Raw genomic sequence first — 49,393 nt, 5'->3', positions numbered from 1 at the left:
CACCGCCTCGCCGCAGGACTGTGACACCTCACCCGCCACCGCGGGTCGTCCGCCGGACGGACCTTCCCACGAGGTCCCGTCCGGCGGAGGTGTGTGCACGGCCCGCGCCCACCCACCCGGATGGAGCCTCATGCCCACCGTCACACGCTCGACCGCAGGAAGGCTTCCCGACGGCCGCGAGGTCGAGCACTGGCAGCTCGCCGCGGGACCCGTCACCGTCGGGCTCCTCGACCTCGGCGCGAGCCTGCACTCGGCCCGCTGCCCCGACCGTTCGGGGCGCGTCGCCGAGACAGTGGTCAGCCCGCTGGACATCGGGGACCGGTTCGGCGCGGCGCGCTACTTCGGCGCCACGGTCGGACGCTACGCCAACCGCATCGGCGGCGCCCTGCTGCCGCTGGACGGGGACCTGCTGCCGCTGAGCGCCAACGAGAGCGGGAACACGCTGCACGGCGGCGTCGACGGCTTCGACCTGCGGTCGTGGTCGGCCCGCCCGGCAGCCGACGGGACCCGGGCCGGCGTCGAGTTCAGCCTGGTCAGCCCGGCAGGGGACCAGGGCTTCCCCGGCCGTCTCGAAGCCAGGGTCACCTACAGCCTCGGCGACGAGGGCGACCTCGTCATCGACTACACCGCCACCAGCGACGCCCCCACCGTCGTCAACCTCACCAACCACGCGTACTGGAACCTCGCGGGCGGTGCCGACGAGACGGTGTCCGACCACGAACTCCAGGTGCTGGCCGACCACTACACGCGCGTCGACCCGGGCCTGCTGCCGCTGCCAGGACCCCACGAGAGCGTGGCGGGAACCCCCTTCGACCTCAGGGAGCCCCGGGCGCTGGGCAAGGCGCTGACGGCAGGGGACGAGCAGATCCGCATGGCCGGCGGGGGTTACGACCACAACTGGGTGCTACGGGCACACACTCCCGGCATGGTGGCGCCCGCGGCCGTACTCAGCCACCCCGGTTCCGGGCGCCGGCTGGAGTGCCTGACGACGGAGCCCGGGATCCAGGTGTACACCGGGAACCACTTCGACGGCTCCTTCCCCGGCTCTGACGGCCGTCCCGTCCCGCGCTTCGCCGGCGTGGCCCTGGAGACCCAGCACTTCCCCGACGGCCCGAACCGCCCCGACTTCCCCTCCGTCCGGCTCGCCCCCGGCGACGTCTACCGCTCGACGACCGTCTACCGCTTCGGCCTCATGCCGTGACCCCGGGGAACTGACCCCGGGCAGCCGGCCCCGGGTCAGACCACGGCGAGGCGGCCCACCAGCAGTTGCACCCTCGACTCGGTCTCGGCCGGCGGCAGCCGGCCCGCCCGGGTCAGCGTCGCAAGACCGTGCAGGGACGCCCAGAACACCTCGGTGAAAAGGCCCGGGTGGACGCCGTCGCCCGCGACCTCGGCCAGGTTCTCCAGCAGCGCGGCGAAGGCGTCCTTGAGGGGCTCCGGGGTGTCCTCGCGCGCGAAGGCCAGGCCACCGTCGAGCTGGAAGATCGCGTCGTAGACCGCCGGGTTGCGTTCCGCGAAGGCGAGGTAGGCGCGGGCGAGGGCGGCGACCCGCTCGCGCGGTCCCTCGGCGCCGGCGGCGGCGATCCGCACCGCCGCCGCCAGTTCGGCGGCGCCTTCGAGGGCGACGGCGCCGATGATCTCCCGTTTGCCGCGGAAGTGGCTGTAGAGGACCGGCTGGCTGTACTCGATGCGCTCGGCGAGCCGGCGGGTGGTGACGGCGTCCCAGCCCTGCTGCTCGGCGAGTTCGCGGGCCGTCGCCAGGATGAGGCGCTCGCGGGCCGCCCGGTCGCGCTCCTTGCGTTCCTTAACTGACATGCCACGATTCTAGCAGCGCTAGACAAGGGAGCGGCAGTAGTACTAGCGTTGCATCATCAGCTAGCAACACTAGATTTTCTGGGGGTCGTCATGCTCAGCGCACTTGAGGTGTTCACCACGGTGGTCGTCGGCGTCATGGTGGGGGTGGAGTTCTGCGTCGCCTTCGTCGTCAACCGGATCTTCGACGCGCTCCCCGAGGACAGCGGCCAGCTCGGCCGCGCCCACGGGGGCCGGATGCTGGGCGCCGTCATGCCGTTCTGGTACATCGGCTCGGTCGTGCTCACCGCGGTCTGGGCCGTCGCGGGACGGCATCACGGCGGCACCGGTCTCGTCGTCGGCGGCGGGGCGCTGCTGATCGTCAGCGTGATCATGTCGATCCTGCTGCTCGTCCCGATCAACAACCGGAGCAAGACGTGGACCCCGGAGAACCGGCCCGCGGACTGGAAGGAGCAGAGCAGGCGCTGGGACCGCTACCACTACGCCCGCGTCGCGGTCATCGTCGCCGGCTTCACCCTGCTGGTCGCGGCCCTGGTCTGAGCCGGGCGGCGGGCCGCACCCGGCGGGCGGGTCAGTCGGCGAGGTCCCGCTGGGCGGTGACCTTCTCGATGCGGACGCGGACGAGGATCTCGCCGGGGACCCCGTTGCGGGCGGCGTACTCCTCGGCCCGGTCCTCGCCCATGTAGCGGGCGGCGATCCGGCCCGCCCAGTTGTGGAGTTCCGCCAGGTCCTCGGAGAAGGTGGCGCTGCCCTGGACCAGGGCGAAGGAGAAGGGCGGCCGGTCGTCGTCGACGCAGGCCATGACCCGCGGGTCGCGGGCCAGCGTCCGGCCCTTCACCGTGTCGCGGCCGGTGGTGAAGACCAGGTCGTTCCCCTCCAGCAGGAACCAGACGGGTGCCACGTGCGGCCGGCCGTCGGCGCGGGTGGTGGCGAGCTTGGCGGTGCGCGTCCCGTGGGCGAGGAAGGCCCGCCACTCGGGTTCGGTCATCTCGGACATGACCTCATCATGGCGGTGGCGGGGGCGGACACCGCGGCACGCCGCGCCGCGGACGAGCGCCCCTCGTCGCCGGGGGCGCCGCGCCGGGCTGCCACGCCGGGTGCCGGATCGTCAGAAGCCGCCGCGGTGCAGCCGCCCCGCGTACCGCTCCTCCAGCACGATGTTGCGCTCGTGCCCGCCGGGCAGGTTCGCCGACACGTAGACCGGCGCCTCCTTGCCCTCGGACAGGAGGATGCCGACCGCCTCCGCCAGCACCATCTGGACGAGCGTCGCGGAGGTGATCGTGGAGACCCCGCACAGGGCGCCGCCGCCGGGCAGCGGCAGCAGGGCGTCGCCGGCCGGGGCGCAGTTGTCCAGTACGGCGTCGGCGAGGTCGGCCAGCCGCTTGCCGCTGGGGTGCTGCGGCGGCACCGCGCGGGTGTGGGTCAGCGAGGTCAGGGCGACCAGCTGGTGGCCGGCCTCCTTGACGTGCAGGGCCATGTCGACGATCGAGTTGTTGACGCCGGAGTTGGACACGATGACGAACAGGTCCTGCGGCTGCGGCCCGGCCAGGTCGTACAGTCGGCGGGCGAGCCCGGGGGAGCGCTCCAGGAGCGGGTCGTCAAGGACGGACCTGTCCTCGTCGCCGCGCAGCACCAGGTCGGCGAGGCCGATGCGGTTGGTGGGGATCAGGCCCCCGGCGCGTCCGACGATCTCCAGCACGGTGGCCTGCGAGTGGCCGGTGCCGAAGCCGTGGACCACGCCGTCGGCCGCGACGCAGTCCGCGAACAGGCGCCCCGCGGCGGCCACCGAGTCCTTGTTCGCGGCGACGGCCCGCTCTGTTGCCGCCCGGCCTTCCGCGGCGAACGCGGCGGCGCTGATCTGTCCTTCGGCCATGGCCGGACTCCTTCGGGGATGTCACTGCTGGGCTGGTTGACTGAATCGCTTACGTGGCAACTCGATGAAACATTGCACCCGACATCGCGTCAAGGCCGCGGTCACTCGTCCGGCGCGTGACCGCCCCGGTCGTGCGAGGGGGCGTCCGGTCATGCGGGGGTGCGGAGCAGCGCACGGGCCAGGGCCGCCGCACCTGCCGTGCCGTCGGCCACCGGGAAGATGTGCAGGTCCAGGCCGTCGAGGCGTGCGGTCACCCGGGACAGCAGCGGCCCGTCGGGCGCGAGGAGGCCGCCGGTGGCGGCGAGCGGCTCCCCCGGCCGCGGCCACAGTGCCCGTACGGTGTCCGCCAGCAGGTCCGCCGCCCGGTCCAGCAGCCGCAGGGCCACCGCGTCACCGGCCGCTGCGGCGCCGACCGCGGCGGGGCTGAGCAGCGCGAGCTGCGCAGGGGCCTGGGCGTAGGCGCGGGCGACGATCGTCTCCGCCAGGTCGTGGCGGGCGTCGAGGGGGTCGCCGGGTCCGGGGGCGCGGCCGCCGGCTTCCGGCAGGTAGTGGGCGGTGACCTCGGCGACCAGCGCGGTCCAGGCGCCGCTGCCGTCGAGTGCGGCAAGGGCGGCCCTGACCGCGTGGGCGCCCAGCCAGTAGCCGCTGCCCGCGTCGCCGAGCAGCCAGCCGTACCCGTCGACGACGTGGGCGAGGCGCCCGCCGGCGAGCCGTGCGGCGATCGCGCCCGTGCCCGCGATCAGCACCAGGCCGTCGCGCGGGGCGCCGGGCGCGGCGGCGAGCGCCACCTCGGTGTCGACGCCGACCGCCACCGCCGCCTCCGTGATGCCGTTGGCCGCGAGTGCCCCGCGCAGGCAGGACAGGGCGAGGCCGTGCCCGCGCTCCGGCCCGAGGCCCTGCGCGGCGCCCGCGAAGCCGCCGAAGACCGCCGCGACCCGGTTCGCGGCGCCCGGGGTCTGCCGCAGCGCCCCCGCGACCGCCTCGGTCAGGTGCCGGGTGAGGTCGGCGCGGCCGACGCTGAGCGCGTTGCCGGGTCCGCCGGTGCCGCGGCCGAGCACCGTGCCGTCCGCGCCGGCCAGGCACGCCCGGCTGCGGGTGCCGCCGGCGTCGACGCCGATCACCAGGCTCCTGGCGGGGATCCGGTCGTGGGTTTCGCTCATCGGCACGCATCATGGTTGATAGATTCACCGGTGCACAAGCCCCGTCGTGCCCGCACCGCCCGTACCGCCGCCCGGAAGAAGTCCCCATGATCACCGCCCTGATCCGTTCAGAACTCCCCCGGATGTCCGGTTCCCTGCGCAAGGTGGGCGAAGTGGTGCTCGCCGACCCGGCGGCGGTCACCCGTGGTTCTGCGGCCGAGCTGGGCCGCCGTACGGGCACCTCCCAGGCCACCGTCACCCGCTTCTGCCACGGCCTCGGCCTGGAGTCGTACCAGCAGCTGCTGATCGAACTGGCCCAGGAGCAGGGCAGGGCCGCGGCCGGCGCGGCGGAGGCGGCCGGTGCGCTGGGTCCGCGGATCGGGCCGGGGGACGACCTGGAGCGGGTCATCGCGGTGATCGCCGAGGCGGACCTGCGGGCGCTGCGGCAGACCGCCGACCTGCTGGACCGCCAGGCACTCGAACGGGCCGCCCAGGCGCTCGCGGGCGCCCGCAGGATCGACGTGTACGGCGTCGGCGGCTCCGGCGTCATCGCGCAGGAGACCCAGGCCCGGCTGTTCGGTATCGGATGCGCGGTGCACGCCTGGACGGAGGTGCACGCGGCGGAGACCTCGGCTGCCCTGCTGACACCCTCCGACGCCGTGGTGGCCGTGTCCCGCTCGGGGGCCACCCGCGAGGTGCTGGCCCCGCTGCGGCTGGCGGCCGAGCGCGGCGCCTCGACGGTCGCGGTCACCGGCGACCCCCGCTCCCCGGTCGCCCAGGCCGCCGACGTGGCCCTGACGTCCTACTCCGGCGAGACCAGCTTCCGCCACGGCGACTTCGGCACCCGCCACTCCGTCCTGCTGCTGGTGGACTGCCTCTACGCCCGCGTGGCGCAGCTCACCTACGAACGGGCCACCGCCTCCATCGCCCTGACCTCGCATATCGCCGGCACCCACGCGGTACGCCCGCGCCGCAGGTGACCCACCGCGGAACCCGTCGGCCCGTCAGTCCTCCAGCTCGCCGGCCGGCGGCAGCGCGGACCGGTGCACCCACAGGTCGAAGACCGCGTCCAGTGGGTGCGCGGTGTAGCGGGCCGCGTGCGCCGCGAGCGCGGACGTGGTCACCACGCCGTGCCGGTGCACCGCCGTCCAGCCCTTGAGCATGCGGAAGAAGGCGCCCTCGCCCAGGGCGCGGCGCAGGGCGTGCACCGCGAGGCCGCCGCGCTGGTAGAGCCGGTCGTCGAACATCAGCCGGCGGCCGGGGTCGCCGGGCGTCAGGTCCTGCGGCAGCCGGGCCAGCCGGGCGTGCGCCGTGGCGGCGTGCGAGGCGGCGGTGGGGCCGCCGGTGTGCTCCGACCACAGCCACTCGGCGTACTTGGCGAAGCCCTCGTTGAGCCAGATGTGCCGCCAGTCGCCGATCGAGAGGCTGTTGCCGAACCACTGGTGGGCCAGCTCGTGCGCGACCAGCCGCTCAGAGCGGCGCTGCCCGCCCAGGTGGTTGGTGCCGAAGGTGGCCACGCCCTGCGCCTCGACGGGCACGTCGAGTTCCTCGTCGGCCACGACCACCGCGTACCCGTCGAAGGGGTACGCCCCGAAGACGTCCTCGAAGAAGTCCATCATGCGGGTCTGCCGCCCGAAGTCGACGGCGAACTGGCCGCGCAGCCGGGCCGGTACGTATCCGGTCTGCGGCACCGGGCGGCGCGGGGCGAGCACCGAGCCGCCGCCGCTCAGCTGCACGGCCTCGTAGCGGCCGATCGAGACGGTCACCAGGTAGCTGGAGGTGGGCGCCGCCTGCTCGTACACCCAGGTGGTGCTGCTGGCCCTGGTGGTCCTGGACAGCAGCCGGCCGCCGACGACCACCGTGTACACCGAAGGGGCGGTGACCGAGATCTGGTACGTCGCCTTGTCCGCGGGCCGGTCGTTGCACGGATACCACGAGGGCGCCCCGACGGGCTGGCTGGCCACCAGCGCGCCGTCGGTCAGCTCCTCCCAGCCCAGACCGCCCCACTGGCTGGTGACGGGCTGTGGGTTGCCGGTGTAGTGCACCTCGACGGTGAAGGCCGCACCCGCCTCCACCGCCTTCGCGGGACGGATCCGCAGCCGCCCGGCCCGGTGGACGTAGTGCGCGGGCCGGCCGTCCACGACGACCCGCTGGAGCCGGAAGTCGGCCAGGTCGAGGGCGAACTCGCGCAGTGCCGCGCCGCCGGCCACCGCACCGATCCGCGCGGTGCCGCGCAGCCGGTTGGACGCGGGGCGGTAGTCCACGGCCAGTTCGTAGCGGTGGACGCGGTAGCGGGTGTCGCCGTGGGCGGGGAAGTACGGATCCGCCTCCGGCGCCGCTGCTCGCTTGTGGGCCAACGGTCCTTCGCTCCCTTGCGTTCGCAGGACGGACCCCGCCGCGGACAGCCGCGTCTCGTCCCTCGTCAAGCTCTGCCTCTGCCCGGGCGTCCTGCCGCTCCCTGTTCCGGCCGCCGGCCGTCCGTCGGATCCTCGTCCGCCCGCGCGTCGTCCGCCCGCCCGTCGTGCCACGCCTCGGCCGGATTGCCCAGCCAGCGGCTGTCCGCCGGGATGGACTCCGACCGCATCACCAGCGACGCGGGACCCAGCGTGCTGCGGGCTCCGACCTCGCTGCCGGGCAGCACGATGCCGCCGGGACCGAGCGTGGCGCCCGCGCGGAGCACCACCGTATCCATCCGCATGATCCGGTCGTGGAAGAGGTGGGTCTGCAGCACGCAGCCGCGGTTCACGCTCACCCCGTCCTCCAGGGTGACCAGGTCCGCCTCGGGCAGCCAGTAGCTCTCGCACCACACGCCCCGGCCGATCCGCGCGCCCAGTCCCCGCAGCCACAGGTTCATCAGCGCGGTGCCGGGCACCGCCCCGACCAGCCACGGCACCGCGAGCACCTCCACGAAGGTGTCGGCCAGCTCGTTGCGCCACACGAAGCCGCTCCACAGCGGCCGCTCCACCGCCCGGAAGCGGCCGACCAGCAGCCACTTCGCGGCGATCGACAGCGCCGCCGCGGCGCCGCCCGCGGCCAGCAGCACCGGTCCCGCCAGCAGTGCCACCGCGGGCGTCCCGTGTCCGGCCAGCCGCACCAGCGCCGCCAGGACCAGGACCGCCAGTGCGGCGGAAGCCAGCACCGGCACCAGCCGGCAGACCTCGACCAGCCCGCGCGCCCACACCAGGCGGGCCGGCGGCTGGTAGGTCAGGCTCTGGTCGCCGTCCTCCGCGGTCCTCGGCAGCCGCACCGGCGGCAGGCCGAGGTAGGAGCGGCCCTCCTTGGCCTTCTTCGGCGTGGCCGACAGCACCCCCACAAGGCCCCGGTCGGGAATGGCGCGGCCCGGCGCGGTCATGCCGGAATTGCCGAGGAAGGCGCGCTCGCCGATCTCGGCCGCGCCGATCCGCAGCCAGCCGCCGCCGAGCTGGTAGGGCGCCACGAGCACGTCGTCGGCGAGGAAGGCGCCGTCGCCGACGGTGGTCAGGCTGGGGATCGCCAGCACCGTGGAGACCTCGGCGCCGCTGCCGACCTTCATGCCCAGCGCCCGCAGCCACACCGGGGTGATCAGGCCCGCGTACAGCGGGAAGAGCTTGTCGCGTGCGGCGTCCATGAGCTGGACCACCGTCCAGGACTGCCAGCCCACCCGGCTGTGCAGCGGGTGCCAGCCCGGGCGCAGGCCCACGCTCAGCAGCCGCACCGCGGCCAGCAGCAGCACCGCATAGGCCAGGCCGAAGGCCAGCGTGGCGGGCACCAGGGCGACCAGCGCGCCCCGCACCGCCGCACCGAGGCCGGCGTCGCTGGGCACCAGGGCGCCCGCGACGGCCAGGGCGGCGCAGGCCGCGGCCGGCGCGAGCAGCGCCACGCCCGCGCCGCCGGCACCGTAGGCCGCCGCCCAGCGCGCCCTGCGGGCCGGGCGCTGCTTGGGCCAGCGCCGCTCGGCCCGCCCCGCCTTGGCCGCGGGCGCCCCCGCCCAGCGCTGGCCGGTGGGGACCTGGCCGGTCACGGTGGACCCGGCGGCGATCTGCGCCCGCTTGCCGATGCGCACCCCCGGCAGCAGGGTGCTGCGGGTGCCGACCACGGCGCCCGAGCCGACCCGCACCTGCCCGACCTCCAGGCGGTCGCCGTCGAGCCAGTAGCCGCGCAGGTCCACCTCGGCCTCGATGGCGCAGCCGCGGCCGAGCCTGAGCATGCCGGTGACGGGCGGCAGCGAGTGCAGGTCCACGTCGGGTGCGATACGGGCGCCCAGCGCGCGGCTGTAGCGGATCAGCCAGGCGCCGGACAGCGCGGTCGCACCGGTGGCCTCGGCCAGCCGCTCCGCCGCCCACAGCCGCAGGTGGACGCTGCCGCCGCGCGGGTAGCTGCCCGGCTCCAGGCCGAGCAGCAGCAGCCGGGCACCGGCCGCGGCCAGCGCGAGGCGCCCGGGCGGGCTGAAGAGCAGGACGGCGGCGGAGCCGACCAGCCACCAGGAGGCGGTCGGCGCCCACGGGTAGTGGCCGGTGCGGGCCAGCACATTGCCCAGCGCCAGCAGCCCGGTCGTCCAGCGCAGGCCGACCAGTGCGTACAGCGGCAGGAGCGCGAGCAGCTGAACGGCCTTGGCCCTGGCCGGGACCGGTGCGATCCGCCGGGCCGGACGGTCCTCGCGGACCGAGCGGTCCAGCATCCGGGCGAGCTTGCGCACCGTGGGCGCCTGGTAGATGTCGACGACGGCCACCGAGGGGAAGCGCGTCCTGAGCAGCGTGGCGAGCTGGGCCGCGGCCAGGCTGCTGCCGCCGATCGCGAAGAAGTCGTCGCGGGCGCCGGTCACCGGCACCCCGAGGACCTCGGTCCACTGCTCGGCCACCCATGCCTCGGTGCCGTGCATGGGGTATCCCCCGCTCGACGAGCGGGGGGAGTGCTCCGCGGTCTCCCCGCCGGGCGCCGGCCCCGCGGACTCCGGCAGCGGCCAGGGCAGCGCGGCCCGGTCGACCTTGCCCGAGGTCCTGGTGGGCAGCGCCTCCACGGTCGCCAGCAGCGGCACCAGGGCGGCGGGCAGCCGGGCGGACAGCTCGGCGACGGCCGCTGCCCGGTCCCAGCCGTCACCGGCGACCACGTAGCCGACCAGCAGCTGGTTGCCGTGCCGTGAGGTGCGTACGGCCGCGGCGGCGCCCGCGACACCGGGCAGCGCCTGGAGTGCGGCGTCCACCTCGCCCAGCTCGATGCGCCGGCCGCCGAGCTTGACCTGCTCGTCGGCCCGGCCGAGGAAGAGCAGCCCTTCCGGCTCGGCCTTGACGAGGTCGCCGCTGCGGTAGGCGCGCTGCCAGCCGAGCGAGGGCAGGGGCGCGTACTTCTCGGCGTCCTTGGCGGCGTCCAGATACCGGGCCAGGCCCACACCGCCGATGATCAGCTGGCCGCTGCCGCCCATGGGCACCGGCTCGCCGGCCTCGTCCACCACGGCCAGCTCCCAGCCGTCCAGCGGCAGGCCGATGCGCACCGGGCCTTGGCCGGTCAGCAGCGACGCGCACGCCACGACGGTGGCCTCGGTCGGGCCGTAGGTGTTCCAGACCTCGCGGCCCTCGGTGACCAGGCGGTCGACCAGTTCCGGCGGGCACGCCTCGCCGCCGAAGATCAGCAGCCGCACCTCGTTGAGCGCCTCGGCGGGCCACAGCGCGGCCAGCGTGGGCACCGTGGAGACCACGGTGATCTCCTGCTCGGTCAGCCAGGGGCCGAGGTCGCCGCCGCCGCGGACCTGCGAGCGCGGCACCGGGACCAGGCAGGCGCCGCCCCGCCAGGCCAGCCACATCTCCTCGCAGGACGCGTCGAAGGCGACCGACAGCGACGCCATCACCCGGTCGCCCGGGCCGATCGGCTCCTCCTGGAGGAAGAGCGCGGCCTCGGCGTCCACGAAGGCCGCCGCACTGCGGTGGCTGACCGCCACGCCCTTGGGGCGGCCGGTGGACCCCGAGGTGAAGATGATCCAGGCGTCGTCGCCGGGGGAGGGGCGGCGGGTGCTGCCGCTGCCCGTACCGGTCACCGTCAGGGTGCGGCCGGCGCCCAGCACGGCGGCGACGGCCGCCTCACCGAACACCAGGTCCGCCCGCTCGTCGGGGTCCTCCGCGTCGACCGGCACATAGGCGGCGCCCGCCGCGAGCACACCCAGGATGCACACGTACAGGTCGTTGCTGCCCGAGGGCACCCGCACGCCCACCCGGTCGCCCGCGCCGATCCCGGCCGCCGCCAGCCTGCGCCGCATCCCCTCGACCTCCGCGGCCAGCGCGCGGTACGTCAGCGCGGTGCGGCCGTCATCCAGGGCCGGCTCCTGCGGGTGGGCGCGGACGGTCGCGTCGAGCACGTCGAGCAGCGTCCGCGGCGCGGCGGCCGTACGCCCGGCGAAACGCGCGTACGGCGGCTCTTCCGCGGCGCCGATGTCGCCCACCAGGAGGTCCACGTCCAGCAGCGGTTCGCTCTGCAGCCTCAGATCCATGCGCTCCTCGTCCCTCGTCGCCCATCCGGGGGCCTCCCGCAGCCCGTTCCCCGGGTGCGGCCAAACGCCCCTCCGTGGCACCGCACTCGGTACCAAAGCAAGACAAGCCGGCCAATACTAAGTGCCCTGTGTCCGGCGCGCCTCCTGGCAGCGCGGGGACCGCCCCCGCCCCGCGCCCGCCCCGGGACTTCGGCGCAGCCCCGCTGACCTGTGCGGGGAGCGGGCCGGCCGCCCCTGCCGCTGACGCGCCGCCAGGTCCGTGAACGTGCCGCAACACACACCGCCGGCGGCGCCGGGAGCGCCCGCGGCGCCCGCGGCGGCTGCGTGTCCGCCCGCCGTCTGTCGCCGCGGAGCCCGCTGCGGCACACTCGGGGCGGAACCGGAGCACCCAACTTCCCGCACGATTCGCCACGGACGAGCACGGGACGGGACCATGAAGCTGCTGCGAAGTGTCCACGGAGCCATCGCCGCCACCCTGTGCGGCGCCCTCGCCGCCGTACTGGCGCTGCTGTGCCCGGGCCCCGCCCAGGCGTCGCAGACGACCGTCCACAATGCCGACCCGAGCGTGATCCGGGTCGGCGGCACCTACATCTCCGCGGAGTCGGCCGGCGGCGGCATCGCGGTGCGCGAGGCGTCCTCACCCGGTGCGCTGGGCGCGGCGGCCTCCCGCAAGGTCTGGTCGGACACCAGGGGCCGCGGCGAGGTGTGGGCGCCGGAGATGGTGGTGGACGGCGGCCGCTACTACATCTACTTCACCGCCGGCACCGGATCGGCCCACCGGATGTACGTGATCAGCTCCGCCACCGCCAACAGCGGTTACGGGGCCGAGCAGCAACTGGCGCTGCCCGACGGCAAATGGGCGATCGACGGCACCATGTTCACCTTCAACGGGCAGCGCTGGTTCGTGTGGTCGGGCTGGGCCGGCGACACCAACGTCGAACAGAACCTCTACATCGCCAGGATGAGCAGCCCGACCGCCCCGACCGGCGCGCGGTACATCATCTCGCAGCCGCGCGAGAGCTGGGAGCGCGTCGTCGGCAACCCGTACATCAACGAGGCGCCCGCGGCCATCAAGGACCCCAGCGGGCAGCTGCACATCGTCTACTCGGCCAACGGCAGCTGGAGCGACCAGTACTGCATGGCCGACCTGCGGCTGCGCTCCGGCGGCGACCCGACGTACGTGTGGGACTGGTACAAGTCCAACGGCTGCCTGTTCGGCTCGCACGCGGCCACGATGATGTCCGGCTGGGACCCCACCCTCCACGTCGACGGTCCCGGCAGCCACAGCTTCGTCCTGCTCGACGGGGACATCGCCACCAGCCCGCCGGCCGGGCCGACCTTCCCGCTGATGTTCACCGCGGTCCCCAAGGGCACCCCCTACTCGTGGTCGGCGCGCTACTGGTTCACCGGCAGCTTCTGCTGGTGGGGCCACACCACCTACACCCGCGCCAACGTCCCCGGCGCCACGAGCAACACCGGGTGGGGCCTGAAGTTCTTCGAGTAGGCCCGGCCGGCGGTGGCGGCCCGTAGCCCGCGGTCAGCGGTCGGCGGTCAGAATGGACACCCCTGCCGCACCGCGCGTCCTCGTCATCGGCCTCGACCCCTACCGGGTGCCCGGGCCGTGGGACCCCGGGCCGGCGGCTGCGGCGATCACGGCGGGGCTGGCCGCGTTCGCGGAACACGGGGTGAGCGTCGAGACCTGTACGAGGCCGCGGCCCGCTGGATCCGGTGACCGCGGCGGTATCCCGCTCGTCGGCGGAGCCGGTCGGCGGAGGCGGCCCGGGGAGGCGGCCCGGGGAGGCGGCCCGGGGAGGCGGCCCGCGGTGCCCGGCTCCGGCGGCCTGCGAAGGCCCAGGGGCCTCGCGCGCCGCCCAGGCGTCGGCATTAGGCTGGCGGGGGGCTTTCCCCGCTGCTGCCCGCCTGTTGCTCGCCGACCTCACACCCCCGGGAGACCGCGTGGCCGTTCACCGGCAGAGAGCCGAGGCGCAGGACCTGGAGCAGCTGGCGCGGCGGGCCGCCGCGGCCGCCGTGCCGCGGCGCGAGGAGGGCCTTGTCGTCTGCGAGAACCTGGTGCGGATCTTCCAGACCGAGGGCGTCGAGGTCCAGGCCCTGCAAGGCCTCGACCTCGCCGTGGCCCAGGGCGAGATGATCGCGGTGATCGGCGCGTCCGGGTCCGGCAAGTCCACGCTGCTGGGCATACTCTCCGGCCAGGACGTCCCCACCGCGGGGTCCGCCGAGGTTGCGGGACACGACCTGCTGACGATGAAGCGCCGCGACCGGCTCGGCTACCGGCGCACCACCGTCGGCTTCATCTGGCAGCAGACCGCCCGCAATCTGCTGCCCTACCTGACGGCGGCCGAGAACGTGATGCTGCCGATGACGTACACCGGGGTCAAGCGATCGCAGCGGCGGGCGCGCGCCGAGGAGCTGCTCGACCTGTTCGGCGTCGCCCACTGCCGGGACCGGGACCCCGACGAGCTGTCGGGCGGCGAGCAGCAGCGGGTGGCCGTCGCCGTCGCCAACGCCAACGAGCCGCGGGTGCTGCTGGCCGACGAACCCACCGGCGAACTCGACACCGCCACCAGCGACGAGATCTTCGCCGCGCTGCGCCGGGCCAACGAGGACCTGGGTGTCACCGTGGTCGTGGTCACCCATGACGCGCTGGTGTCCGAGCAGGTCCAGCGCACCGTGCGGATCCGCAACGGCCGCACGTCGACCGAGGTGCTGCGCCGGGTCGAGACCGGCGAGGACGGCGTCGAGGCCCTCACCGCCGAGGAGTACGCGGTCCTGGACCGCAACGGCCGGCTCCAGCTGCCCGCCGAGTACACCGAGCACCTGCACATGCGCAAGCGGGTGCGGCTGGCCCTGGAGAACGACCACATCGGTGTGTGGCCGGACGCGGCGGCGCGGCAGGCGAAGTCCGAGGCGGAGAGCGCCGGTTCGGGCGACGTGGACTCCGGGCCGATCTCCGGGCCGACCCCCGAGGCGCAGCCCGACGCGAACTCCTCGGCCGCGGACGGCGTTTCAGGCCAGGCGTAGGACCGAAGCCAACCGGCGCCTGCGCGCCAGTGCGGTCTCCGCGGCCGCCGCGGCGAGGATCAGCACGACGACACCGGCGACGAGCGCGAGGGTGAGCGAGTAGTCGGCCCGCAGGGCGGGCTGCGCCGGGCCGCCGGTGAACTGGCGCAGGTCCATCGCCTTCGCCATCAGCCGCGGCTCGACAAGGCCCAGCAGCGTGCCGCCCACCGCCGAGGCGACGGCGAGCGGCAGCAGTTGCAGGACGTGCATGGCGCGGGCCTGCCTGCCGTCCAGCCCGAGGGTCCGCAGGAAGGACGTGGTGCGGCTGCGCTCGTGCGAGGTGAGGACCAGCTCCAGGGCGACCGCGAGCAGGCCCGCCAGCGCGGCCAGGGCCGACGCGGTGGCGTAGACGGTCCCGAGACCGCTGGTCAGCCCGTCCGCGCGCAGCGCGCTGAGCGTCTGGGAGCGGGTGCCGACCCTGGACAGCGGACCGAGCGCCCTGGTCGCCGCCGACCGCAGGACCGCGGCATCGGGGGCGGCGGGACCCGCGCCCTGGAGCAGCAGGACGGTGCTCCCCGAGGCGCGCTGCGACATCAGGTACTCCGCGGAGGCGGTGGTGATCACCATCGGGGTCCCGGCCGGGATCTGGGCCGTGACGGGGCCGAGCAGCGGGTCGTGCAACTGAGCTGTGGTGAGGGTGCCGACAGGGTTCCAGGCGATGTGCGCCGGGGGCCTGCCGTCGGCCTGGACGGTGGAGGTGAAGCCCCCGCGGCCGCTCGGCAGATCGGGCGACACGAAGGCCGGGAGGGTGACCGTGGCACCGGCCCCCGGCGGCGCGGCGGCCAGCGCGGGCACCAGGGCGCGGGCCAGCGGCGACCGCGGGGCGACGGCGGCCAGTTGGCGGGGGTCCACGGTGACCACGGCGACGGGGGAGACCACCGCACCGTCGGCGCGTCCGACCAGCTCCATGGTGTGCAGGTGCTGGAGCGCGGTACGTATCCCGGGGGTGCCGGTCAGCGCGCCCGGCGCGGGGGCGGTGTTCCCGGCGGCGGTCGCACTGGCGTCGGCGCCGGCGCTCCAGGCGGCGCCCGCGGCCAGCCCGTCGTCGACCGTGCGCTGCACCAGGCCGCCGAAGACGGCGGTGCCGAGCGTGAGGACCAGGACGAAGAGGGCGAGGCCCGTCGCCGGGGCGTCATGGGCGGCCCTGGCCACCCCGACGAAGCCCACGGTGCCCCGGCCGCGCCGGGTCTGCCGCAGGAGGAGCCGCAGCGCGAGCGGGTAGAGGCGCAGCAGGACCAGCACCGCGGCCAGCGCCACCAGCACCGGCACCGCGCCCAGCACCTGGTCGGGCCCCTGCGACCGCAGCGCGGCCAGGCCCGCGCCCGCCGCGAGCAGCACCGTCAGCTCCATGACGACGCGGCGGCCGCCCACGGCCCTGCGGCGCGGGCGCCGCCGCCTGCGCGCCCTGGCCGGTTCGCGCACCGCCAGCCAGGTCAGCAGCGACACCGTCAGCGCCACCGCCGCGGCGGACGCGGCGGCAGCCACCGGCTGCGCGGACCCGGACGTACCGCCGGGAGCCAGGTACCGTCCGCCCGCGAAGCCGAGCAGGGCGGCGACCAGCACCACCGGCCACGCGACGGCGCTGCGCAGCACGACCAGCCGCGCCGTCGACGCGCCCCGCGCGCGCTGCAGCCGCAGATACGCCGCCCTGCGCCGCAGCAGCAGCCGTACGGCGACGGCGGTGGTGGCCAGCGCGACCGCGGCCAGCGAGTCGACGGCGAACGACGCGAGCGCCCTGGCCTGGTGGTCCTGTGCGGTGAAGGCGTCGAGCAGCGGGGTGAGCGCGTCGGTCACCCGGAGCGGTCCCGTCTGCTGGTCGCCGACGTGGCAGCTGATGTCGCCGGTGACCGGGTCGACGCCCTGGCACAGGTCGGCGTTCAGGTCGGCGCCGAACTGGGACAGCGGCCCGGTCAGCGCGTGGGCGCGGTCGACGGCCGCTCCGTGCAGGTCGGCGCGCAGCTGCCAGGTCACCTGCGGCCCCGAAACCCCCGCCTGCGCGAGCCGGTCGGCGGCGTCGGTGCCGACCAGGCCGCGTACGGACAGCACTGTGCCCGCGGACCGCTCCGCCGGGTGGCGCGTCGGCTGGGCCAGTGTGGGCTGGCTGCTCCAGAAGCCGTCCGCGCCGGCCGTCGTGCGGAAAACACCGCTCACCACGAGCGCGACGTGCGGAGGTGACTGCTGTACGGCGGGCGTCGGGGCGAATTCGAGGGCGAGCCGGCTGCCGGTCCCGACGCCCAGGGCCTGTGCGGTGCTCTGCGACAGGGCGATCTGCGGCGGTGCCCCGAGCGGGGTGTCGTCGGCAGGCGCACGGCCGCTGACGTAGCTCAGACGGCCCTGCGCGGCCGGGAGGTGGCTGACGGTCAGCTCGGTGCTGGTGACCGGACCCCCGTGCGGGGGCGGTGCGGTGAGGGCGGCGGGCCGGTAGTCGTAGCTGCCGCCCGCGGCGAAGGCGAGGTCGCCTGCCGCGGGGCCGCCGAGCCGGTCGTGCAGCGCGCGCCCGTCGGCGAGCAGCCTCGCCATGTCGACGGTGGGCGACTCGGCGGCGAAGACCTCGGGCGCCGTGCTCAGGGTGACCAGCGGCGCCTCGTCCTGTGCGGCCGCGATCCGCTGCCGCAGCGCCCGGTCCTCCTGGCGGCCCGCGACGGCCGGCGCCCACGCGCACAGCCCGGCCAGCGCCAGGACCAGCACCGCCAGGAAGGCCAGCAGCGGCAGGTCGCCCCTGACCTCCTTGCGGACCAGGCGCAGCGCCGTCGCCCCGCGCCTGCCCCGTGCTCGCGCCACGGCCTGCCCCTTCCCGCCCTGTGTTGCTGCCCGCCTCATCGGTCCTCCCCGGCCCGCAGGACGCGCACCAGGTCCACCCGCGCCAGCAGCCGGGCCAGCACCAGCACGACCGCGCTGATGGCCACGGCCGTCGCCACCGCGGTCACCACCACGGTCCGCCAGGGCAGCACCAGCGGCAGCGGCGGATACGGGGCCTGCCCGCTGTCGTCCACGGTGACCAGCGGGAGCACCGCGGACGCCAGGGCCATGCCCATCAGCGCCCCCGGGAGCACCGCGAAGAGCGCCAGGCTCAACTGCTCGGCGCCCAGCAGTGCCGACAGGCTCGTGGCGCGCACCCCCGTGGCCCGCAGCAGGGCGAACTCCCTGCGCCGCTCCCGGGTGGAGATCACCGCGTGCACGGTGAAGGCGATGACCGCGAAGCCGGGGGCCAGGTCGCGGACCAGTTCGAGCACCCGGCGCAGCCCGCTGCGGTAGGGGTCGGTCTGCAAGGCCTGCGCGGTGCCCGCGGTGGTGGTCACCGCGCCCAGGGCGGGCTGCGCCCGGGCGGCGGCGGCCGTGCGGGCGCTGTCCGTGCTGCTGATCCACCAGAAGGCGGGGTCCTGCGGGAGCGCGCCGGCCCATGTGAGCGCGCCGGCGAGCCGGCGCTGGTCGGCGATCAGATGCCCCTGCGCGCGGCCGAGACCGGGCAGCGCGTCGACCCTGCCCACGACCTTGGCGGGCAGCGGCTCACCGGGTCCCACGTCCAGCATGGTGGTGGCCCCCACCGCCAGGTGGCCTTCGCGCAGCGCCTGCGCGTCGGCGAGCACCGGCAGCGGGGCCGGGTCGCCGGCCGGGCCTGCCACCAGCCGCACCTGGCCGCCGGGCTTGGTGGGCGTCGCCTCCTCCGCGGTGCCGGCGCCGACCGCGGGCGAGCCGCGGAAGCCCGTGCTGACGGTGGCCCGCAGCAGGTCCGGGCCGCCGGGCTGCTGCACCGAGCACACCCCCGGCGGCCCGTCGTAGGGGTATCCGCCGGAGTCGTCGCCCCGGCAGGCGCCCGCGGTGGCGTCCGCCGCGTGCTCGGTGCGGTCGATCCAGCGCTGCCCGCCGGAGGGGGCCGCGGCCCAGGTGTCCGAAGTGCCGCGCGAGCCCACCCGGATCAGCTCCAGGTCCAGCAGCGCGGGACGGACGTTCTGCTGCGGCAGCACGTCGACGGCGGTCACCGTCAGCGGGTACGCGCGCGGGTGGCCGCCGCTGAGCGCGACGTCCAGCGGGACGGCGACGGTGTGCCTGGCGCCGTCGGCGGGGGGCAGCGCGGCCGACACGGTGCTGTCGAGGCCGGTCGCGTCCTGCACGGTCAGCACGATCCGCGGGGCGGCGGTGCTGCCGTCGCTGCGCAGCCGCTCGTCCAGCAGCACCGCGGTCGGACGCCCGGGCAGGGCGATCCCCGCGGGGACCTCGGGCGCGGTGCGGGGCGCGGGGCCCGCGACGGTGCCGACCAGGGTCTCGGTGGAGCCGCCGGGCAGGTTCGCGGTGGTCCGGGTCACCGGCGCCACGGCCGTCACCCCGGGCAGCGCGCGGTAGGCGGACCCCAGCACCGCGGCGGGGTAGCTGTCCTGCTTGGACGATACGGCCCTGACGTCCGCGCCGACGGTGAAGGCGGCCTGCTCCGAGGCCAGTCCGCCCAGGCACGCCAGCGCGGTGGTGGCGAAGGCGCTCACCGACACCGCCAGGCACATCAGCGCCACCGGACCGGCGTTGCGCGCGGCCCGCCGGCTCAGCTGCCACCCGGCCAGTGCGAGCACCAGGCCCCGGCTGCGGCGGCCCAGCACGTCGAGCAGCCGCGAGGTCAGCGGCAGCAGCCGCAGCAGGAGCAGCGCCGCGGCCCCGCCGACCAGCGCGGGAACGAGCACCAGGACCGGGTCCACGGCCACACCGCCGCCGAGGCCGCCGCCCAGCAGCGAGCGGTGCCGCCGCAGTTCCACGTACCCCGCGACCGCGACGGCCAGCAGCGCCAGGTCGGCGCCCAGCCGCTGGGCCGCCGCGGCCCGTGAGCCGCGGGCCGTGCGGAGCCGGGTGGTGGGCAGGACGGGCAGCAGCACCGCACCCGCGTGCACCAGCAGGGTCACGCCGACCGCCGCCCATGCGCCGGTGCCCCGGCTGCCCGGGTGCAGCAGCCCGGCCGCGTACGGCGCGGCCACAGCCGCCGGCACCCCGGTGACCGCCCACTCGGCCACCGCGCCGCGCAGCAGCCGCAGGGTGCCGGAGCCCCTGGCCTGCTGCAGGGCCAGCTCGCCGCGCCGGTGCACGGTCATCTGACGGGCGGACAGCATCAAGGTGGCGAGCGCCAGGACCGCCAGCATCACCATCGGCAGATACAGCGAGGAGCGGGCGGCCACGGTCGGTACGGCCAGTGCGTCGATCGCGCCGGGAAGACCCGAGGACACCGTCAGGTCCTGCAGGGACGGCTGGTTCCCGCCGAAGACCGAGACCCCGGTGCGGCTGCCGGTGAAGGCGCGGACGCGGTCGCGCAGGCCGGTCAGGCTTCCCGCGCCGAGGCGGGAGTAGTCGGGCTGCACGCTCCAGTGGGCCGTCACCGTCCCGTTCAGCACGGCGCTGCCGTTCAGCGCCGCGGGCGGGACGACCAGCAGCTTCTGCGCGGCGGTGCTGCCCTCGCCCAGGTCCCCGGCCATGGCGGGCCAGAAGCCGGCAGGTCCGGCCGCGCGGAAGACGCCGGATATTCGCAGGGTCATGGTGCGCTCGAAGGCGTCCATCAGGCGCAGTTGCGACCCGGGGGCGAGCCGGAGGCGGCTGGCCAGCTCCTGGGGCACGGCCGCGTCCACCGGAGTGGTGCTGCCGGTGCCGACCCGGACGGAGGGCAGCGAGGTGAAGGCCTCGGCGGGCGCGTCGGCCGTACCGGCGGGCCAGTGCCCGGCGACCAGCTGCCCGAAGGCCGCCGCGCCTTGTACGGCGACCGGGTGCAGCCCGGCGGCGCCGGGACCGTCCGGGGCGCCCTCGGCACCGTCCACCCCCGCCACCGAGACCGCGGACGTCCCCAGCAGGCCCACGTAGGTCCGCTGCGGGACACCGCCGAAGACCCTCGCGGCGGCGGCACGCACCCCCTGGTCGGCCGCCGCCATCCCGTCGGCCCGGTAGGAGGCGTTGACCGAGACCTGTGCGTCGGTGTCGGCGGCCAGCCGCTGTACGGTCTCCGAGCGGACGGAACTGCCCGCCAGCGCGGCCACGGTGGAGAGCGCCGTCGCACACAGCAGGACGGTCGCCGCGACGGCGGCGAGCACGAGGCCGTGCCGGGTCGAGCGCCTGGCGGCCGCGGGAAGGCGCCTGCGGGGGCGGTGCGAGGGATCGGGGCGGCGGCGCGGCGACGTAAGAGAAGCCGTGGCGACCACATGAACCCCCGCGGTGTCGACCATGTGACAGTAACGGCTTTCACAGTCCTATCAGGCGTCGCCCGACTGGTGCAACAAGCGCTGATCTTGCCGCCGGTTCAGCGCCGGCTGCTGTCGCCCGCCCGCCCCTGTGCCGTGTGCCGCTGGTGCAGCACGCGCCCGAGGACCGCGCCCCCGTACACGACGAACCCCACGCCGGTCAGCCAGGACTGGACGACCAGGATCGTGCCGACCGGGCCGTAGGTCACCGCGTTGGAGGCGATCAGCGGAGAGAAGACCAGACCGGAGAAGATCCGCAGGCCCACCAGGCCCAGCGTCGTCGCCACCGCGCCCGGCAGCAGCGCCCGCCAGGTCACGCGTCCGACGAGCAGGAACCGCTGGGACCACCAGAAGAAGAGCAGCGAGACGGCCACCGTGGCCGTGCCCCCCACGGCCTGCTCGCCGACCGTCGTGCCGTGCCCGAGCGCCGCGACGGCCACCAGGAGGTAGCCGACGAACAGCGCGAGCCAGATGACATGGCGCCACAGGGCGTGCCAGTGGGCCGCCCGGAGATTCCACGTCTTCTCGTAGCCCGTCTGGAGCGCCGTTCCGAAGGTGAGGCCGAACGCGGCGAGCACGGCCAGGCCGAACGCCGTGGTGCGGCGCAGGGTCTGCGCCGGATTGACGACCAGCTCGGAGATGCGCTCCTGGGACGAGGGCGACAGGCCCAGCACGCGCCCCAGGAACTTCCCCGCTCCCAGCCCGCTGTGCGGGTCGACGGCACCGACCAGGGTCACCAGCGGCAGCAGGGTGAGCAGACTCAGGGCGGCGAAGCTCAGCGCCCGGGCCATCAGCTCCATCTCGGCACCCCGCCGCACCACCAGCGCGGCGGAGGACGCGTCCCAGCGCCTCCGCCACCGGGGCCATCGGCCCTCTGGTCCGGACGTGGCTTCGTCCTCGTGGCTCACCCCCTTTTCCTATCTCCTCGCCGCCGCCCGCTCCCCGCGCCGACACGGGGACACGGATACGGAATTCGGCATGCCGCCGGCCTCGGGGGGCTGCGCCCGGGGTTGGTTAGAGTGACGGCAGGGGCTTTCCGTCAGGAGAGCCCGGCAGAAGAAAGGGTGTCCGTGTCCGAACGACCGCTGACACTGATGGCAGTGCACGCACATCCCGACGACGAGGCCAGCGGCACCGGCGGGCTGCTGGCGCGCAGCGCGGCGGAGGGGGTGCGCACGGTGCTGGTCACCTGCACCGACGGCCGGTGCGGTGACGGACCCGGCGGTACGAAACCCGGGCAGCCGGGGCACGACCCGCAGGCGGTGGCGGCCCTGCGCGGGGCCGAACTCGCCAAGAGCTGCGAGCTTCTGGGGGTCTCGCAGCTGGAGCTGCTCGGGTACGCCGACTCCGGCATGATGGGCTGGCCGACCAACGACGCCCCCGGTTCCTTCTGGACCGTGCCGGTGCCCGTCGCGGCCGAGCGGCTCGCGGCGGTGATGCGGCGGGAGCGGCCCGACGTGGTCGTCACCTATGACGAGAACGGCTTCTACGGCCACCCCGACCACATCCAGGCCCATCGGATCACGGTGGCGGCCCTCGACCGGCTGAGCGCCGACGAGCAGCCCGCCAAGGTTTACTGGACGACGATGCCGCGCACCACGATCGCGGAGCTGATCAGCAGGATGAGCGACGAGGCGGCGGCGTCCGCCGAGCAGGTGGCGGGCGAGCCGGATGCGGGCGGGCCGGATGCGGGCGGGCCGGATGCGGGGGAGCCGCCGTCCCTGGGCCTGCCCGACGAGGACATCACGACCTGGGTCGACATCAGCGGCTACACCGACCAGAAGTTCGACGCGCTGTCCGCCCACGAGAGCCAGCCCGACAACGCCTTCTTCACCGCGCTGGGCCGCCAGGAGTTCGCCCGGCTGCTGGGCGTGGAGACCTTCGTCAGGGTCCGCGACACCACCGGCACGCCGACCCCCGAGGACGACGTCTTCAGCGGCCTGCGGGGGAGGTAGCCCGGTCCGCCCGTGATACGCCCATCAGGCTGACAAGAAGGCCTCCACAGGTCCCCTGATGGGCGTTTCGCTCCTTTTGTCGCCACTCGCCGTCCTAGGGTTCCGCTCGCGTACCGGCCGCATTCCGCGGCCCCGGCTGTCGAGAACTGGAGCGGCATATGTCGACACGTCCTGTCCCTGCCCGGCGCGGTATGAAGCGCGCCGTCGGCGCCCTGACCGGAGCCCTCGCCATGGGGGGCGCACTTCTGGCTGCGGCCCCCGCCCAGGCGGTGACGGCCGCACCCGCTCTCCCGTACGGCACTGTCACCTCGCCCGTGGGCCTGAACGTACGGCAGTTCCCGAGCACCGACTCGTCCGTCGTCGGCTTCGTCGGCTACAACGTGCAGGTCGGCCTCACCTGCAAGGTCCGCGCCCAGAACATCGACGGCAACACCATCTGGTACCTGATGCGCGGCGCCAGCCACGAGCGCTGGCTCAGCGCCAGGTACGTCGCCAACACCGGCACCGTGCCGTACTGCAACACCGTGCTGTCCGCGGCCATGAGCGCGCAGCTGCAGGGCCAGCACCCGAACGCCAAGGGCTGATCCGCAGGACACACCGTCGGGAGCGGCCATCACGGCACCCGCTGGACCCGCTCGCCCGCAGGACCCGTTCGCCCGCAGTAAGGACGGCTCACGCCGATGCGGGGGCGTCCTGCGGGGGGTCCTGGCGGGGGTGGCGGTGGCCGCTCACCGCGGCGATGACGACGCACACGACGGCGGCCACCGTGCCCGCCGCCAGCAGGGACTCCTCGTAGACCCCCATGCCGGAGCGGACCAGGTGGACGGCGCCGCCGGCGACCACACCGCGGTGGTCGTGGAGCAGCTGGGCGCCCGACAGCACCGCGAGCAGGGTGCCGAGCAGCGGGCCCGCGACGAAGCCGTTCCTGGCCCGCAGCCACAGCACGCTCAGCACACCGACGGCGAAGGCCGCGGGCACCGCGGGGACCATGCCGAGCCGCGTGTCGTACCCGACCAGGCGCGAGCCCGCCCACGATCCGGCGGCCACCGCGCCCGCCGCCACGGCGAGGACCACGGCCGCCCGCCACAGCGTCCCGGCCGTCGTACGTCCCCGCGTCTGTATCCCGCCCTCGCCCGTCATGGGGGCAAGTATGCCAACGCCCCTCCGCGGCAGGGCGCGCGCGGCGGTCAGCGCTGGAGGACCACGGTGCGGATCGGGTCCAAACGGACGCCGCCCGCCCGGGTGCCGCCCTCCAGTGCCATGACGCGGTCGCAGGCGAGCTGGTAATCGGAGCGGACGGCGCCGCCGGTCTTGACCTCCAGGGCGACGAGTTCACCGGAGGGCAGCTCGACCAGGTGGTCGATGATGCGCAGGCCCGCGGAGGTCTGCACCTGGACCTGGCTGCCCACCAGGGTCGCGGGTGAGCCGAGTTCGGGTATCACCTGTCCCGACCGGATCTCGATCTCGACGCGGAGCTCACCTTCCGCCCCCTGCACCCTGTTGGCCTCCAGTCGCTCCGCTGCCTCGCCCACGGTCGCCCGGCGGGCCGCCTCCGACTCGGCGGTCGCCTCACCGAGGGTGGGTTCCGCGGGGCCGGGGGCCTCGCTCTCCCAGAAGGACACCCGCTCCTCCAGCGCCGCGATGCGCTCGGCGGCGTCCGGTGCGTGCGGGTCGATCTCCTCGAACTCGCCGATCATGCCGGCTGCGGGAGCCTCCGTGCCCTCCAGGGCCTCGATACGTGATTCGAGTCCCTGGAGGCGTTCCGCGGGAGTGGCGGCGGCCGGTGTCGGGGACGGTGCCGCGTTGTCGTTGGCGGCCTCGCCTCCCCTGAACTCGTCCGGCACACCGGCGACTTCCGGGGGCGCGGCCGTCTCGGGGCCGGCAAGTGGCGCTTCGGGGGCGGTGGTTGTGCCGCCGCCTTCGCCTCCGGCGGCCGAACGCGGGCCGGCCGGCCCCGCCGGCCCGACCTCGCTTGTCCCGCCGCTTGTCCCGCCGCTTGTCCCGCCGCTTGTCCCGCCGCCCGTTCCGCTGCCTGTTCCGACCTCGACGCCGCCGCCGGTCGGGCCGTCGCCGCCGGCCATGGCCCGCGGTGCGTTCGGATCGCCCGCGCCGCCCTCGATGACCGTGAAGCGCGGTTTCGCCTCGACGGGTACGGCGTCGTCGGTTCCCGTCGCGGCAAGCACCTGCTCGTTGCTCTCCGGGGTGAACCCGGCGTTGTCGTTGGCCGCTTGGCCGCCCTGGAAGTCCTGGGGCGCAGGGGCTGCGCCCGCCGCGGGCGGTGCTTCGGTCGGGGGCGCCGCCGCTGCCGGGGGAGCTTCGGTCGGCGACGCGGCGGGGGCGGCGGGGGCGGCGGGGGTGGCGGTCGCGGCGGGAGCGGCCGGGGCGGGCGGCTCCGGCGTACTCGTGGGGCCGCTCGGTGCCGTGTCCACGGCGGGGGCGGCGGGGGCCGTGTCGACCGCGGGGGCGGTCGGTGCCGCGTCCACCGCGGGAGCTGCCGGGGCTGCCGGTGCCGTCGCCGCCGCGTCCGGCGCCGGGGCCGTGTCCAGGCCCCCGCCGCCGGAACCGGCGGCCTCCACCCCCGCTTCGACACCGGCACCGCCACCGGCGGGAGCCGCCACCGGGGCGTCGCGCCCGGCCCATGCGTCAGCCATGGCGCCGCCCTCCGTCATGGCGCCGCCGATCCTGGTGAGGTTCTCCGAGAGCATCGCGCCCGCGGCGGTGCCGGAGTTGGCGAGGCCCTTCGTGGCGCCGCCCAGCGACTCGCCGATGGCGGGGCCGACCGCCTTGCCGAGGTGGTCGCCCGCGATCTGCATGGCCATCATGCCCATGGTGTTGACGTCCTGGCTCATGGCCACCGACTCGCGTTCGAGCGCGTCGGCCGTCGGGGCGGTGGCCGCGTCGACCAGGTTCTTGATCAGGACGTACGCGTTCAGCTCCAGGGCGATCGCCGCCGCTTCGACCGCCCACGGCCCGACCGTCGAGGCGACCGCGCTGCAGAACGAGATCACCGGCAGGAACACCGGTGCCAAAGTCCCCCACGAGAGCAGGATGATCGCCGCGGAGATCGCGATGACCGCGACCGCGAGACCGGCGATCGACCCGAGGACGACGGTCACGCCGGTGGCGATGTCGGCCGCGGACTTCAGCAGGTTGCCCAGCGGATCGGCCGCCCACTGCTGGGCGCTGAAGAGGTTGGCGCCGCCGCTGAGGATCATGCCGAGACCCGAGACGATGCCCGCCATCGACACCCGCGGGTCGACGAAGCCGCGCAGGATGCTGAGGCCGAACCGCGGCCAGTTCGTCGCCGCGAGCGACCCGAAGGAGCGGGAGAAGGTCAACTGCAGGCCGATCCGAGCCTTGTCCGCCGCGTCGAGCGTCGAGAAGTCCCCGCCGCACTCGTCGTTGATCGCCCGCAGGTCCGCCTGCTGCTGCGCCTGCGCCTCGCGGGCCGCCCTGGCCCGGTCCTCCGCCGACTCCTGGTCGTTCGAGATCGTCCGCGCGAACTCGTCCAGTTCCGCGAAGCGTTCACGCGGGGGTGGGGCCGCCGCGGTGGCCTGCCGCTGCACGGGGACACCGCCGTCCGCCGGCAGCGCCGTGCCCGGGCGGCGCCGGTGCGGCGGCGGGCCGGGCAGGCCGGACAGCCGGGCCTGGTAGCCCTCCTGGACGGCGTGCATACGGGCTTCCAACTGCACCGACCTGGCCAGGACTGCGTCGGCCCTACCCTGTTGGGCCGCCGCCCCCTCGTCCAACTCGGCGGGGCTCCCCGCCAGGCCCTCCACGGCGCTCCTGGCGGCGTCGTTCTGCGTCGTCAGCTCGCCCAACTTCGCGTCCGTCGAGTCCAGTCCCGCGCCGGCCGCGGTGATCGAGGCCTGGCTCGCGGTGTTCTGCGCGGTCGCCCGGGCCGCGTCGGACTGCAGGGAGCGCGCCTTCTCGCCCGTCCGGGCGGCGGCCGAATCGATGCTGGTGAGGGAGGCGTTGACCTGCTGGATCTGGCCGCCCTGCTGGCGCGACTTGGCGGCGGCCTCCTCGTCGTCCGGGCTCTGGCTGCCCGCGTCGGCGGCCAGCCGGCCGGACTCGCTGACCATCGGCCCCGTCCGCGCCTGCCCCGCGTCTGCCTGGCCCGCGAAACCCGGTGCCTCCCCTGCGACCTTCGCCGCCTTCTCCTGCGAACTCTCCAGCGCCTGGCCCGCCTGCTCGGTCACCGTACGGCGGTGCGCGACATAGCCCTTGACCGTGCCGATCGAGCCCTCGGCCTCGCCGATCCTGCCGTGCGCCTCGGCGAGGCCGGCCCGCAGCGCGTGCGACCTCGCCCGGTGGGCGGCCGCGTCGATCGCAACCTGCTGCGCCCCGTGCCGCAGGTGGGCGATCCGTACGGCGACGAGCCCGGCCGCGACGTCGCCCGCGGGATCGACCGGGAGCGGCGCGCCCACCGAGTCGACCGGGTCGACGGCCTTCGGCGGGACGAGGTCGGGGGGAAGGTCGGGCGCGGCAACCGAGTTCGCGGCGGCCACGGCGGCCGCCGTCCTGGCCTGCGCGGTGGCGACCGCGGCGGCCGCGGCGGCCGCCGGTCCCGCGTCGGCGCCCTCCGGCTGCGCCCCGCCGCCCTTCTCGCCGGTCTTCTGCGCGGGAGCCGCGACGTCCGCCTGCGTCTGCGCGGCGGCGCCGCTCACCGTCGCGGCCGGGCCTGTCACGGTGTCCGGCTGGGCGAAGTTGCCCTGCTGCTCGCCGCGCGCCTGCGCCTTCTGGGCCGGCTCCACGGCCGGCGGGTCCTCGCCCTCGTGGCCGTCGGCGCTCTGCCTGGCCTGCTCGGCCACGGCGCTCGCCTTCGAGGCGATCGCCGCCTGCTGGCCCCCGTCCGGCTCGCGCTGGACCGGCAGTCGGGGCATACGGCCGAGGAGCGCGCCGACCGCGCGGTTGCCCGCCTGCCGCTGGAGGGCCAGCAGCGCGGAGCCGGCCGCAGGACGGCCGGCAGGCTCGACGGCCCCGGTCCGCGGCACGCCCGTGCGGGCGAAGGCATGGCCGTCGCCGCGATCGTCGGGCCGCGTCACCGCCAACATCGCCCCCTCGAAGCCGGCCTGGGCACTCGGGGCCACGGTAGAACCGCAGCGAGCGGACCCGCGACGGTGAGAGGTGCCCCGTTGGGTGCTCCGTCGACTGCCCGATCGGGCAACGCGGCCCGCCTACACTCGACCCCATGCAGACGGGCCCCGACGGCAGAAGACGCATCGACCTGACCCTGCTGCCCCGCTGGGCGCAATGGCTGACCGCCGCCGCAACCGTGGCCGCGGTGACGTCGATCGCCCTCCTGGCCGCCCACCCGTCCACGGGCCCGGCCGCCCCGATCGCGGCGATCACCGCAGCCGCAATCGCCTTCGCATTCGTGGCCTGGCACACCCGACACCACCGCTAGGCCGTGTTGTGGAAGTCCCGCCTGCCCCGCGACGCCTGGCACGCACGCTCGCTGCGTTGTCGGAGTCGTCCGAGTAGGCCCACTACGAGGACGACCCTCCGCCTTGCGATCGCACGCACCGGACGCCGCGGGGCCCGCCCTGTGGGCGGACGGCGCTACTTCCAAAACACGGCCTAGCCCCCCGCCTTCGACGGGGAGCCCACCGAGCAGCCCTACGACGGCTTTGGCCGCCGGGCCAGGGCAAGGGCGCGTCCGCGCGGCGGACGGGGGCGGGTCAGGGGGTCGGGCGGGAGCGGAGGTAGGCGGGGAGGTGGGTGTCGCAGCACGACCACTTCGTGCCGGACTTGTCCGTGACCGTGTATTTGGGGGGCTCCGTGCAGGGGTTCTTCCGGCTGCCTCCCCAGGTGCAGCGGCGGCGGCTCTCCGGGCCGGGGATGTCGTCGGGGTTGTGGTCGGCCACCACGGCGGCCGGGCGCCGGTCGGTGAGGGTGCCGACGGTCATGACCTCCTTGGCGCCGAAGGCGCGGCTGACGCCGGAGGGGGTGAGGTCGGCGGCCTGGCCGAGGGATTCCAGGGTGTGCGGGCGCGGCGTGACGTAGACCCGCCCGTAGGCCAGGAGCAGTCGGATCTGCTCGTCGGCGGCCTTCTTGACCGCGACCAGGTCCGCGAGGGAGGTCAGGAGCGGATCGCGGTGCGGGCCGTGCGCCTCGGCCTCGGCGCCCTGCCGCCGGACGAAGGCCCGACGGTTTTCCGCGGCGTCGTCCGCGCCGTCCGGCCAGCGTATGGCGGCGATGTCGTCCAACAGCTCTTGTGAGGTCATGCGTTGAAGCATGCACAGGATTTTGACTGAGTACAGGAGTTTTGCCGAAGGTGAGTCCGCCCGGCCCGGCGCCGCCGATCAGGCCAGCGCCGCCCCCAGTTGGTGCAGGCCCGCCCGCAGGCGCTGCTCGCCCAGTTCCGGCAGCACCGCGGCCACGTGCTCGGCCGCCAGTGCGGCCAGGAAGGTGTGGGCGGCGACGTCGGGGTCGGGGGCCGAGGCCAGCAGGATGGCCACGTGGCGGTGCCAGAAGCGGTATGCGCCGATCCGGTAGCGGGCGCCGGGGGAGGCCGTCTCGGAGACGCGGACCAGTGCCAGGTGGGGGAGCAGGAAGTCGAGGTAGGCGTCGGTGAAGGCGGTGAGGCGTTCTGTGGGGGCGGCGTCCGGGCCGAGCGGCGCGGGGCCGTACAGGATCGCCTCCTGCAGGACGCTTTCCCGGTTGTCCAGGAGTGCCACCGCGAGCCCTGCCTTGTCGCCGAAGCGCCGGAAGAGCGTGCCCTTGCCGACGCCCGCCGCGGCGGCGACGGCGTCGAGCGAGACCGCCTCGACGCCGTGCTCGGCGAAGAGCCGTGCGGCGGCTTCGAGTACGGCCGCGCGGTTGCGTGCCGCGTCGGCGCGCTCCTTGGGCGGCGGAGTACGCAGCAACTCCAGCGGGACTTCCGAACCGGACCGTGGTCCGCTAAGCTCTGGCATATAAGGACTCTAGTCCGTTTCTCGGAGAGGAACCAGCATGACCGCTCTCATCACCCGCGGCGACCTGCAGGACGCGATAGCCGCGGGACGTGTCACCGTCCTCGACGCGCTGGGCGGCGAGTACTACGCCCAGCAGCACCTGCCCGGTGCCCTCCCGCTGGCCCCCGGCGACGTCGACGCCCAGGCGGCGGCGCTGCTGCCCGACCGCGGCGCGGCGATCGTCACGTACTGCTCCAACACCGCCTGCCCGAACAGCGGCCAGGTGGCCGACCGCCTGACCGCGCTCGGCTACACCGATGTGCGCAAATACCGCGAGGGAATCCAGGACTGGGTCGAGGCGGGCCTGCCCGTCGAGACCGCCTGACCCCACGGCGACCGGAAAAGGGGCGCCCCGCGAGTCCGCGGGGCGCCCCTGCCGCGTACGACGGGCCGTCGGACGGTAGGACGGCCCGGCGATGCGCTAGATCCGGAAGCGCCCCCGCCGCCACTGCCAGTGGCCGCCCGCCTTGAGGTGGTCGGCCACCGCGCGCTGCAGCACGGTCCCGCGCGGCAGTCGGTCGAGCGGTGTGCTCAGCGAGCGGAAGGCGAACCGCAGCACCTCGACGTCGGCGTCCAGGCCCTCCGGCTCCTCGTACGGCTCCAGTTCGAAGCGCTGCTGGAACCTGACGATGTTGGAGTCCGCGGGCAGGTACTCCAGCAGCTGCGGGTCGAGCAGCCACGAGCCGCACGCGAACTCCGTGTACTGCTCCTCGGGGAAGTGCCGCGGGAAGAAGCCGCGGGCCTCGTCCAGCGACGCCGTGACCGCCGCCGGTGTCATCGGCCCGGCCTCGGGGATGTGCAGGTCGAGAGTGTCGCCGCCGCGCTGGAACTGCAGCCTGCCCAGCTCGTACAGGCCGCCGCGGGCGTGCAGCGTCAGCCAGCTCTGCATGACCGGCCAGCCCTCGCGGTCCATCCGCCGGTCGATCGCGAGGTTCCGGCCGAGGTCCGCGAGGGTCGCCCAGGTGACGTCCTCCGCGACGCCGTGGTCGCGGTGGTAGCCGGTCACGACGCCGGTCAGTGCGAGGTACGCGTACACGTACAGGTGCTGCCAGGCCGGGCCGCGCTCGCGGGGCAGTTCCGGGCCGGGGGAGAGCCACAGGTGGCCGCCGAGGTCGGCGCGGACCAGGGCGGTGGAGCGGTCGAGCAGCCAGCGCAGTTCCGCGGTCCACAGCGGTGAGCCGGGGTCGGGCCAGCCGGCCATGATCTCGGCGGCGTCGTCGGGGCGTACCGCGAGCCGTTCGAGGATCGCGGGCGCGTCGGCCTTGGCGGGCAGCGGAGCCGACGGGTGGTCACCGGCGAGCCGGTGCACGCGCTCGACCTCCTCGGCCGGCACCCCGAGCCGGGCTGCTATGTCGTCCAGGTCCACGCGGACCACCCTACCTGCCGCCTCCGAGTGCGCGGAGGTCTTGTCCGCGGCGAGGCCGGGTGCAACCATGTCGTACGAAACTCGAACATTCAAAGGACGTGACATTATGGTTCGCAGAACTCTTGGGATCCTGGCCGGGGTCATCGCGTCGGTCGGCGGACTGGCGCTGGCGTCCCCCGCGGCCGCGATCGACCCCGGCGGCGGCGGGTGGGACCACACCTGGGCCTCGATCAACGGCGGTGCCACGCTGCACGTCGTGGAGCACGGCGACATGGTGGCGCTGTGCGACACCAAGGCCGACGGGATGTCGGTGCACGTCGACGTCTCCTGGGGCGGCGGCGGCTACTATCTCCAGAACTCGGCAGGAAACGGGACGTGCGTGACGGTTTCCGCGACGACCGCCGCGAAGTACGACATGCCGGAAGGCAAGACCATCGACATCTGGCTCTCGACGTCCGACCTCTACGACCAGGTGGGAGGCTCGTACCTCAACGACCACTGAGCGCGGGCGGGGACCATGTGGACGGAGGTTCCGGAGGCGGACCTGCTGAGCGCCGGGCGCTTCGAGGAGCACCCGGCCTACACGGTCTACCGGGAGCGCGGTGCGCAGAACTGGATGGCCAGCCTCACCGTGTCCGGGGCCGCCGAGTACTTCGCTGGCGGCCGCCGGCTCACCGCGGGACCCGGCGACCTGGTCGTCATCGCTCCCGGCACCCCCCAGCACTACCGGGCCTCGGGAGAGCGCCCCTGGGGCTACTGGTGGACCCACTTCCAGCCCCGCCACAGCTGGTTCGACTGGCTGCGGATGCCCGAGTTCGCCCCGGGGCTCAGCGTCGCACGGCTGGGTCCAGGGGAGGGGCTGCGCCGGGCGGACGAGGCCTTCGCCCGGGTGCACCGCAACGCCATGTACGCCACCGTCGACGCCCCGCAGGGCCGGGTGCCCGTCGCGCGCGGGCCGCGGCACGGCGCCTACACCACGGAACTGGCCCTCAACGGCATCGAGGAACTGCTGCTGATGGCCGCGGTCGAGCACGAGTCCCGCGCCGCGGGCGGTCCCGACCCGCGGGTGCGGCAGGTGCTCGACCTGATCGCCGCCGACCCGGGGGCGCCGCTGCGCGTCGACCAGTTGGCCCGCCGGGTGGCCCTGTCCCCTTCGCGGCTCGCGCACCTCTTCCGGGCCGAGACCGGCGACTCCATCGGCAATGTGGTGCTGGCCGCCCGGCTGCGGCGGGCCGCGACGCTGCTGGAGACCACCGGGCTGCCGGTCGGCAGGATCGGCGCCGAGGTCGGCTTCGCCTCGCCCTACCACTTCAGCCGCCAGTTCCGGCAGCGCTTCGGCGTGCCGCCGACGGCCTACCGCGCCGACCGCGGCAGCAGCTTCCGGTAAAACCGCGACCCTTCGCTGCATGGTGGCCGCGGCCCGCCGCTCCATAGCCTTCCCGCCAGTACCCGTCGCTGACGTCCGCTCAGCCTCGCCGACCTGGGGGAACCCCGTGCATCCGCATGCCCGCAAAGTCCCGCGCCGCTCGGTCCTCGCCTCCGGCGCGGCGGTCGCCGTCACCGCCGCCGTCGGCACCGCCGCCCGCGCCACTCCCGCCGCCGCCGACGCCCCCTCGGCGAGCGGCTACGTCGACGTCCAGCTGCTCAGCATCACCGACCTGCACGGTTACGTCGCCCCGCCCGGCGCGAGCGAGGGCGGCACGATACCCGACCCGGCGGGCGGTGCGCCGACCGTCACCGGGGGAGCGGCCTACCTGGCCACCCACCTCAAGCGGCTCAGGGAGGGCCGGGCCAACTCCCTCTTCTTCTCCGCCGGCGACAACTTCGCCGGGTGGGCGTACTACGCCGACGTCCTGAACAACGAGTCCACGATCGAGGTCCTCAACGCCATGGGCCTGCGGTTCTCCTCGCTGGGCAACCACGAGCTGGACAAGGGCATGGACTTCACCATGAACCACATGGTGCGCGGCAGGCACTACCCCTACGACGCGCCCTTCGAGAGCTTCCCGCTGTCCACCGGCCGCCGCTTCAAAGGCGCCGACTGGACGTACTACAGCGGCAACGTGGTGCGCACCGCCGACGGCGGCCAGGTGCTGCCGTCCTGGAACATCGAGTACGTGCAAGCCCCCGGCGGGCGCCGGCTGCCCGTCGGGTTCATCCACATGACGGTCGAGGGCGCCGTCGCAGGGCCCGGCTTCAACTGCTCCTACCAGCCCACCCTGACCACCACCGACCTCGTCGACAGCGCCAACCGGTCCGCCGCCGAGCTGAAGGCGCGCGGGGTCAACGCGCTCGTCGTCGTCATGCACGAGGGCGGATACGCGGGCGACGACTACAACGCGGGCAGCAGCCCCACGGGACCCGCCTTCGACCTGGCGGCCAAGGCCGACCCGGACATCGGGGTGATCGTCACGGGCCACTGGCACTGCCGCTTCAACATGATGGTCGACGATCCCAACGGGGTGCCCCGGCCGGTCGTCGAGGCCGGCTACTACGGCCAGCTGCTGAACGAGACCACCATCAGGCTGGACGCGCGCACCGGCAGGATCGTGCGCGAGCTGACGACGTCCACCAACCACGCCGTCACCCGTGACGTCCCCCAGGACCCCGAGGTCGCCGACATCGTGGCCTACTGGACGGGCAAGGCCGCCGCGCTGGACGCCACACCGCTGGCCCGCCAGACCGGCGACCTCACCCGGGCCGCGAACGCCTCCGGCGAGTCCACGCTGGGCAACCTCGTCGCCGACTTCCTGGTCTGGGACTCCACCCAGTACGCCGAGAAGGGCGCCGCCCGCGCCCCGCGCCCCGCCGACCTCGCCGTCTTCCCGAGCAAGCCTCCCAAGGCCCGGTCCGCCCTCGGCGGCGACCTGCCGTACGCCAAGGGCGCCGCGGCGGGCGACGCCGACGGCGTGATCCTCTTCGGCGAGGCCTGGAAGGCGTACGGCTTCGACAGCCCCAACATGTCCGCGACCTACACCGGCGCCGCCGTCCACCAGGCGCTGGAGCAGCAGTGGCAGACCCGCGCCGACGGCAGCGTCGGCTTCTTCCCGCTGGCGGTGTCCGACGAGGTCCGCTACGTCTACGACACCTCGCAGCCGGTGGGCTCCCGCGTGGACCCGGCGAAGATCACCGTCAAGGGCAAGCCGCTGGACCTGGAGGGCAGTTACCGGCTGGCGACCAACGCCTACACGATGCTCGCCTACGACGGCTACGACGCCCTGACCACGTACACCGACCCGGTCCGCCACACCCTCGACCACGAGGGCTTCGTCCGCTACCTGCGCACCCGCGAGACCGTCACCCCGCCGCCGCTGAACCGGGCGACGCCCGCGTAGCCGAACGGCCCGGCCGGGCCGGTGCATTGACGGCACCCTCCCTCCGCTGGTTCAGTGGATGAGCCACTGAGCCACTGAACCAGCAGCGGCCGCAGCGCACTTGGGGAGGACCGCCGTGGAGGCACTGCCGCGCGAGACCGTCGTGGACGTCCTGGAGGGCAGGCTGCGCGAGGACATCCTGGCCGGGCGGCACCCGGCGGGCAGCTACCTGCCGCCCGAACGGCGGCTGGCCGACGGCTACGGCGTCACCCGCACCACCCTCAAGCACGCCTTCGGGCGCCTGGTGCAGGCCGGGCTGCTGGAGACCCGGCACGGAGTGGGCACCCGGGTACGGGACTTCGCCCGGCTGGGCGGCGCGGACCTGCTGCCGATGCTGGTGCGGCACAGCCCCGACTGGTTCGGCGAGATCTTCGAAGTACGCCGGGACGTCGGCGCGTTGATCGCGGAACGCGCCGCCGCCCGGGCCACCCGCGCCCAGCAGGGCGAGCTGCGCGAACTGCTGGACGCGGTACGCACCGCAGAGAGCGCGGACGCGGTGCAGCTCGCCGACGTCGAGGTGCACCGGGCGCTCGCCCGCGCCACCGGCAACCGCGTCTACGTACTGCTGACCAACACCCTCTTCAACGCCTACCTGCCCGTACGGGCCGCCCTGGTGGGGCCGTTCACCGAACCGGCCGCCGCGCACGCCCGGCTCGCCCCGGTCGTCGCGGCCGTGGAAGCGGGGGACGGGGACGCCGCGCGGCGGGCCGCGGAGGCGTATCTCACCGCCACCGAGCGGATCATGCTGGACGGGCCGGCATGAGCGCCGCGGCCGGGACCGGCGGCGGCAGGGGTACCGCCTTCCGCGAGTCGATGGCCGGCACCGTCCGGCTCGACGGCGAGGACCACGCCCGCCGGGTCCGCCTCGACCTGCGGGTCACCGCGGACCGGGTGCTGCGCCCGCTGGGGACCACCCAGGCCCGGGCCGCGGGGCGGGTGCGGATCGCCGGATGGGCCGACGACCCGGACGCCGCGGGCGAGTTGGAGATATCCCCGCTCGCACGGCGCCGCATCCGCTACCGGATCTCCTTCATCGCCGGCGGCCGCAGGCTCACCCTCGACGGCTGGAAGTCCGTCACCCCCCGGCGCCCGCTGGCATCGATGACCCGGCTGCCGTTCACGCTGTACGAGGACGGGGCGCCGGCCGGTACGGGCGCGCTGCGCTTCCCGGCGGCGACCCAACTCGCCCCCTTCCTGTCGAGTTTCCGCTTCCCGCGGCAGGAGAGCGGCCCGGAGGCCTTCGCGGCGCCGCGCTGGAGCGGCGCACCCGGGCGTACGGAGGTCTGGTACACCACGGCGACGGACCCGGCCACCGGCACCGGGCTGTGGCTGCACCACGAGGTGGTCGCGCCCACCGACGGATCGGCCCCCCACGCCCACGGCTGGGCCGCCGTCTTCCCCGCGGGCGGCCCCGTCGCGCACGCCAGGTTCGGCCCCGCCGAGTGGACCCGGCCGCCGGACGGTTTCGCGGCGGACGGGGTGGCTGCCCGGCCCGGCAGGCTGACCGGCTCCGCCGGGGACCTGCGCTGGGACCTGGCGGAACAGCCCGCCGGGGCACCGCTGTTCACCTTCCCGCGCTGGTCGTGGCGGCGCCCGCTGCTGCCCGCCGCACAGATGCTGCCCGCCGCACGCGCCCACTACAGCGGCACGTTCTCGTACGGGGCCGCGACGCTGGCGCTCGACCGTGCACCCGGCGCCACCGCACGGATCTTCGGCCACGGCAACGCGCACCGCTGGGCGTGGCTGCACGCCGACCTGGGCGACGCCGTCCTCGAAGTGGTCGCCGCGGTGTCCACCCGGCCGGTCCTGCGCAGGCTGCCGCCGCTGGTCTTCCTCCGGCTGCGCCGCGGCGACGGCAGCACCTGGCCGCGGCGGGCGGAGCGAACGGCCGTCGGCTGGGCGGGAGCCGGCCGCTTCCGCTGCACGATCGGCCTGCCGACCTGGACCGTCACCGGGCGTGCCGGCCTGCGCCGGATCCGCGTCCGGGTCACCCAGCCGGCGGAGCGCACCCTCGCCCTGGAGTACACCGACCCCGACGGCGCCCGCGCGACCTGCCGCAACAGCGAACGCGCCGACGCCGAGGTGGTCCTGGAGCGCTGGTGGGGCGGCTGGCGGACGGAGCGGCGCTGGAGCCTGGACGGCACGGCCCACGCGGAAGTGGGCACCCGGTGACCGCCGCCCCGCGCAGGCAGGACCGCCCCCCCGGCGCCTCCCGCAGCCTCACGGGCCTGGCGGCGGCGCTCCTCCCGGAGGGCAGGGCAGGCGGTGCCGGCTGGCACGCCCGCGTCCCCGCCCGGCTGGACGCGGTGGTCGCCTCGATGCCCCTGCCCGCCCGCACCGGGATGCGGGCGGCGGCCGGGGCACTCGACGGCTACGCCGTGGCCAGGACGGGGCGCAGGCTCGCCGACCTGTCAGTGCCCGAGCGGGAGTCGGTGGTCGGCGCCCTGGGCGCCAGGCCCGCACTGCTGGCGCTGCTCGACGTCGTCAAGGTCCCGGTGCTGCTCGCCGCGGGGACCGAGCGCATGGTCCAGCAGGGCCTGCCCGCACCGGCCCCGGCCCGCGAGGACCCGCCGCTCGACTGCACGCCCTCCGACCGGTGGCCCGCGCGTTCGACCGCCGACGCGGTCGTGGTCGGCTCCGGCGCGGGGGGCGCCATGGCGGCGCGGACCCTGGCCCGTGGCGGGCTGCGGGTCGTCGTCCTGGAGGAGGGGCGGCACCACAGCACCGCGTCCTTCGGGCGGCGGGCGCCGCTCGACCGCTTCACCGAGCTGTACCGCGACGGCGGCGCCACCGTCGCACTGGGGAGGCCGCCGCTGCTGCTGCCCACCGGGCGCGCCGTCGGCGGCACCACGGTCGTCAACGCGGGAACCTGCTACCGCACCCCGGAGCACGTGCTGGCCCGCTGGGCCGGGGAGTTCGGCTTCGCGCCCGCCGCGGACCTCGGGAGGTACCTGGACGAGGCGGAGCGCACCCTGCAGGTGGCCGCCCAGCCGACGGAGGTCCTCGGCGCCAACGGCAGGATCGCCCTCGCGGGCGCGCGCGAACTCGGCTGGCAGGCCGCGCCGCTGCGCCGCAACGCCCCCGGCTGCAAGGGCTCGTGCCAGTGCGTGGTGGGCTGCCCGACCGGCGCCAAGCAGAGCGTCCAGCTCTCCGTGCTGCCCGCGGCGTGTGCCGCGGGCGCCCGTATCGTCACCGGCGCCCGGGTGCTGCGGATCCTGGTGGACCCCGACCGTCCCGGCGGCCCGCGTGCGGCGGGCGTCCGCGTGGCCCGCGAGGGCGGCGGCACGCTGGAGATCCTCGCGCCGCTGGTCGTGGTCGCGGCGGGCGCCCTGCAGACGCCGCCGCTGCTGCGCCGCTCGGGCCTCGGCGGGCACCCGCGGCTCGGCCGCAACCTCAGCGTCCACCCGGCCACCAGCGTCGCGGGCCGCTTCGCCGAGCCGGTCACCGCCTGGGAGGGGGTGCTGCAGAGCGTCGGCGTCGAGGAACTGCACGGGCAGGGTGTGCTGATCGAGGCGACGGCGACCCCGCCCGGCATGGGATCCTTCGTCCTGCCCGGCGTGGGGCGGGAGTTGAGCGCCGAGGCCGACGACGCCCACCGCCTCGCCACCCTCGGCGCGATGGTCGCCGACCTGCCGTCGGGCCGCGTGCTGGGCCGGGACCGCGCACTGGTCCGCTACGACCTCGCCCCGCGCGACGCGGACCGCCTCCTGACCGCGGTCCGGGCCATGGGGCGGCTGCTGCTGGCCGCAGGTGCCCGGGAGGTCCTGACCGGCATCCCGCGCGCGCCCCGGGTGCGTACCCTGGACGAACTCGACGCCGTGCTGGGACAGGTGACGGCAGGTCAGCTCCACCTGTCGGCCTACCACCCCACCGGCACGGCGGCGGCGGGCGCCGACCCCCGGCGCTTCCCCGCCGACCCCGCCGGGCGGCTCCGCGGTGTCCACGGCGTGCTGATTGCCGACGCCTCGCTGCTGCCCGGCTGCCCCGAGGTCAATCCGCAGCTGAGCATCATGGCAGCGGCCCACGCGGTGGCCGACCTCCAGCTCGCGTGAGCGGAGCGGGCGTGCGCGTGCCCCGCACCTAAAGTCCGGTGCGGGGCACGGCAGTTCGGCCAGGACGCCGGCCGGGATCTCGGTTTCTCAGCCCAGGGACAGGGCGAAGACGTGGAAGCCGCTGTCGTCGGGCAGCGTCACCGTGGCGACGGTCTTACCCGGGTCGAGCGCTCCGCCGGTGGTGTAGAGACTGACGGCGTGGTTGCCGAGGGTGTCGTCGGGCGGGCGGTTCCAGTTCGCGGTGGTCACCGCGAGCTGGGCGTTGCCGCCGGCCTTGTTGCTGTACCAGTCGGGCAGGTCGACGGCCAGGTCCGTACTGGTGCCGTCGGTGTAGGTGACCGTGACGGTGCCGGAGTGGGCCGAGCCGATGCCGGTGCCCAGGATGCCGAGCCGGGAGCCCTGGCCCTGCAGGCGGATCACCTGCCCGGCGGCCGCGATGTTGTCGGGCTCACCCGGCCGGGTGTCGGGCCAGGTGTAGGACAGGCCGCCCGCGGTCACCGTGGCGCCTGGGGTGTAGCCGACCGCCGCGAGCTGGGTCGCGGACAGGCTGTAGCCGCCGGGGTCGAGTTCACCGGTCGACGGGTCGCTGTCGGCGCTGATCCCCGCGTTGTCGTACGCGGCTGCCGTCGTCGCGTACGGGACGGTGGTCGTGGTGTCGGCGGTGCGGGACGTGTGCCCTTCCAGTTCGTAGGACGCCTTGGCGGTGAGCGTGGCGGGCCCGGCCGCGGCGTCGGCGGGTGCGGTGACGGTCCAGTCGGCGCTGACCGTGGAGTGCGGCCGGACCGTGCGCGGCGCGGTCTGCGCCCCCGGGGCGGGCTTCGCGGTCCAGCCGGTCGGCAGCTCCAGCCCGAGGCGCACGTCGCGGACGGTGGAGTCACCGGTGTTGGTGAAGGACTGCTTCACGGTCTGTGTGGCACCGGCGTCGGTGGTGGCCGGCGCGGTGAGGGCGGTGTACTGCGTGCCGACCGAGCGGGTGACGGTGACCGCGGTGTGCAGCGGGGTGTCGGCGGACGACTGCCCGACGGAGACCGGGTAGCGGCCGGTGAGCACCGTCCAGTCGTGGGCGCTGCTGTCCCAGGTGCGCAGGTCGTCGGCGGTGAGCGTGAAGCGGACCGCCTTGGTCTGACCGGGCTTGAGGCTCACCTTGGCGAAGCTCCTGAGCGCCTTGGGCGGTTCGCCGGAGCCTGCGGGACTGCCGAGGTAGACCTGCACCACGTCGGTGCCGGTCCTGCGGCCGGTGTTGGTCACGTCGACGGACAGGTGCACCGGGGCGGTGCCGCGGCCGGTCGCCTCGACCCGGCTGGGTCCTGAGGTGAGGTGGGAGAGCCGGAAGGAGGTGTACGACAGGCCGTACCCGAAGGGGAACAGCGGGGTCTGGCCCTCCTGGTCGTACCAGCGGTAGCCGACGTCGAGGCCCTCGCTGTAGTCGTAGACGCCGTCCACGGCCGGGTAGCGGCCGGGCGCCGCGGCCGTCGCGGTCTGCGCGTCGGTCCGCGGGAAGCTGACCGGCAGCCGCCCGCCCGGCTCCGCGTCGCCGGTGAGCAGCGCGGCGAGCGCGTTGCCGTCCTCCTGGCCCGGGTACCACATGTCCAGGACCGCGGGCACGTCCGCGAGCCAGGGCATCAGCACCGGGGCGCCCGCCCGCAGCACCACGACGGTGTGCGGGTTGGCCGCCGCGACGGCGCGGATGAGGTCGTCCTCGTTGCCGGGCAGGGCCAGCGTCGTACGGTCGGAGCCCTCGCTCGAGGAGTCGCCCACCACGACCACGGCCACGTCGGCCTTGGCTGCCGCCGCCGCTGCCGCGGTGATGGTCGGGTCGGGCACGCCGGGCGCCGACCAGCCCACGGTGACGGACGCGCCGCCCGCGTTCTCGTAGTACTCCACCCGCAGCGTGTGCGGGTCGCCCGCGGTGAGCTGCACCGGGGCGCTCTTGACGGTCCTGACGCCGTGGTCGCCCCAGTTGTCGGCGATCAGGGTGCCGTCGAGGTAGATCCTGCTGCCGTCGTCACTGGTCGCGGAGAAGGTGTACGCCGCGGTCGCCGGGCTGGTGACCGTACCCGTCCAGCGCGCGGAGAAGCCGTCGGCCGGCAGGGCGGGGTCGGGCGACCCGGTGCCCCAGTCGAAGTCGACGTCCGGGTCGTCGCGGGTGAGCGCGGGTGTGCCGGACAGCGTCGTGCCGGCGAAGTACTCGCCCTTGAGGCCGCTGAGCGCGGAGGCCGGGATCGGCGGGAAGCCGGCGCCGCCGCCCGCCTTCACCGAGGTGACGTCGACGGTGCCGCCCAGCCGTGCGCGCAGCCCCGAGACCGGGTCGACCTTCTTGTACGGGGTGACGGCGGAGCTGCCGCCGCCCCCGGTGACCGCGGTGTCGGCGTTCGGGCCGATCACCGCGAGCGAGGTCAGCTCGGCGGTGTCCAGCGGGAGTTGGGCGCCGCTGTTCTTCAGCAGGACGCTGCCCGCCTCGGCCGCCTTGCGTGCGACGGCGCTGTCGGCCTCGTAGTCGACGGCCGGCGGGGTCTGCGGCGCGAACTGGCCCGTGCGGAACTCCAGTCGCAGGATGCGGCGGGCCGCGTCGTCCAGCACGGACTGCGGCACCGCGCCCGCGGCGACGGCGGCGGGCAGCTGCTTGAAGTACGTCGTGCCGCTGAACTCCTGGTCGAGCCCGGCCAGCGCGGACTTCACGGTGCTGTGGTTGGCCGGGTAGTCGGTGTCGATGACGCCGTCGAACTTCCAGGTGTCGATCAGGACGTCCCGCAGGATCTGCGCGTTCTCGCACGCGTAGGTGCCGTTGACCTTGTTGTACGCGCACATCACCGACCAGGCGTCGCCCTCCTTGACGGCCTTCTCGAAGGCGGGCAGGTAGATCTCCTGCAGCGTCCGCTCGTCGATGTCGGAGCTGGAGGTCGTACGGGCGTTCTCCTGGTTGTTGCCCGCGAAGTGCTTGACCTGGGCGGCGACACCCTGCGCCTGGATGCCGCGGATCTCGGAGGCCGCGATGTCCCCGGCCAGCTCCGGGTCCTCGCCCAGGGTCTCGAAGTCCCGGCCGCCCAGCGGGGTGCGCACGATGTTGACCATCGGCCCGTAGACGACCTGGTAGTCACGGGACCTGGCCTCCGAGCCGAGCACCGTCCCGTACTGCCCGGCCATGTCGGTGTCGAAGGAGGCGGCCAGCGACACGGGGGAGGGCATCGCGGTGGACGGCTGCCCGTCGCGGACACCGCCCGGCCCGTCGGTGAATTGCAGCCCCGGCACGCCAAGCCGCTCGATGCCCGGTATGTAGCCGGTGGCGTGCGACCCCGCGGGCTTGTCCACCGACGTCATCAGCGACGCCTTCTCGGCGTTGGTCATCTGGGCGAGCAGCAGGTCGATGCGCTTCTCCAGCGGCAGACGTGCGTCGAGCCAGGGCCGGGCGGCGGCCGGATCCGCCCCGCCCGTCCCGGAAACGCTTCCGGCGGTGGCCGGAACTGCCAGGGGTACGGCGAGGGCAGCGGCGGCAGCCGCCGCGACCGCAAGGCGGGCCATGCGCATACAGGTCCTCCAAAAGGGCGTCCGCGCCTGCGAATTCAGCGAGTTCACAGGATGAAGGCAAACGTCTGGAAGTCTGCGCGCGCCTGCCGGGGGCGTCAAGAACATGAACGCAATTCCTGATCGTGAACGGCATCGCCGGGCTGCTCAGCGTGCGCTGTCGGTCAGGACGGCGAAGAGGTCGTCGGGGGCCTCGTCGTACACGGCGTGGCCGACCGGCAGGTCGTGGACCTCCCAGCGGGGGTCGGTGCGCAGCCGCTCGAACTGGGGGCGGAAGGGGGTCGCCGCCCACCCGGACGCGTGGACGAGGGTGCGGCGGGCGACGCGGTCCATGCCGTCGCCCAGGCGCAGGCGCTGGAGGAACGAGGCGACGGGGTGCGGCCGGCGCCTGGGGTCCGTGCCGGGGGAGGGCGCCGCCGTGCGGCCGTCCGCCCGCGCGCCGGCGATGATCCGGTCCCGGTAGTGGTCGTTGGCCAGGTCCCACCAGGAGTCGCCGTCGGCCGGCACGAAGGCGTCGCAGAACACCAGCCGCTCCGGCGGGCGGGCGGCCCGGTCCGCCGCACCGGCCGCCACGAAGCCCCCGTAGCTGTGGGCGCACAAGGTGACGGGTCCCGGGCCGCAGCTGTCCAGCACCGCGAGCACCCGGTCGATATGCGTGTCCAGGTTCGCCGCGGCGCCCTCCGGCGAGGGTTCGGGCTCCAGGCCGTCCAGCGTGACGGCGACCGCCCGGTGCCCGGCCTCCCTGAGCCTGGCCGCCATGCCGTCCCACACCCACGCCCCGTGCCAGGCGCCGGGCACCAGCACGAAGGTCCTGCGCTGCTCTTTCCGTTCGTCTGTCGTCATGCGACCAAGGCTCCGCCTGGCCCGGTGTGGCTGTCGACCGGTAAACTGCCAACCTATGCCCCTTCGACGCCAAGCAGCCGGCCGGGAGAGCGGTGCCGCCTCGATCCTGTGGCCCGCGGGCGGCAGGCACCAGTGGTCCGCGGGCCAGGGCAGCCAGGCGCACACCCACACCTCGGGGCACCTCCTGTACGCCGCCCGCGGGGTCCTGTCCGTGCACACCGACCGGGGCACCTCGGTCGTCCCGGCCAACCGGGTCGCGTGGGTCCCCGCCGGGGTCGCCCACCACCACCGCGCCCACAGCGCCACCGACATGCGGGTCCTGTTCCTCCCGCACTCCTACGACCGCCTCATGCCCGGCCACCCCGTGGTGCTGCTGGCCGACGGCCTCACCAGGGAACTGCTGCTCACCCTCACCGGGCCGCGCAGCTACGACGACCCGGCCCCGGAGGACCGCGGCCCGCTGGCCCGGATGCGGCGGGTGCTCGTGGACGAACTGCGCGAGGCCAGGGAGCAGCCCCTGCACATCCCCGAGCCCGTCGACGACCGGCTGCGGGCCGTCGCCCGGCGGCTGCAGGACGACCCGGGGGACAGGACGCCGCTGCCCGGCCTCGGCCGCGCGGTCGGCGCGAGTTCCCGGACCCTCAGCCGGCTCTTCCAGCGCGAGCTGGGCATGACCTTCTACCAGTGGCGCACCCAGATCCGGCTGTGCCACGCGCTGGTGCTGCTCGCCGACGGGCACGACATCAGCCATGTCGCGCACGCGTGCGGCTGGGCCAACCCCAGCAGTTTCATCGCGGCCTTCACCGACCTGGTCGGCACCACGCCCGGCCGCTACCAGCACCAGGGCTGACGCGGCGGGCGGCGGCGCCGGGGAGCGTCAGCAGAACCAGCCGTTCTGGACCCAGCCGTGCCGGTTGATGTCGCCGTAGGCGAAGCCGTACACCCAGGAGCCGTCGACCTCCTCGACCAGGAAGGTCTGCCCGGTGTACAGCGTGCCCATCCAGGCCCCGACGGGTGCGGTCCTGACGTAGAGGTCCTGGGCGCAGACGGTCTCGCGGACCCCGACCCTGCCGTTCGCGGCGCCCGCGGGCACGGCGAGGGCCAGCAGCGCGGCGGCGGCCAGGGCGGCGGCCGCCGCGCCCGTCGTTACGGTTCGCAGCACGGTGAACTCCCGCTGGTGGAAGGGATGTCGGAAGGTGTTGCGCAGGGCGGCAGGGGCGGTGGCCGCCGTGTCACCAGGAGTCGTAGCCGCCGATGCACTCGATGCGCAGGTAGCCCCAGTCGTTGGGGCCGTAGTCGAAGCTGGCGGCCCACCCGTTGTAGACGGGGTGGGAACCGGGGGTGTGGCCGATCTTGTCGCCGTAGCCCAGCGTGCGCAGCAGCCCCGAAGGCCCGCTGGAGCTGTTGTAGTTGGCGTAGAAGCTCGCGCTCTGGCACACCACGATGGCGTGCTCGGGCGGCACGGCGGCCTCGGCGGAGGGCAGCAGTGCGCCGGCGGCGGGGACGCCCAGCAGGCAGGCGGCGATGAGCGTACGACGGCGTCGCGTCATGTCACGTCCAGGGGTGAGGGATGTGCCGGACGATGCGGAAGTGCCGGATGCTCCGGCGAGGACTCTAAAGGCTTGACCGTGCCCTGACAATGGGGTCGTCGCGACCCCCTGGCCGATCCCCCTTGACTTTCCCGGTGGGAAAGTGAAAGCTTACTTTCCCAGCAGGAAAGTCAAGGGGGAGTGGTCATGGACGGCATCGCAGCGGAAGAAGCGCGTACGGCCCTGGACGCGGCCGACCGCGCAAGGCGCCAGGTCGAGCAGGAGATCGGCCTGCCGCGCGGCTACTGGTGGGCCATGGCAGGCGGCTGGCTGCTGCTCGGCGTGCTGGGCAGCGAGGCGCCGCGGTGGGCGGCGGGCATGGCGACCGTGGTCTTCGGCGCCGCGCACACCACGCTCGCCGCGCGCCTGCTCGACGGCCGCCGCCGCACCGGGCGGCTGCAGGTCAGCCGGTCGGTCGCCGGCCACCGCGTCCCGCTGATCGTGGTCGGCATGCTGGTCGTCCTGGTCGGCGCCACGATCCTGGCGGCCCTGGTCCTCGACGCGGACGGCGCCGGGCACGCGGCCATCTGGGCGGCCGTCCTGGTCGCGGCGGTCGTCGGGTTCGGCGGCCCGGAGATCCTGCGCGTCCTGCGCCGCTGGGCGCGGGCATGACCGAGCCGCTGTTCGACGAGCTGATCCACCCCAGCACCCGGCTGTCGCTCATGGCGACGCTCACCGCCGCCGACTGGGCCGAGTTCGGCTATCTCAAGGAGCAGCTGGGGCTGTCGGACTCGGCCCTGTCCAAGCAGCTCGCGACCCTGGAGGAGGCCGGCTACGTGACCACGGAGCGGCGGCTGAGCGGCACCCGCAGAAAGGTCCGCGCCCGCCTGACGGACACCGGCCGCACGGCGTTCCAGGGGCACATCGCGGCACTCCAGGAGATCATCGCGGAGGCCGCGGGCCGGCCGGACGGCTCCTGACCGCACCGACGGCGCACCCGCCCCGGGCCGACGACGGCCCGGGGCGGGTGTGTGTGCAGCCGGTTCAGGGCGTCACGCGGTGGCGATGCCGAAGACGTGCATGTCACCGCCCTGCGTGGTGGCCGGCAGCGTCACCGAGGCGAGCTGCTTGCCGGACTGCAGGGCGACCGGTGCGGTGGCGAACACGTCCGTGCCGACCGGTTCGGTGGAGCCGCCCATGACGTCGCGGTAGTCGGTGTGCACCGCGATGGTGTTGCCGAAGGAGGGGGTGCTTCCCCCGCCGCCGAGCGTCCAGTCGCTGAAGCCGACCTCCGCCTGCTGCGTGCTGCCGTCGGTGTAGGTGAGCGTGACCGTGCCGGTCGTGTCACCGAAGGCCGCGCTGCCGAGCAGGCTCAGCTTCGTGGCCCCCGCCGAGGTCTTCGACATGTCGAGGACCTGGTCGCCGCCGCCCACGACGATGTTGTCGGGCGCGCCGGGCGCGACGTCGGGCCAGGTGAAGTCGAAGCCGCCGGCCGAGACGGTCCCGCCCGGGACGGCCCCCGCTGCTGCCAGCGCCTTCGCGGAGTAACTCCAGCCGCCGCCGTCGAAGTTGGCGGTCGGGTCGGAGTCGTCGTAGGAGATGCCGTTGCTGTTGACGTACCAGGTGACCGAGCCGTTGACGCCGACGGTGACGCTCAGCCACGCCGTCGGGGCCTTGGCGCCGTGCCGGCCGGTGAGGGTGAACGGCACCCGGTAGACACCGGACTTGGTGTCCGCGGCGACGTGGACGCCGACCTCGGCGGTCGCCTTGCCGTTGCCCGGCACGGTGACGGTGCCGTGCGAGGGCGACAGGGTGATGCCGGCCGGTGCGGCGGCGCTCCAGGACACCGCGGTCTTCTTGCCCTGGATGGTGGACAGGTCGAGCGAGGTCGTCGCGGAACTGCCCGGTTCTGCCTTCACCGACGCCGGCGAGGCGGCGGCGAAGAAGGGTGCCTCACCGTCGCGGAAGGACGGCGGGGCGTCCTTGGCGTCGCTGCCCCAGCGGGTGTCCGGGGTGGCGCCCAGGGTGTAGTCGAGGGTGCCGCCGCCGGTGGCGAAGGACGCCGGGACCCACGGCCGGTCCGAGGCCTTGCCGTTGACGCGCAGGCCCTGGACGTAGATGTTGTCCGCCGACGCCTGCGGGGCGTTGACGGTGATGGTGCGGCCCGAGCCGGTGCGGATCACGGCCTTGGGGAAGACCGGGCTGCTGAGCACCAGGTCGGCGCGGCTGGGCACCTGCGGGTAGAGGCCGAGCGCGGAGAAGACGTACCAGGAGGACATGGTGCCGGCGTCGTCGTTGCCGGGGATGCCGCCGGGGGTGTTCGTCCACAGCCGGTCGGTCTCGGCGCGTACGGTCTGCTGGGTCTTGTAGGGAGCGCCGAAGTAGTCGTAGAGGTAGGGCGCGTTGATGTCCGGCTCGTTGGTGGGGTCGTAGCGGGTCTGGTCCTTCGCCGAGAAGTCGAAGGTGCCGTCGGGGGCGCGGAAGAAGGCGTCGAGCCGCTGGACCGCGGTGGCGTTGCCGCCCATCGCCTGGGCGAGCCCGGCCGCGTCGGAGTACACCATCCAGCTGTAGCGGGCGCTGCTGCCCTCGACGAAGCCGTTGCCGGTGCCCGGGTTGAAGGTGGCGCCGGCCCACGAGCCGTCGGAGTTGCGGTCGCGCATGTAGCCGCCCTGCGCGGTCGCGTTCGGGTCGAAGACGTTCGTCCAGTTGCCGCTGCGCTCGGCGAAGGCCTTCTGCACGGACTTGTCCCCGACGGCGCCGGCGAGCTGCGACAGGCCGAAGTCGGCCGCCGCGTCCTCCAGCGTCTCGGCGGCGCCGCCCCAGCAGTGGCAGTTGTCCGACGGCACGTAGCCGAGCTTGAGGTACTGGTCGAGGGCGGGGCGCTGGCCCACGCACTCGACGTTGCAGCCGGCGCTGTCGGAGTCATTGGCGGTCGGCACGGTGGCCGCCTTCACCAGGGAGGCGAGCGCGCCCTTGACGTCGAAGTCCCGTCCGCCGAAGGCGTAGATGCCGGCCAGCGCCGCGTCCGAGGGGTCGCCGGACATGATGCTGGTCTTGCCGTTCTCCAGCAGCCAGCGGTCCCACTCGCCGCCGCGCTGGGCCGCGTAGTTGAACAGCGACTGGGCGTAGTCGCTGCCGGTACGCGGCTGCAGCAGCGTCAGCAGCTGCACCTGGGCGCGGTATTGGTCCCAGCCGGAGAAGGTGCCGTACTGCGCGTGCTGGCCCTTGGCGAGCCGGTGGACCGCGCGGTCGCCGCCGAGGTAGCGCCCGTCCACGTCGCTGGTGAGTGTCGGCTCCAGCATCGAGTGGTAGAGCGCGGTGTAGAAGGTGCTGAACTGGTCGGGGGTGCCGCCGGAGACCGCGATACGGCGCAGCGCCGCGTTCCAGTCGGCACTCGCGCCCGCGCGGACCGAGTCGAAGGAGCGCGACGGGGGGTTCTCCACGCGCAGGTTGGCCTCGGCGCCGTCGGCGCTGACGTAGGAGATCGCGACCTTCACCTGCACGCTGCCGGTTCCGGCAGGGAAGGTGATGTAGGCGCCGGAGCCCTTGCCCGCCGCGGGGTTGCCGCTGCTGTTGTAGCCGGTGCCGCCGGTGGCGGAGGTGGAGCCCGGGGTGAGCGTGCCGTCGGTCCAGGTGCCGACCTTCGCGAAGGGCTGGTCGAAGTGGGCCGTGAAGTGCAGCGTGTAGACGTCGTGCCGGTTGTTGGCGCTCTGCGGACCGCAGAAGTTGCCGGCGTCGACCGAGCCGGTCACCGTGCGGGTGGCGGCGTCGACCTGCACCGAGGCCGCGCTGCTGCCGCTCTCGGAGTTGGAGGTGCGCAGCAGCATGCTGGCCGGCTTGTCGGCGGGGAAGCCGAACTCGCCGGTGCCGGTGCGTGCGGTGGTGGTCAGCCGGGCGCTGGCGCCGCTGTCGAGGGCGACCTTGTAGAAGCCGGCCTGTGCGGTTTCCGCGGTGTGCGAGAAGGTGCTCGCGTAGACCGCGTCACGCGTGTCGGAGCTGGGCGAGGAGGTCACGTCGCCGACGAACGGCATGATCGGGATGTCGCCGTTGGCGCCGGAACAGCCCACGCCGTTGAGGTGGGTGAGGCTGAACCCGCGGATGCGGGTGGCGTCGTAGCGGTAGCCGCCGGGGGCGGGGGTGGAGAACTGGTTGCCCGTCGAGGTCTGCGGGCTCCAGGCGAGCATGCCGAACGGGACGACGGCGCCGGGGTAGGTGTTCCCTGCGTTCGAGCTGCCGATCAGCGGGTTGACGTACGAGGCCGGGTCGGCCGGTGCGGCACCGGGGGAGGCGGCGCCTGCGCTCTGGGCGCCTAGGCCGAGGCCCAGGAGCGCGGTGGCCGCCGCGGCCGCGGTCGCGACCCGGAGCCGGAGACGGGTTCTTCCGCCGGGTGAGGAGGATCTGACTGACACTTTCCTGCCCTTCGGAGTTACGGGAAGGAGCGGCGCCCCGTGGAGGGTGAGAGACGCCTGCCGGATGGACAACGTTGTCATCGCAACAGCAAGCGATGCTCCTCCGGCCTTTCCAACGTTGTCAAGACCTTGACATTCCGGTCGGCGGTGCACGTCAGCCCGCACGGGCCGGACAACTGGCCGCAATTGTCCGCGAGTTGCGCGGGCCGCCGGTGCGGCGCCGCGGAGAGTGGTGCAGCATGGGGGCATGGTGCCGACGTCGAGGATCGAGGCGTTCGTCCCCGCGGAGGCGGCGATCACCGCCCCGGTCACCAAGTTCGGGGGCCAGCCGGTGTGGCTCGCCGAGCCGCAGTGGCCGGTCAACGACGCGTGGGGCGAACCGATGCGTTTCATCTGCCAGATCGAGCTGGAGGCGGTGCTCGGCGACGCGGGGCGGGGCAAGCTCGCCTACGTCTTCGTGACGCACGCCGAGCACGGCGACGAGGCCTTCTTCGACCCCGACATCGCCTGTCCCGACGAGGGCGCTAACGCCGTGGTCGTGCAGCCGGGCGGTGTCTACCCCGGCACGACGCTCCCGGCGGCGACCGGTCCCGGCCTCTACCACCGCGCGGACGGCTCCCGCGCCGAGTACGGTGTCCGGCTCCGGCGCGGCGAGGACCCGGCCTTCCTCTCCGGGTACGAGTACGCGGCACTGCCCGACGGCGAACGCGACCGGTACTGGGAGGCGGTCGCCGGCGACAAGATCGGCGGAACTCCCGCCTTCTTCCAGGGCGACGAGTGGCCCGACGGGGGTCCGTGGCGGCTGGCCCTCCAGCTGGACCC

The 49,393-nt window shown here is 74.7% G+C and carries 38 protein-coding genes (1 of these 38 only partly in view); 19 read left to right on the top strand and 19 right to left on the bottom strand.

The features are described 5' to 3' along the window. Positions 1-130: 130 nt before the first annotated feature. Positions 131-1,201: an aldose epimerase family protein gene (locus tag JT723_RS19695; RefSeq protein WP_205045996.1), complete on the top strand. Its 1,071-nt coding sequence runs from the start codon at positions 131-133 to the stop codon at positions 1,199-1,201. A 35-nt stretch (positions 1,202-1,236) separates the two neighbouring features. Here JT723_RS19695 and JT723_RS19690 read toward each other — a convergent pair whose 3' ends face one another. Continuing rightward, positions 1,237-1,815: a TetR/AcrR family transcriptional regulator gene (locus JT723_RS19690; protein WP_205045995.1), complete on the bottom strand. Its 579-nt coding sequence runs from the start codon at positions 1,813-1,815 to the stop codon at positions 1,237-1,239. A 90-nt stretch (positions 1,816-1,905) separates the two neighbouring features. Here JT723_RS19690 and JT723_RS19685 point away from each other — a divergent pair, with 90 nt between their 5' ends. Beyond that, positions 1,906-2,352 (top strand): anthrone oxygenase family protein, encoded by a 447-nt coding sequence (locus tag JT723_RS19685; protein WP_205045994.1) that lies wholly within the window; start codon positions 1,906-1,908, stop codon positions 2,350-2,352. Between the two features lie 31 nt (positions 2,353-2,383). Here the strand turns inward: JT723_RS19685 and JT723_RS19680 are convergent, their stop codons facing one another. The 3 genes from JT723_RS19680 to JT723_RS19670 form a co-directional block, all read right to left on the bottom strand. Continuing rightward, a complete protein-coding gene (locus JT723_RS19680; RefSeq protein WP_372441339.1) occupies positions 2,384-2,809 on the bottom strand; it encodes a PPOX class F420-dependent oxidoreductase in 426 nt (141 codons plus the stop codon). A 111-nt stretch (positions 2,810-2,920) separates the two neighbouring features. Beyond that, positions 2,921-3,685, bottom strand: coding sequence for a sugar isomerase domain-containing protein (locus JT723_RS19675; protein WP_205045993.1), 765 nt, complete (start codon positions 3,683-3,685; stop codon positions 2,921-2,923). 149 nt (positions 3,686-3,834) lie between these two features. Further along, a complete protein-coding gene (locus JT723_RS19670) occupies positions 3,835-4,845 on the bottom strand; it encodes an N-acetylglucosamine kinase (RefSeq protein ID WP_205045992.1) in 1,011 nt (336 codons plus the stop codon). Positions 4,846-4,931: 86 nt separating this feature from the next. Here JT723_RS19670 and JT723_RS19665 point away from each other — a divergent pair, with 86 nt between their 5' ends. Further along, positions 4,932-5,804, top strand: a complete 873-nt coding sequence (locus JT723_RS19665; protein WP_205045991.1) for a MurR/RpiR family transcriptional regulator — start codon at positions 4,932-4,934, stop codon at positions 5,802-5,804. A gap of 24 nt (positions 5,805-5,828) precedes the next feature. Here the strand turns inward: JT723_RS19665 and JT723_RS19660 are convergent, their stop codons facing one another. Further along, complete coding sequence (locus JT723_RS19660; RefSeq protein ID WP_205045990.1) at positions 5,829-7,181, bottom strand: M1 family metallopeptidase; 1,353 nt, start codon at positions 7,179-7,181, stop codon at positions 5,829-5,831. Between the two features lie 65 nt (positions 7,182-7,246). Further along, entirely contained in the window at positions 7,247-11,281 is a 4,035-nt protein-coding gene (locus tag JT723_RS19655) for a Pls/PosA family non-ribosomal peptide synthetase (protein ID WP_205045989.1), read from the bottom strand. A gap of 433 nt (positions 11,282-11,714) precedes the next feature. Between JT723_RS19655 and JT723_RS19650 the strand changes: the two genes are divergently transcribed. After that, positions 11,715-12,785 carry a glycoside hydrolase family 43 protein gene (locus JT723_RS19650; RefSeq protein ID WP_205045988.1) on the top strand — a complete coding sequence of 357 codons (1,071 nt, stop codon included), beginning with the start codon at positions 11,715-11,717 and terminating at the stop codon, positions 12,783-12,785. A gap of 452 nt (positions 12,786-13,237) precedes the next feature. Further along, on the top strand, positions 13,238-14,320 hold the full coding sequence (locus tag JT723_RS19645) for an ABC transporter ATP-binding protein (protein WP_372441338.1): 1,083 nt from the start codon (positions 13,238-13,240) through the stop codon (positions 14,318-14,320). Here JT723_RS19645 and JT723_RS19640 read toward each other — a convergent pair. From JT723_RS19640 to JT723_RS19630, 3 genes are all read right to left on the bottom strand, one after another. After that, positions 14,306-17,140: an FtsX-like permease family protein gene (locus JT723_RS19640; RefSeq protein WP_205045987.1), complete on the bottom strand. Its 2,835-nt coding sequence runs from the start codon at positions 17,138-17,140 to the stop codon at positions 14,306-14,308. The two genes, JT723_RS19645 and JT723_RS19640, sit on opposite strands and share 15 nt — an antisense overlap. A 35-nt stretch (positions 17,141-17,175) precedes the next feature. Next, positions 17,176-20,547 carry an FtsX-like permease family protein gene (locus JT723_RS19635; protein ID WP_240165860.1) on the bottom strand — a complete coding sequence of 1,124 codons (3,372 nt, stop codon included), beginning with the start codon at positions 20,545-20,547 and terminating at the stop codon, positions 17,176-17,178. A 74-nt stretch (positions 20,548-20,621) separates the two neighbouring features. Next, positions 20,622-21,470 carry a YhjD/YihY/BrkB family envelope integrity protein gene (locus JT723_RS19630; protein WP_251512637.1) on the bottom strand — a complete coding sequence of 283 codons (849 nt, stop codon included), beginning with the start codon at positions 21,468-21,470 and terminating at the stop codon, positions 20,622-20,624. Between the two features lie 162 nt (positions 21,471-21,632). On the opposite strand from JT723_RS19630, the gene JT723_RS19625 reads away from it, so the two are divergent. Both JT723_RS19625 and JT723_RS19620 read left to right on the top strand, forming a co-directional pair. Beyond that, positions 21,633-22,517, top strand: coding sequence for a PIG-L family deacetylase (locus tag JT723_RS19625; protein WP_205045986.1), 885 nt, complete (start codon positions 21,633-21,635; stop codon positions 22,515-22,517). A gap of 191 nt (positions 22,518-22,708) precedes the next feature. Continuing rightward, a complete protein-coding gene (locus JT723_RS19620; RefSeq protein ID WP_240165859.1) occupies positions 22,709-23,101 on the top strand; it encodes an SH3 domain-containing protein in 393 nt (130 codons plus the stop codon). An 88-nt stretch (positions 23,102-23,189) separates the two neighbouring features. Here JT723_RS19620 and JT723_RS19615 read toward each other — a convergent pair whose 3' ends face one another. After that, positions 23,190-23,657 (bottom strand): hypothetical protein, encoded by a 468-nt coding sequence (locus JT723_RS19615; RefSeq protein WP_205045985.1) that lies wholly within the window; start codon positions 23,655-23,657, stop codon positions 23,190-23,192. Between the two features lie 47 nt (positions 23,658-23,704). Continuing rightward, complete coding sequence (locus JT723_RS19610) at positions 23,705-27,610, bottom strand: hypothetical protein (protein WP_205045984.1); 3,906 nt, start codon at positions 27,608-27,610, stop codon at positions 23,705-23,707. Positions 27,611-27,711: 101 nt separating this feature from the next. On the opposite strand from JT723_RS19610, the gene JT723_RS19605 reads away from it, so the two are divergent. Then, on the top strand, positions 27,712-27,927 hold the full coding sequence (locus tag JT723_RS19605; protein ID WP_205045983.1) for a hypothetical protein: 216 nt from the start codon (positions 27,712-27,714) through the stop codon (positions 27,925-27,927). A gap of 274 nt (positions 27,928-28,201) precedes the next feature. Here the strand turns inward: JT723_RS19605 and JT723_RS19600 are convergent, their stop codons facing one another. Both JT723_RS19600 and JT723_RS19595 read right to left on the bottom strand, forming a co-directional pair. Continuing rightward, positions 28,202-28,747, bottom strand: coding sequence for a hypothetical protein (locus JT723_RS19600; RefSeq protein WP_205045982.1), 546 nt, complete (start codon positions 28,745-28,747; stop codon positions 28,202-28,204). Positions 28,748-28,825: 78 nt separating this feature from the next. After that, on the bottom strand, positions 28,826-29,437 hold the full coding sequence (locus tag JT723_RS19595) for a TetR/AcrR family transcriptional regulator (protein ID WP_205045981.1): 612 nt from the start codon (positions 29,435-29,437) through the stop codon (positions 28,826-28,828). A gap of 37 nt (positions 29,438-29,474) precedes the next feature. On the opposite strand from JT723_RS19595, the gene JT723_RS19590 reads away from it, so the two are divergent. Continuing rightward, positions 29,475-29,801 (top strand): rhodanese-like domain-containing protein, encoded by a 327-nt coding sequence (locus JT723_RS19590; RefSeq protein WP_205045980.1) that lies wholly within the window; start codon positions 29,475-29,477, stop codon positions 29,799-29,801. Positions 29,802-29,897: 96 nt separating this feature from the next. Here JT723_RS19590 and JT723_RS19585 read toward each other — a convergent pair whose 3' ends face one another. Further along, positions 29,898-30,911: an acyltransferase domain-containing protein gene (locus JT723_RS19585; RefSeq protein WP_205045979.1), complete on the bottom strand. Its 1,014-nt coding sequence runs from the start codon at positions 30,909-30,911 to the stop codon at positions 29,898-29,900. Positions 30,912-30,948: 37 nt separating this feature from the next. On the opposite strand from JT723_RS19585, the gene JT723_RS19580 reads away from it, so the two are divergent. From JT723_RS19580 to JT723_RS19555, 6 genes are all read left to right on the top strand, one after another. Beyond that, the gene (locus tag JT723_RS19580) at positions 30,949-31,344 is read left to right on the top strand and encodes a hypothetical protein (protein WP_205045978.1); all 396 of its coding nucleotides are present in this window, start codon (positions 30,949-30,951) and stop codon (positions 31,342-31,344) included. 15 nt (positions 31,345-31,359) lie between these two features. Continuing rightward, entirely contained in the window at positions 31,360-32,229 is an 870-nt protein-coding gene (locus JT723_RS19575) for a helix-turn-helix domain-containing protein (protein ID WP_205045977.1), read from the top strand. Between the two features lie 106 nt (positions 32,230-32,335). Further along, a complete protein-coding gene (locus tag JT723_RS19570) occupies positions 32,336-34,177 on the top strand; it encodes a bifunctional metallophosphatase/5'-nucleotidase (protein ID WP_205045976.1) in 1,842 nt (613 codons plus the stop codon). A 115-nt stretch (positions 34,178-34,292) separates the two neighbouring features. Next, the gene (locus tag JT723_RS19565) at positions 34,293-34,979 is read left to right on the top strand and encodes a FadR/GntR family transcriptional regulator (protein ID WP_205045975.1); all 687 of its coding nucleotides are present in this window, start codon (positions 34,293-34,295) and stop codon (positions 34,977-34,979) included. Continuing rightward, positions 34,976-36,388 carry a tocopherol cyclase family protein gene (locus JT723_RS19560; RefSeq protein ID WP_205045974.1) on the top strand — a complete coding sequence of 471 codons (1,413 nt, stop codon included), beginning with the start codon at positions 34,976-34,978 and terminating at the stop codon, positions 36,386-36,388. The genes JT723_RS19565 and JT723_RS19560 overlap by 4 nt, the downstream gene beginning before the upstream one ends. Then, entirely contained in the window at positions 36,385-38,268 is a 1,884-nt protein-coding gene (locus tag JT723_RS19555) for a GMC family oxidoreductase N-terminal domain-containing protein (RefSeq protein ID WP_205045973.1), read from the top strand. Before JT723_RS19560 ends, JT723_RS19555 begins: the two co-directional genes overlap by 4 nt. 87 nt (positions 38,269-38,355) lie before the next feature. Here JT723_RS19555 and JT723_RS19550 read toward each other — a convergent pair whose 3' ends face one another. Together JT723_RS19550 and JT723_RS19545 are read right to left on the bottom strand one after the other, a co-directional pair. Continuing rightward, a complete protein-coding gene (locus JT723_RS19550) occupies positions 38,356-41,787 on the bottom strand; it encodes a glycoside hydrolase family 3 C-terminal domain-containing protein (RefSeq protein WP_205045972.1) in 3,432 nt (1,143 codons plus the stop codon). A gap of 150 nt (positions 41,788-41,937) precedes the next feature. Next, entirely contained in the window at positions 41,938-42,633 is a 696-nt protein-coding gene (locus JT723_RS19545) for an alpha/beta fold hydrolase (RefSeq protein WP_205045971.1), read from the bottom strand. Positions 42,634-42,688: 55 nt separating this feature from the next. On the opposite strand from JT723_RS19545, the gene JT723_RS19540 reads away from it, so the two are divergent. Continuing rightward, entirely contained in the window at positions 42,689-43,483 is a 795-nt protein-coding gene (locus tag JT723_RS19540; protein ID WP_205045970.1) for an AraC family transcriptional regulator, read from the top strand. Between the two features lie 27 nt (positions 43,484-43,510). Here the strand turns inward: JT723_RS19540 and JT723_RS19535 are convergent, their stop codons facing one another. Then, complete coding sequence (locus JT723_RS19535) at positions 43,511-43,795, bottom strand: hypothetical protein (RefSeq protein ID WP_205045969.1); 285 nt, start codon at positions 43,793-43,795, stop codon at positions 43,511-43,513. Between the two features lie 70 nt (positions 43,796-43,865). Beyond that, positions 43,866-44,183, bottom strand: a complete 318-nt coding sequence (locus JT723_RS19530; RefSeq protein WP_205045968.1) for a hypothetical protein — start codon at positions 44,181-44,183, stop codon at positions 43,866-43,868. A 186-nt stretch (positions 44,184-44,369) separates the two neighbouring features. Between JT723_RS19530 and JT723_RS19525 the strand changes: the two genes are divergently transcribed. Next, on the top strand, positions 44,370-44,834 hold the full coding sequence (locus JT723_RS19525) for a hypothetical protein (RefSeq protein WP_205045967.1): 465 nt from the start codon (positions 44,370-44,372) through the stop codon (positions 44,832-44,834). Further along, the gene (locus JT723_RS19520; protein WP_205045966.1) at positions 44,831-45,142 is read left to right on the top strand and encodes a winged helix-turn-helix domain-containing protein; all 312 of its coding nucleotides are present in this window, start codon (positions 44,831-44,833) and stop codon (positions 45,140-45,142) included. Before JT723_RS19525 ends, JT723_RS19520 begins: the two co-directional genes overlap by 4 nt. Positions 45,143-45,214: 72 nt before the next feature. Here JT723_RS19520 and JT723_RS19515 read toward each other — a convergent pair whose 3' ends face one another. Continuing rightward, on the bottom strand, positions 45,215-48,571 hold the full coding sequence (locus JT723_RS19515; protein WP_251512633.1) for a GH92 family glycosyl hydrolase: 3,357 nt from the start codon (positions 48,569-48,571) through the stop codon (positions 45,215-45,217). Positions 48,572-48,818: 247 nt separating this feature from the next. On the opposite strand from JT723_RS19515, the gene JT723_RS19510 reads away from it, so the two are divergent. Continuing rightward, positions 48,819-49,393: the 5' portion of a DUF1963 domain-containing protein gene (locus JT723_RS19510; protein WP_205045964.1), read on the top strand. 103 nt of this gene lie beyond the right edge of the window; the window shows 575 of its 678 coding nt (coding positions 1-575); its start codon is at positions 48,819-48,821; the stop codon falls past the right edge of the window.

It is taken from the genome of Actinacidiphila bryophytorum, from assembly GCF_016916835.1.
In the GTDB taxonomy this organism is placed as follows: Bacteria; Actinomycetota; Actinomycetes; order Streptomycetales; family Streptomycetaceae; genus Actinacidiphila; species Actinacidiphila bryophytorum.
Note: the sequence above shows the minus strand (reverse complement) of the source record. Positions and strands in the feature narration are given on the sequence as shown.

Excerpts from the sequence above, each read along its gene's own strand:
- JT723_RS19695 (WP_205045996.1), top strand. The coding sequence starts at position 131 with ATGCCCACCGTCACACGCTCGACCGCAGGAAGGCTTCCCGACGGCCGC.
- JT723_RS19690 (WP_205045995.1), bottom strand. The coding sequence starts at position 1,815 with ATGTCAGTTAAGGAACGCAAGGAGCGCGACCGGGCGGCCCGCGAGCGC.
- JT723_RS19685 (WP_205045994.1), top strand. The coding sequence starts at position 1,906 with ATGCTCAGCGCACTTGAGGTGTTCACCACGGTGGTCGTCGGCGTCATG.
- JT723_RS19680 (WP_372441339.1), bottom strand. The coding sequence starts at position 2,809 with ATGTCCGAGATGACCGAACCCGAGTGGCGGGCCTTCCTCGCCCACGGG.
- JT723_RS19675 (WP_205045993.1), bottom strand. The coding sequence starts at position 3,685 with ATGGCCGAAGGACAGATCAGCGCCGCCGCGTTCGCCGCGGAAGGCCGG.
- JT723_RS19670 (WP_205045992.1), bottom strand. The coding sequence starts at position 4,845 with ATGAGCGAAACCCACGACCGGATCCCCGCCAGGAGCCTGGTGATCGGC.
- JT723_RS19665 (WP_205045991.1), top strand. The coding sequence starts at position 4,932 with ATGATCACCGCCCTGATCCGTTCAGAACTCCCCCGGATGTCCGGTTCC.
- JT723_RS19655 (WP_205045989.1), bottom strand. The coding sequence starts at position 11,281 with ATGGATCTGAGGCTGCAGAGCGAACCGCTGCTGGACGTGGACCTCCTG.
- JT723_RS19650 (WP_205045988.1), top strand. The coding sequence starts at position 11,715 with ATGAAGCTGCTGCGAAGTGTCCACGGAGCCATCGCCGCCACCCTGTGC.
- JT723_RS19635 (WP_240165860.1), bottom strand. The coding sequence starts at position 20,547 with ATGGTCGACACCGCGGGGGTTCATGTGGTCGCCACGGCTTCTCTTACG.
- JT723_RS19620 (WP_240165859.1), top strand. The coding sequence starts at position 22,709 with ATGAAGCGCGCCGTCGGCGCCCTGACCGGAGCCCTCGCCATGGGGGGC.
- JT723_RS19615 (WP_205045985.1), bottom strand. The coding sequence starts at position 23,657 with ATGACGGGCGAGGGCGGGATACAGACGCGGGGACGTACGACGGCCGGG.
- JT723_RS19605 (WP_205045983.1), top strand. The coding sequence starts at position 27,712 with ATGCAGACGGGCCCCGACGGCAGAAGACGCATCGACCTGACCCTGCTG.
- JT723_RS19600 (WP_205045982.1), bottom strand. The coding sequence starts at position 28,747 with ATGACCTCACAAGAGCTGTTGGACGACATCGCCGCCATACGCTGGCCG.
- JT723_RS19595 (WP_205045981.1), bottom strand. The coding sequence starts at position 29,437 with ATGCCAGAGCTTAGCGGACCACGGTCCGGTTCGGAAGTCCCGCTGGAG.
- JT723_RS19590 (WP_205045980.1), top strand. The coding sequence starts at position 29,475 with ATGACCGCTCTCATCACCCGCGGCGACCTGCAGGACGCGATAGCCGCG.
- JT723_RS19585 (WP_205045979.1), bottom strand. The coding sequence starts at position 30,911 with ATGGTTGCACCCGGCCTCGCCGCGGACAAGACCTCCGCGCACTCGGAG.
- JT723_RS19580 (WP_205045978.1), top strand. The coding sequence starts at position 30,949 with ATGGTTCGCAGAACTCTTGGGATCCTGGCCGGGGTCATCGCGTCGGTC.
- JT723_RS19575 (WP_205045977.1), top strand. The coding sequence starts at position 31,360 with ATGTGGACGGAGGTTCCGGAGGCGGACCTGCTGAGCGCCGGGCGCTTC.
- JT723_RS19560 (WP_205045974.1), top strand. The coding sequence starts at position 34,976 with ATGAGCGCCGCGGCCGGGACCGGCGGCGGCAGGGGTACCGCCTTCCGC.
- JT723_RS19550 (WP_205045972.1), bottom strand. The coding sequence starts at position 41,787 with ATGGCCCGCCTTGCGGTCGCGGCGGCTGCCGCCGCTGCCCTCGCCGTA.
- JT723_RS19545 (WP_205045971.1), bottom strand. The coding sequence starts at position 42,633 with ATGACGACAGACGAACGGAAAGAGCAGCGCAGGACCTTCGTGCTGGTG.
- JT723_RS19540 (WP_205045970.1), top strand. The coding sequence starts at position 42,689 with ATGCCCCTTCGACGCCAAGCAGCCGGCCGGGAGAGCGGTGCCGCCTCG.
- JT723_RS19530 (WP_205045968.1), bottom strand. The coding sequence starts at position 44,183 with ATGACGCGACGCCGTCGTACGCTCATCGCCGCCTGCCTGCTGGGCGTC.
- JT723_RS19525 (WP_205045967.1), top strand. The coding sequence starts at position 44,370 with ATGGACGGCATCGCAGCGGAAGAAGCGCGTACGGCCCTGGACGCGGCC.
- JT723_RS19520 (WP_205045966.1), top strand. The coding sequence starts at position 44,831 with ATGACCGAGCCGCTGTTCGACGAGCTGATCCACCCCAGCACCCGGCTG.